Below are 57671 nucleotides of genomic sequence, written 5' to 3' on the forward strand. Positions count from 1 at the left end.
GGGAGACAGTATCTACAGAAAAATAAATCTAGGTAGATAAATAAATGACAACATTACTCCGCTGTAAAAACATCAGCAAATTTTATAACGAAGGCGATCAGGAAGTACAGGTGTTGAAAGAGGTTTCTTTTTCAATGAACGCTGGCGAGTTGGTAGCGATTGTGGGCAGTTCTGGTTCGGGCAAAAGTACGCTTTTGCATACACTTGGTGGCTTAGATCAACCGAGTTCAGGTGAGGTATGGATACAAGATCAATCCTTGCAGAAACTAAGTGCGAATAAGCTAGCGAGCTTACGAAATCAGCATTTAGGCTTTGTGTATCAGTTCCATCATTTGATGGCGGATTTCACTGCATTGGAAAACGTGATGATGCCGATGTTAATTGGAAAACAGAACAAATCGGAAGCAAAAGATCGTGCTGAAAAGATGTTGCAAGCGGTCGGATTATCTCACCGAATTACGCATCGTCCATCAGCACTTTCGGGCGGTGAGCGTCAGCGCGTCGCAATTGCCCGTGCTTTAGTGAATAATCCTGATTTAGTGCTTGCGGATGAACCAACAGGAAACTTGGATCAAAAAACCACCGAGAGCATTTTTGATCTGATCAAACAACTCAACGCAGAACAAAATACCGCCTTTTTATTGGTCACTCACGATCTGAGTCTAGCGCAAAAACTTTCGCGTCGTTTTGTAATGTGTGATGGCGTATTGCGTGAGGAAGGCTAATGAACACTCCATTTTTTATTAGCTGGCGTTATCAAAAAGGTAAGCAAAAAAACCGCCTTGTGTCGCTGATAGCTTGGTTTTCCACCATTGGGATTGCTTTAGGCGTAGCTGTGTTGATTATCGGCTTAAGTGCAATGAATGGCTTTGAGCGTGAACTTAATCAGCGCGTACTTTCCGTTGTGCCACATGCAGAAGTCTATGCTTACGATGGCACTAAAGAGGGAGTGATTAGAGATCCTGTTCAGCTCGAAAAATTGATTAAACAAAGCGGAAATGTGGTTGCTACCGCACCATTTATTACCTTTACAGCTTTGATTGAAAACGGCACGCAACTCAAAATTGCTCAAGTAAGAGGTATTGATCCACAAAAGCAAGAAGGCGTCAGCCAACTTGGTCATTTTGTACAAGGAAATCAATGGAGTGCATTTAAAAAAAAGGGTGGTTTGATTTTAGGAGCAGGCATCGCGAAAGCACTCGAAGTAGATGTAGGCGATGAGGTGACTTTGTTGTTGCCACAAGCCAGTGAAAATGAACGTTTGGCTCAACCGTTGCGTTTTAACTTACCGATTACGGGCATTTTGAAATTGGAAGGGCAGCTGGATTACAGCTATGCCCTGCTACCGATTGAAAAAGCACGAGAATTGTTAGATTACGAACAAGGCGAAGTAACGGGCGTGGAGCTAGCTTTGCGTTCACCATTTGACGTGCAACAACTGGATCTTTCGCAATTAAATCACTTTAATCAACCGCTTTATTTGAATACTTGGGTTAACAAATTTGGATATATGTATAACGACATTCAACTAGTTCGCACCGTGATGTATATTGCGATGGTACTTGTCATTGGCGTGGCGTGTTTCAATATTATTTCAACGTTGGTAATGGCAGTCAAAGATAAGCAAGGCGATATCGCGATTATGCGAACACTTGGAGCGAATAACGGTTTTATTAAACGAATTTTCCTCTGGTATGGCTTACTTTCAGGAATGAAAGGGGCACTATTAGGCATTCTGCTTGGTGTGGCATTAGCCTTAAATTTAACTAGTATTATCAAGGGGTTAGAAAACTTACTTGGTATTCAACTGCTTTCTGAAGGCGTTTATTTTGTTAACTTCCTACCAAGCGAATTGCATTGGCAAGATATTGTTTATGTATTGCTTGCCACGACTGTATTGAGCTTATGTGCAAGCCTTTATCCAGCTTCACGAGCGGCAAAATTAGAACCTGCGAAGGTGTTAAGTGGGCATTGAATGATTAAACCTAACATGGGCAATGCTTTTAAAGCCTGATTTTCTCGTGGGGGATCTCTACCCTTTAATTTCATAAGATTCAGGATATGATCCCTACGGGCAAAAATAATTTTGTTTTGTTTTGTTTTGTTTTGTTTTGTTTTGTTTTGTTTTGTTTTGTTTTATAGTATACAAGTTTTATTTCTTTATGCGATAAAACTGGTGTATTGATCCACCAAACGAATATTTTCAATGTCATTCATTTAATAAGGAAACTTGATTATGAAAAAATTAACCCTTGCTGCAAGTTTAGTGCTTGGTTTTGGCTTGGTAGCTAATGCAAATGCTGTTGATAGCAGTGTTACCTTTAATGGTAAAGTAGTTAATCAAACTTGTACGGTAACTACAGCTAAAAAAAATCAAACTGTTGAATTACCAACAGTACAGTCTTCTAGTTTAAAAACTGCAGGTACCACCGCTGGTGAGACTCCATTTACAATCTCTCTAACTAATTGTAATACAAAAACCACTTCAGGCGTAACTCAGGTAAAAGCCTTTTTCTTACCTAATGCGACTTATGTTGATGAAAATACGCATAATCTTATTAATAAAGCAAATGGTTCTGCAGCAAATAACGTCCAAATTCAACTTTTAAATAAAGATTTAACCGTAATTAAAATAGGCGAAAATATTGCGGATCAAAATGTCACAGGAACTGATATTAATGATACAGGAAAAGCTGATGGAGCAGTAACTGCAGAGCTCAAATATTTTGCTAGATACTATGCAACTTCTGCTGCGGGCACTGGTGAGGTAAACAGTAAAGTAGAATATAACATCGTTTACAACTAATCATAGATAAAAAATAGGCTAGGTACTACTTCGTAGTCTTCTAGCCTATTTTTAAAGGGTATAAATATGTTTAAAAAAACATTGTTATTTTTAACTGCACTGCCATTGTTGGCACAAGCAAATGTGGTAATTACAGGAACGCGAGTGATTTACCCTGCAGATCAAAAAAGTATCAATATTCAACTTTCTAATGTGGGAGATAGCCCTGCATTAGTTCAGGCTTGGCTAGATAAAGATAATATTAAAAGTAATCCCAACACAGAATCTGTACCTTTTGTAATTGCTCCTCCTGTTACACGTGTAGAAGCTCGTTCAGGTCAGACGCTACGGGTAAGCTTTACAGGAACAGAAAATTTGCCACAAGATCGTGAATCGATTTTTTATTTTAATCTCTTAGATATTCCTCCTAAACCAAGTGCAGAAAGTTTACAAGCTAGCCCCAATTATTTGCAGTTGGCTATTCGTAGTCGATTAAAATTTTTTTATCGCCCAAGCCATTTATCCATTAGCCCAAGCGATGCCTATAAACAAGTAAAATGGGGCGTAAGTGCAGCAGGAATTAATGTCAATAACCAAAGCCCTTATTACATCACTTATTCCAGTATTAAAGCAGGAAATCAATCCATCAACATTGATAGTATGGTCGCTCCTTATTCACAACATCTTTTCCCTGCCAAAGGCGTAAAAACGGGCATGGTGAAATGGTCAGTAATAAATGATTTTGGTGGCGATGAAACTGGTGAATCTCCTCTTCAATAAAGCTAACGCCGTTTTTTTGTAAAACATTGATTAAACTATGCCTAAACAAATTCCATTTTTTAAACAAACCTTGTTGTCAATTTTTGTCGCTTTTGCTTGTGTAGGATATGTGCATGCTGAAAATGAATTTGATGAGAATTTTTTACGTCAAGGCTCTCAAGATACCCCTATTGATATTAGCCGTTTTAATCAGAAAAATGGTGTGATTGCAGGTCAATATCCAGCCGATGTTTATGTTAACGATAATTATAAAGGTCATTTAACATTAACTTTTGCTGAACAGAGCAAACAAATAGTACTTTGCTTAACACCAGAATTAAAAACCTTACTTGATTTACAACGTCAGGCGTATTCGACTAGGAATTTAGAGAAAGTCTCAGGCGATGAATCAACACAATGTCTCTCAGCAGAAGCAGCATTATCACAAGCAAAAGTGGAATTTGATACAGGACTGCTACGATTAAATGTGAATATTCCACAGGCATTAACCATTCAGCGCCCAAGAGATTATATTGCCCCAATACAATGGCAAGAAGGGACAAATGCCGCTTTTGTGAATTATGATACCGATTATTATCGTTCAAACATGAAGAGCAGCTATGTTGAACAACTGTATTTGGGCATTCGGGCGGGGGCTAATGTGGCAGGTTGGGCATTACGCCATAGTGGTTCTCGTTATTGGCTACGTAGTCAAGATTCTGTTTTTGGTCGTGAAAAAAATAAAAGTCATTATGAACGTAATGATACTTACCTACAAAAGGATTTTGCTGCTATCCAAGGTTTATTGACGCTAGGGGATTTCTATACCAATAGCAATATTACGGAAAATATGGCATTGCGCGGGTTACAAATTGCATCAGATGATCGTATGTTGCCAGCTTCACAACGTGGTTATGCACCTGTTGTTCAAGGTGTAGCAAATACTAATGCATCTGTCACTATTCGACAAAATGGTGCGGTAATTTATCAAACTACAGTGCCTGCTGGTCCTTTTATCATTTCTGATCTTTATCCGAGTGGTTCAAGCGGTGATTTATTAGTGGAAATTACGGAAGCAAATGGGCAAAAACGTCAATTTACCGTGCCTTTTGCCTCTGTTGCACCGCTTATTCGACAAGGGCAATTCCGTTATCATTTGGCAGCAGGGCGTTATCGTAATGGGCAAGAAGTGTACCCTGATAAAGCGGCAGAAGTTTCCTTGCAATATGGTTTATTTAATAATCTTACGCTCAATATGGGGGCCACCTATCATAAAGATTATCAAGCAGGCTTATTAGGGGCAGGCTTTAATACGCCAATTGGAGCCTTTTCTGCAGATGCGACCTTAGCTCGTACATACTTTTTAAATTCAGATAAAACCAAACATGGCTATAGTTTGCATGCTAACTATAGTGTGAATTTGCTTTCTACAAAAACGAATTTAACCTTAGCGGCTTATCGTTATTCTTCAGAAAACTTTTATACCCTAAGAGATGCCATTTGGGCAAATAGCAATAAATTAGTAGATGATGAAAACTTCCAATATGTGTCAAATTTTCGCCCGAAAAATCAATTCCAAATTTCCATTAACCAAAATCTAGGTGAAAAATGGGGAACCCTTTATTTAATTGGTTCTAGTTATCGTTATTGGAATCGTGCTAGGGCTCGTAATGAATATCAGCTAGCTTATAGTAATAACTGGGGTAAATTAAATTATCAACTCGGTTTTTCACAATCGATTGATAAAGGAAATGGTGTACGTGATAACAATGTATATTTAAGTTTATCTCTGCCGTTGGGTAGTGATAATGGATCACTTTCTTCAACAATGACACATAGTGAGAGAATAAACAATTTTCAAAGTACCTTTAGTAATTCCTTGGGCAATTATAATCAATTTAATTACAGTTTATCTGGAGCTATGAATAATCAAGGTGATCGTCAAATTTCTGGTAACGTGAATTATAGCGGAAATTTCGCAGCAATTCGTTCGACCGTTGGGCAAGATAATCACCAAAATCGCCAAGTTTCTTTAGGAATGAGTGGGGTTGTAGTTGCTCATCCTTATGGCATCACTTTGGGGAATAGCGTAAGTGATAATTTTGTGATTATTCATGCTAAAGGAGGGCATGGAGCATTGGTGAATAGCACAGGGCAAGGGCAAACCTTGGACTATTTTGGTAATGCCATTGTACCTTATTCAACGCCTTATTCCGTGAATTACATAGGGATTGATCCAAGTGTATTGCCACTTAATATCGAATTTTCTTCCACAGAACAACAGATTGTGCCACGTGCAAATAGTATTAATTTAGTCAAATTTAATGCACGCTATAACAAAATGATCTTGTTTAAATTACGTCATGTACAAGGTTCTGCGTTACCAATGGCTGCAGAAGCAAAAGATGAACAAGGTCACGTTGTAGGTTATATCGGGCAAGGTGGTTTGCTTTTTGCTAATGATTTAAACAAAGAAAAAGGTAGGATTACGGTTGTTTGGGGAGCAAATCAAGCAGATCAATGCCATTTTGATTACCACGTTAAACTGAATAAAGATGACACTCAAATGAAAAATTATGATGCGGTATGCGAGTAAGGAAGGATAAAGATGAAACAAACAATAGTAAGTATTGTAACTGCACTTGCGTGTTGTATATCTGCCCATGCGAAAGATAGAACATCTTGGGATAATGCAACCAGAAGTGTAAATGTTCAAGCAACAGATTTCACTTTATCAAGCCCAGCACAACAAACTAAGCTACGCAGTTATGCAAGGGATAATATTCCTTTTACATTAAATAATATGAGAATGTTCACTCAAGATCGTAATAAAATCCCAATGAATGCAAGTTGGGGAAATGGCGGACAATGTTGGACGCTTGAAGCAAAAAGTGATTTGCCAAAATGGGGGCAAGATGGATCACGTACAATTTATAAGCTCACGGAATATGTTGGTGTATATATAGAAGCAGGAGACGGTTACGGAAATAATAGGAATATTCCCTCATCACAATGGACGGATGTTTTCCCTGGTGGTTATTGTACGTCTGGCGATGCGGGAGCTGCAGCTGAAGCCTGGCCTGTTTTAATTAAACAACCCAAAAATGGGCAAAAACTTAATGTTCCACGAACAAAGATTGCATCAATGAAGATTATTAAGCCATCTTATCTTCCTCAGAGAAGAACCTCTTGGACCTCTTGGATGAATGGCTTTACAGGATTTACAGGAAAACCAGAATGGGATATTTGGATGCCTGCTTTTTCCTTGGTTATGCAAGATCAGACTTGCACTTTAAGTAGTGCAAAGGATTTAACACTAAATTTACCGACTATCGCGATGCAAAGTATTCCAACGCAGGAGAAAGAAACCTATGGTGGAAAATTTAAAATCAGTTTACATTGCCCAAATGCGACAGATGACAATGGTAAAAGATTAGTTGCCTTTATGACATTAACTGATCAATCAGACCCAAGCAATGTAACCGATATCCTTTCTCTTAGTCCTGAATCTACAGCAACAGGAGTGGGAATTCGTCTTTATAAAGAGCAAGAGACGACTCCATTAAAATATGGAGCAGCTTCCTCACAAAAAGGCAATCAAAACCAATGGCAATTCTCTAAACGAGCAGGAGAGGAGCGACCAACGGTAAATTTTAGAGCCTATTATGTGAATAAAACTGGCAATTTATCACCAGGTACAGTGAAGGCTATTGCGATTTATACGTTGTCTTATCAGTAGATATTAATCTGCACTTTAATCTGTTGGATATTTAGTTCAACTTGTTAGGTGCAGCCTATTTCCTACCTTGCTATAAAATGAAATAAGCCTCATTCTATGAGGCTAAAAATGATAAAATTCCAATCACTAAAAGAGCAAAATTCAAGCATATCATCCACTATTTTGCCTGTTATCTAATCAAACACTCTCTATTTTCTTATTTTTTAGGTAAAAAAAGTTGCAACTGTATAGTAAACCACTATACTGGCATCCAGTTAGGTTGTTTAAAATTGAATAGAAAACAACCATTTTTAAAGCAATTTAAATACAAGGATTCTCCTATGGCTTCAGAGAAAAAAAGCAATAAAAATACAAAAAATGCCGTTGTAAAACAAACAGATCCTGAACAGCGTCAAAAAGCCCTTGCTGCGGCATTAGCTCAAATCGAAAAACAATTTGGTAAAGGCTCAATTATGAAGTTGGGTCAAACAGAGAACTTAGATATTGAAGCAGTTTCCACAGGTTCTATCGGTTTAGATATGGCGTTAGGTATTGGTGGTTTACCAATGGGGCGTATTGTTGAGATTTTCGGACCTGAATCTTCAGGTAAAACAACCTTAACATTATCTACTGTTGCTCAAGCACAAAAAACAGGTAAAACTTGTGCCTTTATTGATGCTGAGCATGCGTTAGACCCTGTTTATGCACAGAAATTAGGTGTTAATACCGATGATTTGTTAATCTCTCAGCCTGATAATGGTGAGCAAGCATTAGAAATTTGTGATGCATTAGTGCGTTCTGGAGCTGTTGATGTGATTATCGTGGACTCAGTGGCAGCATTAACACCAAAAGCGGAAATTGAAGGTGATATGGGCGATTCACATATGGGTTTACAAGCTCGTTTGATGTCTCAAGCATTGCGTAAATTAACCGCTAACATCAAAACGACTAACTGCTTGGTGATTTTCATCAACCAAATTCGTATGAAAATCGGCGTGATGTTTGGTAACCCAGAAACCACAACAGGTGGTAATGCATTGAAATTCTACTCTTCTGTGCGTTTAGACATTCGTCGTTCAGGCGTAGTAAAAGATGGTGATAACATCATTGGTAGCGAAACTAAAGTGAAAGTGGTGAAAAATAAAGTTGCTCCGCCATTCCGTGAAGTAAACTTCGATATTATGTATGGTGAAGGCATTGCTCGTATTAATGAACTACTTATCTTGGCGGAAAAACAAGGATTCATCAAGAAATCAGGGGCTTGGTTCTCCTATGAAGGTGAGAAAATTGGTCAAGGTAAAAACAATGCGATTAAATGGTTGGCAGAACACCCTGAAATAACGACAAAAATTGAAGCTGAGTTACGCGAGCTCTTTATGAAAAACCCAAATAGCATCTTAGCACCAAGCCCGAAAAAAGGAAAAAAAAGTAAAGGAAAAGATGTTGAAGAAGCAGAAGAAATAGAAGAAGTTGAAGAGTTCGAAGATGATGCAGAAGAATTAGACGCAGATACCGATGATTTCAACGAAGATGAAGAAGAACTTTAATCTATAATTATGATCAAATGCGACAGAAATGTCGCATTTTTTCTATACTCTAAGCATTATGGCAGAACAAAAAACAAACGATAGAAAAACTCATAAGTACAGTGCGTTAAATTACACACTTTACCTACTTTCCAAACGAGATTATACCGAAAAGCAGTTACGTTCCAAGCTCAAATTAAAAGAGTATGAAGCGGTCGAAATTGATGAGGCTATTGCAAAAGCCCAAGAGCAGAATTGGCAAAGCGATGAGCGTTTTTGCACTTCCTTTATTCGCTATCGCTCTCAACAAGGAATCGGCCCTCGTCGCTTAAAGCAAGAGTTGAAAATGAAAGGCGTGCCAGAATATTTGATTGCCGATGCAATAGACAATGCCGAAGCAGAAGAAGAGATTGATTTCTACGATATTGCAGAGCGAGTCTTTGAGCGAAAACGCCCACGTGTTTGGGATATAAAAGCGAAGCAGAAAATGTGGCGGTTTATGGTGAGCCGTGGGTTTTATCAGGATCATTTTAGTCATTTGATGGAAATAGATTATAATGATGACGATGATGAATTTAACGAATAAATAATGATGCAAGAACAAAAAATACACAGACAAGTGGTGCTCGATACCGAAACCACAGGGATGAACTTCAACGGTGCTCCGCACATTGGGCACAATATTATTGAGATTGGTGCGGTTGAGGTCATCAATCGCCGTTTAACAGGACGGACCTATCACGTCTACATCAAGCCCCCACGCGAAGTGGAAGAAGAGGCAATTAAAGTTCACGGTATTACCAACGAATTCTTGCAAGATAAACCCTCTTTCGCCGAAATTGCTGACGAGTTTGTAGATTTTATTAAAGGTGCGGAACTTGTGATTCATAACGCCCCCTTCGATGTAGGCTTTATGGATCATGAATTTTCATTCTTAAAAAATCCACCACCGAAAACGGCTGAGATGTGTACAGTGACAGACAGCCTCGCGATGGCGCGTAAAATGTACCCTGGCAAACGGAACAACTTAGATGCACTTTGTGACCGTTTAGGTATTGATAATAGCAAGCGTGTACTTCACGGGGCGTTACTGGATGCGGAAATTCTGGCTGATGTTTTCCTGATGATGACAGGCGGTCAAATCGCCTTATTAGCGGATGAAACGGAAGAAAACATACAAGCGGTTGAATCTCACGAAGAAATTGCAAGAGAGGATGTTGATTCCAGTGGTACTATCGTGTTCCAAGCAACTTCTTCTGAGCTTAAAGCTCATGAGGCTTTTATGGCACTGCTCAATAAGAAATCAAAAGAAAATTGTATTTGGTTGAATCGAATGGAAGAAGAAACTATCAATTAGGTTTTACTCCTTCTCAATATAGTAAAAACCTCTTGCATCATTATTGTAGCAAGAGGTTTTCTTTTAGAGTCTTATAAACTAGAAACGATACCCAACATTTGCACTAAAATCGTTGCCTTTGAGTTTGGTACCACTACGTTTCAAGTTATTGCGAGTATATTCAGCACCCACTTCAATATTGCTTGAAACAGCATATTTAGCTCCAGCACCGTAACCGAAACCACGATAAGTTTCATCACCAACTTTGCTTGAGCTTGCATCTACTTTCACATATGGCATTAAGTCTGAACCCACGCGGTAACCTTGTTGATAACCTACGGTGTATTTATTTTTTTGTTTTACATCGCCTGTTACTTTGGTGCTACCGATTTTGGCTTTTGCTTGAGCAACGCCCACTAAGTTATTGCCGTAATCCATACCGTAATCCACAACGAGTACAGGGCCTGTTGATTGTTTACCTGTTACACCATTCACTTTATATTTTGCAGTTGTAAGATCAGCACTTACGCCCACACCAGTGAAAGTTTCGCCTACTGGTGCAGCAAAAGCAGATGCCGACATTGCACCAAGTGTTGCTAATACGAGAAGTTTTTTCATTTTTAATCCTTTGTTTGAGTGGAATTTTTTTAAATTACATTAACTCTCTCCCACAAGGGGAAAGGGTATTTTTTAGACTGAGTTTATTTATTCAAGTTCACCACAAAAACGGTAGCCTTCACCATGAATGGTCACGATAATTTCAGGTGTGGTTGGGTGATCTTCAAAATGTTTACGAATGCGACGAATGGTTACGTCCACCGTTCTGTCGTGCGGCTTTAATTTACGCCCAGTCATTTTAAGCAATAAATCTTCACGTGTTTGAATTTTACCTGGATTCTCGCAGAAATGAAGCAACGCTCTAAATTCGCTGCGTGGTAGTTTATTCTCTTCGCCCTCTGGAGTAATTAGGCTACGGCTGTTGATATCAAGTGTCCAGCCATTAAAGCAATATTGCTCAATATTTTGTGATGTTGAGATTGTCTCTTTCTCTTCCACCATTGTGCGGTTAAGTAAATTTCTTGCGCGGATAGTCAGTTCACGGGGGTTAAATGGTTTGGTAATGTAATCATCCGCCCCAATTTCCAAGCCCAAAATTTTATCAATTTCATTATCACGCCCTGTTAAGAACATCAACGCGACTTCTGTCGTTTCACGCAATTCTCTGGCAAGCATTAACCCATTTTTACCAGGTAAATTGATGTCCATAATAACGAGATTAATTGTTTGCTGTTCAAGCACTTCGTGCATTTGCGAGCCGTCCGTTGCTTCAAATACTTGATAGCCTTCTGCCTCGAAGATGTTTTTTAACATATTGCGGGTTACCGCTTCATCTTCAACAATTAAAATTTGTGGATTATTTTGATGCATACTAGGTTTTCCTAATTTTTAAAATTATGTAACCGCTTGTTTATAATTTGTTGCGATTGTAACTGATCGCTTGTTACCTCAAAAGGATTATTCTCACTTTCCTTATGCTGAATCAAATTTTTTAGGGTTATTTTTTATCGCGATCATCAACGCCTTTTAACAAATAATTTCCCTCAATATCGGCAAGACTTCGAAAGCCAATATTGAAAATATCACAATGTTTATTTCGATTGATTGGCATGTAATCAAAATTATCGTGGTGATGCCCGTGGAAAATTTTGCTGACGCCCATTTTTCTTGCTAATTGGTTAATTACGGCAAAGCCTTGCGGATGCGGGCGAGGTGCTTCGTGTGTGATTAAAATATCCGCTTTTTGGCTTTCCAACACTTCCACATCAGACGGAAAAATAGAAGTACGGTGTCTTAATGGCAATCCACCACGCCAGATTTTCTCTTGAGGCGTATATTGGCAATAGTGAATCGGGTCGAAAAACATCGGACGATTAGGCGGCATCCAAATATGTCCACGGAACACGCCACCTAAGCCCGCAATTCTTACCCCTTGAATGTCCACCACTTTGCCGTGGATATTACGTTCTTTCCACTCACTGCCCCAAATTGCGTCAAAGGCAGCTACCGTTTTGCTATCATGGTTGCCATGAATAAACCAGATATCACAATATTCAGAGAGCTTATCCAACTCGTGCGGGCTAGTCAGTTGCAAATCACCTAAAATCACCAAAGCCACATTTTTCTGTTCTTTCACAAAAGGGTAAAGGTGTTCATAATGCCCATGTGGATCGCCTGCAAAAAGAATCATACCTCGCCTTCCGTTTCGTGATCGACGTTGTATTGCTTAAATTGAAGCGGAATTGGCTCATCATTTAAAATTGCTTCAACGACTTCTTTCGTTTGATTATAGCGATCTAAATAACTTGGTGATTCAATCTCAATGTACGGAATATGATGTTTTTCAAGCAATTTCTTGAGTAGTGCTTGGAAACGCTGGCGTTGTTTGAGCGACCCTAAACTACGCAGACCATCATCGACCCATTTTGTATTATTATTGAGCAAAATTGTTACATCAAATGGATACTCTTTAATCATTGAATCCAAGAACGGATGAGCTCTACCTTCATACTGAATACAAAAGGCTTGCGTAGTAATGTAATCGGTGTCGATAAATGCCACTTTGTGAGCATGTTTCATCGCATAATCAACGTAGCGTTTATGCCCCAAAGCCATTTGTGGATAATCCGAATATTGCATCGCTTGCTCATCGCCACCAAGCTGTTCAAACACAAATTCACGCCCATATTCCCAAGCAGAAGTGGTATTAAATACATTTGCCAATTTGCTTACAAGCACTGATTTACCACTACTTTCTCCACCTAAAACTGCAATTGTTTTTACGAAAAATGGACGTACTTCTTTTGGAATAAAACGCCAATATTGGAATGGATTATTACGGATTTTGGTTGCTGAAACATTGAAACGCTCACGCTCTGGATCGACTAAGCTGACTTCTAAATTCAAGTATTTTTCATATGGTGCTTTGTCTTGAATTTCGCTGCTGAATACAATGCTTGGATGGATATTTTTTTCCGCAAAAAGTTCTTTTACACGTTCAGCCCAGCTTTCCCAACCATTTGGATAACTTGGAATACCATCTTCATTTAAATGGTGAATAAAAATCTGTTTTTGTTGGTATTTGAAGATCTGTTGTACCCAACGCAAACGATCTTCATTAGTCGGCATCTGCTTCATTTTACTCTCTTTAAAGAGTTGCAAATCGCGCTCGGTATCGGTGCAGACAATCACGTGCAGAATATCCACCTTACTGAATGCCTCATATACCATATTGATATGCCCTGTGTGAATCGGGTAGAACTTGCCGAAAATCACGCCCACACGCTGATCTTGGGTTTCAACAATATTCAATACTTTATGCAATGCCTTCAGCTTAGCTGCACTTGGATTTTTAATTTTACCGCTGACTAACTGGTTAAAATAAGCACGAGTAACATTCGCTTGCGTACAAACATCATTCACTTTAAGTTTAAGCTGTTTGCGTTTTGATTGAAGATAACTAAAATCCGTCATTGTTGGAAATTGAATGAGAAATCATTGCTGCTATGATAAATCAAAATGTAGCATTTGAATAATATTTCTTTCGAAAAATTTAATCGGATGCACTATTTACTAGGCAAAAATACTAAATTTTATCCGTTTAATTTTTTCGATGTAAAAAATTTGGATAATCTGACCGCTTTTATTTCTTCTTTGCGCAGAAAAGGCTATAATCACAGCAATTTTCTATTTTAAATTTAATGAAAAGTCCCAAAATAATGCAATTAATTCGAGGTTTCTACAATTTACCCAATCATTCTGTTTTAACGAACGGTTGTGTTCTTTCCATCGGCAATTTCGATGGCGTACATTTAGGACATCAACAAATTCTCGCTCGCTTGGTTAACAAATCAATTGAATTGGGTTTACCTTCGGTCGTTATGCTGTTTGAACCGCAACCTCGTGAATTTTTTGCAAAAAAAGTGGACGATTTAACCGCTTGCAACGTGCCTGCTCGCTTAATGCGATTGCGTGATAAACTCAAATATTTAGAAAAATCAGGTATAGATTTCGTACTTTGTGTCCGTTTTTCTGAAAGGTTCGCCAAACTTACCGCAGAAGAATTTATCCAAGATTTATTGGTAAAACAGCTCAAGGTTCGCTATTTAAGCGTGGGAGATGATTTCCGTTTCGGTGCAAAACGTTCGGGCGATTATCACACGCTGCAAGAAGCAGGAAAGACCTTCGATTTCACGGTAGAAGAGAGCCACACGCACAGTTTTGAACAAGATCGCATTAGTAGCTCTCTCATTCGCGAATTACTACAAAAAGATAAATTAGCACTAGTAGAAAAACTACTCGGGAAACCTTATTCAATTGCAGGTCGCGTTGCCCACGGCAATAAGCTGGGCAGAACAATAGGCTTTCCCACGGCAAACATTATGCTGAATCGCCTGGTCGTGCCAATTCACGGTGTATATGCAGTGCAAGTAGAAACCAAAACTGGAGTATTTCAAGGCATCGCGAACGTCGGCAACCGCCCAACTATTAACGGCACAAAGCCACTACTAGAAGTGCATATTTTTGATTTCAACCAATCTATTTACGGTGAAGCCATTGAAGTAAGTTTCGTGAAAAAGCTCCGAGATGAAGTGAAATTCTCCAATTTTGAAGCCTTAAAGCAACAAATTGAGAAAGATAAACAACAAGCGGTTGAATTTTTTGAGGGATTTGCCGATGCCTAGGGCTTCACCCTAGGTTACGCATAATTCAGCCCCGTTGGAGCTGGAAGTTAGAAAACCAAATTCAAAAACAATTTTATTAACTGGAAACAAAAAAATGACTGATTACAAAAACACCTTAAATCTGCCTGAAACAGGCTTTCCGATGCGTGGGGACTTAGCAAAACGTGAACCTGCGATGTTAGAAAACTGGTATAGCAAAAACTTATACCAAAAAGTGCGTGAAGCTTCTAAAGGCAAAAAATCTTTTATTTTGCACGATGGCCCTCCCTATGCGAACGGTAATATTCACTTAGGTCATGCGGTTAATAAAATTTTAAAAGATATTATTATGAAATCGAAAACCGCATTAGGTTTCGATACGCCTTATGTACCAGGTTGGGATTGCCATGGTTTGCCGATAGAGTTAAAAGTAGAAGGTTTAGTGGGTAAACCAAATGAGAAAATCTCAGCGGCTGAATTCCGTCAAGCTTGCCGCGAATATGCAAAAGAACAAGTAGAAGGACAAAAAGCTGACTTTATTCGTATGGGAATTCTAGGGGACTGGGATAATCCATATTTAACAATGAATTTCGACACAGAAGCGAACATTATCCGTACTTTAGGTAAAGTCATTGCTAACGGTCATTTATACAAAGGTTCAAAACCTGTTCATTGGTGTTTGGATTGCGGTTCTTCTTTGGCAGAAGCGGAAGTAGAATATGAAGATAAAGTTTCCCCTTCTATCTATGTACGTTTCCCAGCGGTCAATGCACAAGAAATTGAGCAAAAATTCGGTGCGGAAGGCAAAGGAAGCGGTCAAATTTCTGCGTTAATTTGGACAACCACACCTTGGACATTACCATCTAACCGTGCGATTTCATTAAACGAAAATTTTGATTATCAATTAGTCCAAATGGGCGAAGAACGCTTAATTTTAGCGAAAGAATTAGTGGAAGCCGTAGCAAAAGCTGGCGAGATTGAACAGATTGAAATATTAGGCGAAATCAAAGGCAGCGAGTTAAATTTACTTCGCTTCCAACACCCATTCTATGATTTCAGTGTGCCATTTATTTTAGGCGACCACGTTACCACTGACGGCGGTACAGGTTTAGTTCACACCGCACCAGACCACGGTCAAGATGACTATATCGTTTCACGTAAAAATGGTATCGAAATGGCGGGCTTAGTGGGTAACGATGGCAAATTCAAATCTGATGTGCCATTCTTCGCGAGCAAAGGCGTGTTTGAATCGAACGAATTAGTGTTAGACAAACTCAAAGAAGTAGGTGCATTGTTCAAATTAGAACGCATTAAACACAGCTACCCACATTGCTGGCGTCATAAAACCCCAATTATTTTCCGTGCGACACCACAATGGTTTATCGGAATGGAAACCCAAGGCTTACGCCGCCAAGCGTTAGGCGAAATTAAATCAGTGCGTTGGATCCCAAGTTGGGGCGAAGCACGAATTGAAAACATGGTAGCAAACCGCCCAGACTGGTGTATCTCACGCCAACGTACTTGGGGTGTGCCAATGACAATGTTCGTACATAACGAAACCGAAGAGCTACACCCTCGCACACTTGAGATTTTAGAAGAAGTGGCAAAACGTGTGGAAGCGAAAGGCATTCAAGCGTGGTGGGATTTAGACCCTGTTGAAGTGTTAGGCGAAGAAGATGCGAAAATCTACCGTAAAGTGCCGGATACGTTAGACGTATGGTTCGATTCAGGATCAACCTACGCCTCTGTGGTCGAAGCCCGTCCAGAGTTTAATGGCAACAGTGCTGATATGTACCTTGAAGGTTCAGACCAACACCGTGGATGGTTTATGTCATCATTAATGCTTTCTACCGCAACCAACGGCAAAGCACCATACAAACAAGTATTAACGCACGGTTTCACCGTTGATGAAAAAGGCAGAAAAATGTCTAAATCATTAGGTAATGTGATTGTGCCAAGCGAAGTTTGGAATAAAAACGGTGCAGATATTTTACGTTTATGGGTAGCATCAACTGACTACACAGGTGAAATTACCGTTTCACACAATATTTTAAATAGTGCCGGCGAATCTTACCGTCGTATTCGTAACACAGCTCGCTTCTTATTAGCCAACTTAAACGGCTTTGATCCTAAACGAGACTTAGTAAAACCAGAAGAAATGGTAGCACTTGATCGCTGGGCAGTAAGCTGTGCATTAGAAGCACAAAATGATATCAAAGAGGCCTACGATAACTATCAATTCCATACCGTAGTACAACGTTTAATGCGTTTCTGCTCAATTGAAATGGGATCGTTCTACTTAGATATCATTAAAGACCGTCAATACACCACCAAAGCAGATAGCCTTGTTCGTCGTAGCTGCCAAACTGCATTGTGGCACATTGCTGAAGCACTTGTGCGTTGGATTGCGCCAATTCTTTCATTCACCGCAGACGAAGTTTGGGGTTACTTACCACAAGTCGAAGGTCGTGCAGAGTTTGTCTTCACTGAAGAATTCTATGAAGGTTTATTCTCACTTGGTGAAAATGAAAAATTAGACGATAACTACTGGCAAAAACTGCTTGCAGTCCGTACTGAAGTGAATCGTGTATTAGAACAAGCACGTAAAGACAAAGTCATCGGCGCAGGCTTAGAAGCAAAAGTGACGGTATATGCGAACGACGAAATTCATCCATTGTTAGAACAACTTGGCAACGAATTACGCTTCGTTCTCATCACTTCACAAGCAGTCATTAAACCACTTAGCGAAGCAGATGTTGCAGAAGGCGAACTTGCAGGATTAGCTGTGAAAGTTGAACGTGCAGAAGGCGAAAAATGCCCACGTTGCTGGCACTATGCAACCGATATCGGTGCAAATGCAGAACACCCTTCAGTATGTGGACGCTGCGTTGAAAATGTAGCAGGCAGTGGCGAAGTTCGTCATTTTGCGTAAAACAAATAAAATGTGGGAATGCATTTCCCATATTTTATTAGACTAATTTCTTCGTTTTTTCTTTTGGCAAATCTCCCCTCCCCCTCGAGGGAGAGGGGAGATTTGGCAGTATTGATTAACAAAGAAATTATGTAATACGGTAGCCGAGTTACATACAAGGAAATTGTAAAATGCTGATTCTAAACAAACCTAATCACGCCAAAAAACAACTAGAAAAACTTCGCTTTATTCCGCAAGCGGCGGAAAAAGTAGAATTTCTTGCGGATAGCCGTGCGTTCAAAACTCGCATTTTACAGCTGATCCAATCTGCAAAATCTCGCATTTATTTGACCGCTTTATATTTTGAAAAAGATGAAGCAGGGCAAGAAATCTTAGCTGCACTCTATCAAGCTAAACAAACCAACCCTGATTTAGAAGTCAAAATTTTGGTCGATTGGCATCGTGCCCAACGTGGACGTATTGGCGAAGAAGCCACAAGCTCGAATGCGGATTGGTACACCCAACAAAAAGCCGAACATAACCTTGAAAAAGCAATTGAATTTTGGGGCGTGCCAATTAACAAACGTGAAGTTTTTGGCGTATTACATCTCAAAGGTTTTATCTTTGACAACACGCTAGTTTATAGCGGTGCTAGTATCAATAACGTCTATTTACAACAGTTTGAGCGTTATCGCTACGACCGTTACCATGTGATTGAAAACGCAACCTTAACTGATAGCATGGTTGAATTGCTAGAAAAGCATATTATTAGCCAACCTGCAGTTTTCCGATTGGATGATGCCAATCGCCCGAAAACCTTTGAACTTCGCCCACAAATTAAAGCGTTTCGCAAATATTTAAGCCAACAGCAATACAACTTTGTTGGCAAAGCTGAAGATGAAGATTTAAGTCTTTTACCCATTATCGGTTTACGTAAAGGTAATAAACTGAATAAAGTGATTGAAGCACTATTTTATCAAGCGCAAGAAAAACTGACGATTTGCACGCCTTATTTTAACTTCCCTCGTTCGCTACAACAGCGTATTAAATGGTTGTTAGAAGAAGGAAAATCGGTAGAAATTATTGTAGGCGACAAAACTGCCAATGATTTCTACACTAAACCAGAAGAAAAATTTACGATGGCATCAGCACTGCCTTATCTCTATGAGAAAAACTTACGCACGTTTGCTAGACGTTTTGACCATTTTATTCAAAACAAACAACTAATCATTCGTCTTTGGAAAGATGGCGAAAATAGCTACCATCTAAAAGGCGTTTGGATCGATAACTGCTATATCTTACTCACTGGTAACAATCTCAACCCACGAGCTTGGGCGTTAGATGCAGAAAATGCGGTATTGATTCATGATCCTAAGGCAGAATTAAGTGAAAAAGCACAAACTGAACTAGCCTATATTCGTCAACATACCAAAGTGTTAACCCACTATAGCGATTTAGAACAGCTCAAAGATTATCCAGAAGCGGTACGCAAATTGCTGAAAAAATTCGGCCGCGTGAAGCTCGATAAAGTGGTAAAAATATTGTTGTAAGAACAAATAAACATACTAGAAAGCAGGGCGTGTATAACACGCCCTACGCCTTCTTAACATACCTGAAATCCATATCAAGGAATCACTATGAGTGAACAAATCTACGGCATTCACGCCGTAAAAGCTTTTTTAGATAATGCACCAGAACGCTTAATTGAAGTATTTGTGCTAAAAGGGCGCGAAGACAAACGTCTTAATCCATTATTAGGTGAATTAAAACGCTTAGGCGTGACAGTTCAACAAGTCAACCGCCAAACTTTAGATAACAAAGCACAAGGAGAAGTGCATCAAGGCATTATTGCGCGTGTAGTGCCACAAAAAGAGCTCAACGAACATGATTTAGATGCAATTTTAGCTAACAAATCTGCGCCATTTTTACTCATTTTAGATGGTGTGACTGACCCGCATAACCTCGGAGCTTGTTTACGAACGGCAGATGCGGCAGGCGTTGATGCCGTAATTGTGCCAAAAGACAAATCAGCCCAACTGACCTCAACAGCTAGAAAAGTGGCTTGTGGTGCAGCAGAAACTGTACCGCTAATTCGCGTGACGAACCTTGCTCGCACCATGCGTGAGCTACAAGAAAATCACAATATTTGGATTGTGGGCACGGCAGGCGAAGCTGATGCTGGTATTTATGAAGCTAAATTAACGGGAGCAATTGCATTAGTGATGGGAGCAGAAGGCGATGGAATGCGCCGCTTAACGCGTGAACATTGTGATCAACTGATTAGCATTCCAATGGCAGGATCAGTTTCCTCCCTCAACGTGTCCGTGGCAACAGGTGTGTGTTTATTTGAAATTGTGCGTCAGAAGTTACAAGCATAAATGTCCATAACAACGGCGTTGCTCTTGTGGAGAGGCGAGGTTTACCCTCGCCCAAATTATTTTTACTGGGAGGAAATAACCCGTCCCTACCCTGTAAACTGGTATTTTTAATCTATAAAGAAAACAAATTTTGCGATCTCGCTCGAAAATTTGACCGCTTGTGCTTTTCAAATTTTGCAAAAATCGCTAGCCTTACGGGGGAGAGATCAGTAAAATTCGCTTCTTTATTTAATCCTGCAAAACTAATCCTTTTGCCATAATGGTTCTCCTCTCATAAAAGAACGGGAACACGTGTAATAACGAGGCTTTTTAATGTCAGATCAAATTCAAGCAACTAACATTGCAGTTGCTCATCCTAAATCCGAAAAAGTAAATTTAATGAATATGACGCGTCCGCAGATGCGTGAATTTTTAGCGAGTCTTGGCGAAAAGCCATTTCGTGCTGATCAACTCATGAAATGGATTTACCACTTCGGTGAAGATAATTTCGACAATATGAGCAATATCAACAAGATATTGCGTGAAAAATTAAAACAAGTTGCAGAAATCAAAGCTCCTGAAGTGGCAGTGGAACAACGCTCAGCAGACGGCACAATCAAATGGGCGATGCAAGTGGGTGAGCAACAAATTGAAACCGTATATATTCCAGAAGCAGACCGTGCAACTCTTTGCGTTTCTTCGCAAGTGGGCTGTGCTTTGGCGTGTACGTTTTGTTCAACAGCTCAACAAGGTTTTAACCGTAACTTAAACGTAGCAGAAATTATCGGGCAAGTATGGCGTGCTTCAAAAATCATTGGTAACTTTGGTGTAACGGGCGTGCGTCCGATTACCAACGTAGTAATGATGGGAATGGGCGAACCATTATTGAACGTGAATAACGTTGTGCCTGCGATGGAAATTATGTTAGATGATTTTGCATATGGCTTATCAAAACGTCGAGTGACGCTTTCAACTTCGGGGGTTGTGCCAGCACTTGATGCTTTACGGGATAAAATCGATGTGGCATTGGCGATTTCTCTACACGCACCGAACGATGAAATTCGTGATGAAATCGTACCGATCAATAAAAAATATAATATGGAAATGTTGATCGATTCGGTCAACCGTTATCTTGAAGTGTCAAATGCTAACCACGGTAAAGTGACCATTGAGTATGTAATGTTGGATCACGTGAATGATGAGGTAGATCACGCTCATCAATTAGCGAAAGTATTGAAAAATACGCCGTGTAAAATTAACTTAATTCCGTGGAATCCATTCCCAGAAGCCCCTTATGCTAAAAGCTCTAATTCTCGTGTAGATCGCTTCCAAAAAGCATTGATGGAATATGGCTTTACAGTTACCATCCGTAAAACGCGTGGTGATGATATTGATGCCGCGTGCGGCCAGTTGGCGGGCGATGTTATCGACCGTACCAAGCGAACGTTAGAAAAACGCCGATTTGGTGAAGGGATTGCGGTGAAAGCACAATAGGAAAATAACTTTCTCCTACAACAGGAGAGAGTGAATCTTTAAAAAGGATCATTTATGAAATTCGTAATCTTTTCAAAAATTTTAACCGCTTGTGCTGTGCTATTTTTAGCAGGTTGCGTTTCCTCCCAAATCGATCCGGAATTTAATCGCTCGGAAGCCTTAAAAGCTCGAATCAATCTTGCCCTTGCCTATTTAGAACAACAGGATTACCCAAAAGCCAAGGAAAATATCGATAAAGCGATTGCTCACGATAGAAACGATTACCTGCCTTATTCAGTGCTGGCGTATTATTATCAACAAACAGGAGATGTAGCCAACAGTCAGAACGCCTATCAAAAAGCATTGAAACTCAGCCAAAATCGCCCAGATGTGCTCAATAATTACGGCACTTTTTTATGTAAGCAAGGTCAATTCCAACAAGCTTATTCACAGTTTGAACAAGCCCTCCAAAGCAAGCACGCTTACTATCATCAAGCCGATACGCTTGAAAATATCATTCTCTGTGCAAAATCAGAGCCCAATTCGCAAAAATTTAATGAAGCATTCGCCCAGTTGGAAAAATTAGATAAAATAAAGGCAGATAAGCTCCGTTAATTCTTAGGAAAGATTATGTCAGATTTAAACCAGACCATTAGCCAAGTAATTGCTGGCGAGTTAAATGTGAAACCACAACAAATTTTGGCAGCAATGAATTTATTGGATGAAGGGAACACGATCCCGTTTATCGCGCGTTATCGCAAAGAGGTCACGGGTGGATTGGATGACACCCAACTCCGTCACTTTGAAACGCGTTTGATCTACCTACGTGAGTTGGATGATCGTCGTCAAACCATTTTAAAATCGATTGATGAGCAAGGCAAATTAAGCGATGAGTTGCGTGAGAAAATCTTTGCTACGGAAAGCAAAACTGAGCTTGAAGATCTCTATTTGCCGTATAAACCCAAACGCAGAACACGTGGGCAGATTGCGATTGAAGCAGGGCTTAAGCCATTAGCAGAACAACTTTGGCAAGATCCAAGACTCACACCTGAATCGGTGGCTGAGCAATTTATTTCTTCCGATAAAGGCGTGGCAGACAGCAAAGCAGCTCTTGATGGGGCACGTTATATCTTAATGGAACGCTTTGCCGAAGATGCGGAACTACTTGCAAAACTTCGCCAATATTTGACCGCTAATGCGGCGATTGAAGCAAAAGTCATTGAAGGCAAAGAGCAAGAGGGCGAGAAATTCCACGATTATTTTGCTCATAGCGAGCCACTCAAAAATGTGCCTTCACATCGAGCGTTAGCGATGTTCCGTGGACGTAATGAGGGTATTTTATCACTCTCTATCAACTCTGATCCGCTTGCAGAAGAGGGAGCAAAATCCAGCCAGTGCGAAGAGATTATTCGCGAACATTTGGGCGTGATTTTCAACAATCAGCCAGCCGATAAATGGCGTGAGCAAGTGATAGCATGGACTTGGAAAGTCAAAGCATTACTGCATCTTGAAACTGAGTTGATGGCAAACTTACGTGAAAAAGCGGAAGAAGAAGCGATTGATGTGTTCGCTCGCAATTTGTCTGCTCTCTTAATGGCAGCCCCAGCAGGTGCTCGCAATACTATGGGCTTAGACCCTGGTTTGCGTACGGGCGTGAAAGTTGCCGTTGTAGATAATACTGGGAAACTACTGGCAACTGATACGATTTACCCTCACACCACAGGCAAAACAGCAGCGGAAGTTTCACTGTATAAATTGATTAAACAGCACAATGTTGAGCTTATTGCGATTGGTAATGGCACGGCTTCGCGTGAAACTGAACGTTTTGCCAAAGATGTTTTAAAACAAATTAAAAGTAGCAAACCTGATATGCAGATTCCACAAACCGTGGTGGTGAGTGAAGCAGGTGCTTCGGTTTATTCTGCTTCTGAATTGGCGGCAAATGAGTTCCCTGATTTGGATGTTTCATTGCGTGGTGCAGTGTCAATTGCTCGTCGCTTGCAAGATCCGCTGGCAGAGCTAGTAAAAATTGAGCCAAAAGCGATTGGTGTAGGACAGTATCAGCACGATGTAAACCAAACGCAACTTGCCCGTAAACTTGATGCGGTGGTGGAAGATTGTGTAAATGCGGTTGGTGTGGATTTGAATACGGCTTCTACTCCATTGCTTGCTCGTGTAGCAGGAATGAGCAAAACATTAGCACAAAATATTGTGGCTTATCGTGATGAAAACGGGCGTTTTAACAGCCGTTCAGACTTGAAAAAAGTGCCGCGTTTAGGACCAAAAGCCTTTGAGCAATGTGCGGGCTTTATGCGTATTTTAAACGGCAAAAATCCGCTTGATGCCTCAAGTGTTCACCCAGAAGCTTATCCTGTAGTAGAAAAAATCTTACAAGCGACTCAAGCAACGCTTGCAGAATTGATGGGTAATGAGAGCAAAATTCATCAGCTCAACGCAAAAGATTTTGTCGATGAACAATTTGGCTTGCCAACGGTAAACGATATTTTCAAAGAACTTGAAAAACCAGGACGCGACCCACGTGGTGAATTCAAAACAGCAACTTTCGTGGATGGCGTGGAAGACATTAAAGATCTACAAGTAGGCATGATTCTAGAAGGTACCGTCACGAATGTGGCAAACTTCGGGGCATTTGTTGATATCGGTGTGCATCAAGATGGTTTAGTGCATATTTCAATGCTTTCAAATAGCTTTGTGGACGATCCGCATAAAGTGGTGAAAGTAGGCGATGTAGTCAAAGTGAAAGTGCTTGAAGTGGATGTGGCACGGAAACGTATTGCATTAAGTATGCGTTTAGATGAAAAACTGACCGAGCGTTCAGAAGAAAAATCGCCTGTTCGAAAAAATTCGGAAAAATCTGACCGCTTACAAAGAAATAGTGGACGTAATCAGTTCACAAATAACGCCTTTGCAGATGCTTTAAAAGGCTGGAAAAAGTAGTATAAATCGCCATTTTGATTATTTTAAAGTCAAATAACGTTTTACACTTAAAAAAGATTTGCCGATAAGATAAGAAATGGGTATTATACGTAAACCAAATGCGGAGTGGTAGTTCAGCTGGTTAGAATACCTGCCTGTCACGCAGGGGGTCGCGGGTTCGAGTCCCGTCCATTCCGCCAATTTATTCCCATTATGAATTTGGCTTAAATCTAAATTTATAATTTTGCGGAGCGGTAGTTCAGCTGGTTAGAATACCTGCCTGTCACGCAGGGGGTCGCGGGTTCGAGTCCCGTCCGTTCCGCCACTTATTTTGAAACGTCATAATATACCTCCTATGCGTTAATGGAAAAAACCTTTGAGCAATCAGAGGTTTTTTTCTATCTTTTCTTTAATTACACCTTAATTTTCTACTTTTAATCCATTTTTAATTGCTATTGACAGTTGTTTTTTTTTTGTACAATTTGGCATAATTTTATCCCATTATTAAGGAATATTTTATGTCTGATTTAAGCGATCTAATTGATAACCCTTCTCCTCGTTGTGCCTGTATTTTAGTCCTAGATACTTCAGGTTCAATGAGTGGTGATCCTATCAATCAATTAAATTCTGGTGTTCATGAATTTATTAGCTCTGTTCAAAAAGATGATTTAGCAAAATATTCTGTTGAATTGGCTATTTTAACTGCTGGAATGAGCATTGAAGAAGTAATGCCATTCACTATTGCAAAAAATATTGACTATAACAGCCATTTTGAAGCGAATGGTTTAACACCTTTAGGTGGTGCAGTTGAGCAAGCATTACGAATGCTAGAAGAGCGTAAAGAAGAATATCGTCAAACAGGTACACCATATTACCAACCGTGGTTAGTACTTATTAGTGATGGCGCTCCAACAGATCATTGGCAATATGTTGCACAAAAAGCTAAAGATCTTTGTAATAACAAAAAACTCGTTTCTTTAGCTGTGGGAGTGAATAATGCAGATATGTCTATCTTGAGTGAATTTAGTAATCGCCCCGCATTAAAACTTCAAGGTTTGAACTTCAAAGATTTCTTTGAATGGCTTTCTGCAAGTATGAGCCGAGTATCAGGCTCTGGTTCAACAGCGGCAACTGTTAATTTACCTCCTGTTAACTCTTGGGCGTCAATTTAATGCAGGTTTTTGATAAACAAAATGCCCCTATGGAATTGGGGCAGTCATTGGGCAGAGGTGGGGAAGCTGAAGTTTTCCTATTAAAAACACGAGATGATGTCGTCTTTAAATATTATCATTCAGAAGTACTAAAAAAACGTGCTAATCAGCTTGAGAAAAAATTAGATCTGATGCATCGCATTGATACTTTACGACAAGATAAGCAACTAGCTTGGCCACTTTTACTCGCTTATAATGAAAATCAAAAGTGGATTGGCTATGCCATGTATCGTGCCAAAGGTGTTACGATGGCAAAATTAGCTCATGCAATAGCTTATGAAGAGCATTTTCCAGGTATTAACCGTAATCGCTTATTAGGTTATTTATTAAATTTCCTTTCTGAAGTTGAGAAATTGCATCAACAAAATATTATGGTAGGAGACTTCAACCTCAATAATGTTTTGCTCGATCCTAAAACTGATAAAGTCACTTTTGTAGATTGCGATAGTTATCAAATTGAAATTAATGGTCAATTTTTCCCATGTGAAGTGGGTAGTGCCGACCTCACTCCAAAAGAACATCAAAATACTCCTTTCAAAGATATTAAACGAACTTTAGAAAGTGAATACTTTTCTGTTGCAATTATTCTATTCAAATGCTTAATGCTAGGTCGCCATCCTTACGATATTGTAGGCGGAGCAGATCCTGTACAAAATCTCTGTAATGGAAAATTTCCGTATATTTCAAAAAATAAAAATGATATCCCTAAAGGTTGCTGGCATGTAATGTGGACGCATATTCCTGATTATTTACAGCAACTTTTTATTAGAGTATTTACTGTTGGTGCTTCTGATCCTAAGAAACGACCAACCATTTCAGAATGGAAAGTGGCATTTAATTTATATCTTAAAGAGCTAAATAGAGGGATGCACACCAATGCTATTAGACCAGCTTTACCCAAAAATATCTAACATAAAGTTTACCGTTAAACATATTAAACATATTAAAGGAATTTTGAAAATGAATAATATCACCCCCTTACCAGCCATTAATGATAATAAAGTAGAAGTTCAAGAGAATAATCTTCAACCTAATGAAGAGCAAAAACCACCCCAAGTTCATTTGCCACAAGAATCCGCTGAATCAACTATTACAGAACCTACTTCTACACAAGAAAAATTAGAAAAATTAAAAGCCATTAAAGAGAAAGAAAAAGCATTAGCCGAAGAAAAAGCGAAACTTGAACAAGAAATAAATCAAAGAAATTCGCAAAAAGAACATGAAATCCCACCGCTTGTCCTTAATAATAGAAAATGGTTTGCGGAATATGAAGCTGTTGTAGGTTTAAAACATCGTAAACCTCTTCCACCAGGTCCAGGTCAAGATGCAGCATTTGCATCTGCAGAAGAGCAATTTTCTGTGATTGTAACTGCAGATGGAGCGGGTAGCTCCATTGTTTCTGATATTGGCTCTCAGCGTGTGGTTTCAGGGATTTATCGTTTAATTCACACACTTTATCGTAGTCAATTTGCTCAATTAGATGAGGAAATTGAAGTAAATAAAGAAATTGTTCAACGTTGGGCATTAATTTTAACAAAACATGCAAAAGGCATTTTAGAAGATTTATCTAATGAATATCGTAGAGAGATAAAAGATTTCCGTTGCACTTTACTCGTTGGTGTTGTTGGAAAGATTCAAACTTTCTGGTTTAAAGTGGGTGATGGTGCCATTATTAAAGAAACACTTGAAAAAAATCAAAATAACGAACCTGAATATCAATTATCTACACTTGGTGAAGTTGGAAAAGGTGAGCATGCTAATGAGACGGTATTTATTTCTGAATCATTAAGTCCTGAAGATGTATATTACGGCTCTTTCTTTAATAATAATTTAACAGCTCTTTTTGCGATGAGTGATGGTGCTGCATTTAAATTTATGTCTAATGATGGTCGACGAGTAGCGCCTAAATTATCTAAATTGGCAGAAGCCTTACGCAACAACGAGCTTAAACGTTATGATTTAACTAAATTATTCTATTCAGAGCCTTTCTTAGAAGGTCATGATGGTGATGATTGCAGCATTGCATTAATTGCTCGTTAATATTGATTAAAGCCACTTAGCGTTATTTCTAAGTGGTTCTTTATTTCTAATTATTTTATTTAGATTTTTTTATGCTTTTAACTTTAATTTTTTCGTTTTTAATGGTGATAGTTTTTCTTGCTGTTGCCTTTTCTTTTTATAATAGAGAAAACCAATTAGGGAAATTTGGTTTTAGAATTATGTCATCAGCACCGACTATTCTTACCTCAATGGGGATATTAGGTACATTTGTTGGTATTAGTTATTCTTTACTTGAATTTAATACAAATGATTTAGATAAAAGTATCCCAATTTTACTTGATGGAATGAAAATTGCATTTTTAACCAGTGCGATCGGGATGACACTTTCTATTTTCCTAAAAATCTTAATGTTAATATTAGGTAAGGAAAATGAAGCAGAAGAGAATCAGATTATTATTGACAGTATTCAAAAGCAAACAAATAGCTTAAATGATAATATTCCAGAATTACTCACTAAATTAGTAGAAAGCTCAGAATTACAACAGAAAAATATGAAGTTATTTGAGCGTAAGTTATTCAAAGAGTTACGAGATTTTGGCACAAACATCACAGATATAACCACTCAAAGTGTTATTGATGCTTTAGAAAGCATCGTTGTGAATTTTAATGATAGTTTAGCAGTTCAATTTGGTGAAAATTTTGCAAGATTAGATGAAAGTGTTAAGGGAATGTTGAAATGGCAAAAAGGCTATAAATCGCTACTGGATAATTTAGCCAATAACCATGAACTTAATGCAAGAACATTAGGTGAAGCGAAGGATTCAATGTTATCTATTGAGCGTTCTATTAGTAATATTCCTTTATTAGTTAAGGATTTTGAAAAACTGATTCAATTTAACCAAAAACAAATCGGTAGAATTGGAGAAGAAATGATGATTTTTACAGATATTAAAGATAAAGTATTAGAATCTTTCCCTGAAATTGAAAGACGTTTTACTAATATTGCAAATACTATCGAACAAGCTAGCCAGCAGTTTAATGATCAATTAGTACAGCATACTCATAATATAAGTGCTAATCTCACAAAAATTGCACAAGATTTAATTATCGATGTGGGAACAAATAATCGTACAATTATTCATGGCAATGAACAATATTATCAAGAACTTATGATAACAACAAATAAAATACAAAAAGTCTTAAAAACATTTGATGAACAGCTCTTTAAACAATTAACAGAAATGCAATTATCTTTTAAACAATCTGTTGAAGAGATGACTCAAGAACAAGTTTCTCAATTCAGACACGTAATGGAAAATCTTTCAAAAGAAAATCAGCATTTTGTTGATAAATTATCAGAAAGTACATTTAGTGGTTTATTTGGAAAAGTATTTAAGAAGAAATAATTTATGTCATTATTAAGAAAGAAAGATAACAGTAGCCAGCATTGGCTGACTATTTCAGATTTAATGTCAGGACTAATGATTATTTTTATTTTTATTGCTATTTCATTTATGCGTTCGACTTATTTAGAAAAAGAAAAAGTAAAAAAGATAGAAATACAATATGAAGAATTAATATTAAAAGATAAAAACCTAGACGAGGCTATAAGAGAGTTGAATGAGATTAAAGAAAAAAATGATGTATTACATTTAGAAAAAGATAAATTAACTGAAAAGTTAGCTCAGCTTGATAACTTTAATGCTGTATTACAGTTAGAAAAAGATAAATTAACTAAAAAGTTAGCTCAATTTGATAACTTTAATGCTGTATTAGATGAAAAAGAAAAAATTAGTCAAGAATTGACTCAAATAAAAGGAATCGCAGAGGCATATCAAAATAATCAACTGGCTATTTATGAGGCTTTAAAAAAAGTCTTCCCTGATGATGAGTTATCAGAAGATAAATTGAATGCGGAGATTGATAAAGAAACATTGACGTTTATTTTTAAATCTTCTGATTCATTATTTGATAATGCCTCAGCGAACTTAAAAGGGAAATATAAGCAAGCATTAACGGTCTTTTTCCCAAAATATATTCAGGCAGTACTACCCTATAAAGATTCTATTAGTGAAATTCGTATTGAAGGGCACACGAGTAGTGAATGGAATGTCTTTCCAAAAGAAATTAAAAATAAAGATATAGATATTAAAGATTTATATGGATATTTTGGCAATATGAATCTTTCACAAGATAGAACAAATTCCGTGCTTAATTATGTTTTGAATGATTTAAGAACAGAAATCCCTAATGAATATCGAAAATGGTTAAGAGATCATACAGCAGCGGTTGGGCTTTCTTCCTCTAAGCCTATTTTGGATGAAAATGGCAATGAAGATAAAAATAAATCTCGGAGAGTAACTTTCCGTATTATAACAAACGCAGATAGTAAAATTCAGCAAATCCTACAGCAGTAATATTTATAGAATCACACAGAACATTGCTTTTACTCTATACCGTGATGAAGTATAGTGCATGTGAGCTTAATCTTTATTAGGCACACATCGATCTTGATTAAGCAAGGCTTACCACATCTGGTTTTCCTGCTTATTGATAGCGATAAAAGGTATTATAGCTCATCCCCATAATTTTATGAGCTTGAGAAATGCTACCTAACTCTTCGACTAAATTAAGTAAACTCGTTTTGTGTTTAATGAGCAGGGATTAGAATAAAACATGAGAGTTTCTTTTTTGTTTAGATTAATTTTGACACTCATATTCTAAACAGGAAACTCTCACTTTTTATTGTGGTTTGTCAGATTACAACTGATCTTCTACCGCTTATATTCTTACTATATACCATTATTCAGCCATAAACGTAAATGCGACTTCTCGTCGCTCTTTAATCAGCCGTTTACGTTTCCAAATATGCATAATCCGATGGTTTTTATTGGTCGTTAATATTCGTTTTTGCTTCAATCTTCCTTTACGTTTCATTTTGTTTCTCCTGATTTACACTCTCTTCATTCTGTTGTTCTAATATTTTTTGCTCTTGTTGGAGTTTTTGTTCTTCAACACGCAGATGATTGACCAAGCTGCTGTAATATTTGCGAATATTTTCCACATAGCTAAACGCCTCAAAACCACGTGCATAACCATATTTTAAATTGGCGTAATGACGTTTTTCCGCCAAAAGCGGGAGATTTTTCTTTACATCTAACCAATTATCAGGATCTCCCCCAAGCTGTTTGGTTAAACGACGCACGTCCAACAAATGCCCTAATCCCATATTATAAGCCGCTAAACCATACCAAATGCGATCCTCAGAGGGTACAGTTTCGGGGATTTGGCGAATGAGCATATTCAAATATTCTGCTCCACCGCGAATACTTTGTTCGGCACTGGTTCGATCGATCACTCTCATTCGATCTGCAGTATCGCGGGTGAGCATCATCATTCCACGTACGCCTGTTGAAGAGGTTGCATTCGGATCCCATCGAGATTCTTGGTAAGCAATGGCCGCCAACATAGGCCACTCTAGCTCCCCTTTATGTTTCTCAAATAGAGCCCGATATTTTGGCAATATATTTTTGACTGCGTTGAGATAAATAGAGGCATCCGCATAATCAAAACGGTTCAAATGGTTGAAGTATTTTTCTTCAATCCGAGCAATCAAACCTGTTTCATTGGCGTTATCCATAAAATCCAACACAGAAGCCTGTAATTCGCTAAATGAGCTTTTGTCAAAATACCACACTACTGGCATTTCATCAGTTAAATCAAAACCAACTGCCAGATTAGGGTTGATATATTGTGCAGAAGAAATATCCACAGATGGTGCAATAGTATAAGGAATTTTACCCTCAGCTACTTGCAAAAGCAGCTCTTCTTGAGTGAATTTATCTGTTGTTTGCCATTTTAAAAGCGGTTGATTTTCTTTTAATTGTTCCAAAATTGGAAGCACCGCCGAACCAGCCGGCACAAGGATTTCTGCTTGTAACTCATTTAATTTATATGGACGCTGCGTACCTTTTCTATATGCTACTTGCCAAGAGGCAGAGTAATAGCTTGTGCCAATTTGGAATTGTTCGCCATGCGAAGACTGATAAAGTAAGCCCGCCGCAGCCATATCAATTTTATTCTGTTTTAAGGCTTGGAAAAGCTGCTCGCTGTTATCAAATAGCGTGATATCAAGTTCCACCGCCAAATAATCAGCAAAAGCCTTACTGAGCTCATACTCAATACCCGCCTTACCTTCCGCATTGACAAAATAAGCCAGCGGGTGGTTAATCATCCCTACTTTAAGCTTTTTAGTATGCTGAATTTGCGTATAACGGTTTTCTTCAGCTTGCATCAATTTTTGCCACGGATAAACCATATCCCACGACCATAACAAGAGAGCAATCGCTGTCGTTAAGGAGAGAAATAGACCTTTCAAAAATACCTCTTATCAACGATATTTATCTAAAAAACGGTAGTAAGGAATCCCCACCTTCAATGCCATTTTCTTAATCCATTTTCCGCCATAAAAATGCGGTATTTTTAATCCCTCAAAAATTGCAAGGCGTTCATCATTACCACAAATCGCTTCGCTAATAATTCGTCCTGCTAAACCTGTTAATGCAACCCCATGCCCTGAGAAACCTTGTGCAAAATAAACATTCGGTTTTGCTCGCCCGAAATGAGGCGTGGAATTCATCGTCATATCAATAGGACCGCCCCAACCATACTCAATTTTAGTATCTTCCAGTTGCGGGAAAACAGCAAGCATTTCTGAGCGCATTTTAGCGATCATATCCACATTCGTGCTGGAATCAGAACCAAAAAGCAAGCGATTATCTGCAGACAAGCGGTAATAATCGAGCAATAAATTGTTATCGCAAACTGACATTCCATTGTTAATCAGGCTATCTGCCATTGCTTGAGAAAGTGGTTCAGTTGCGATAATAAAGCTTTCTACAGGCAAAATGGTATTTTCAATGCCGAACGTGATTTTTTTAGAAAGTGCATCAATGTAAGCATTTACCGCTAACACCACATGTTCACAGCTCACGGTAACGTTTTTAGCAAAAACAACCGCTTGCGTATCGCTTTTTACTTGAATTTCAGTGGCGGGCGAATGCTCGTAAATTTCTACACCTGCTTCAACACAGGCTTTTGCCAAGCCTAAGCAGTAATTTAGCGGATGCAAATGCCCAGAATTGCGGTCGTATAAACCGCCCACATAAATATCGCTGCCTAAATGCTGTTTGAGCTGAGCTTTATCCCAAAGCTGCATATTGGTATAGCCACATTGCTCCTCGCTCGCTTTTTGCATTGCGATTAGGTCATCCATTCGGCGGTTATTGAGGGCTAATGTTGCGTAACCTTTTTTCCAATCGCATTGAATGCCATACTTTTGCACACGCTCGTCAATAATATCGATCGCTTCAAGCGACATATCCCATAATTTTCGAGCTTTCTCAAAACCGATATGATCGATATATTCATCAATACCTTCTTCAAAGCCGTTAATGGCCTGCCCCCCCGAACGCCCCGATGCACCAAACCCCACACGAGCACCTTCTAAAACAATCACTCTTTTGCCCTGTTCAGCTAGCTCTAAAGCGGCAGAAAGCCCTAAAAAGCCCGCACCAATCACGCAAACATCAGCAGATTGGTTGACAGAAATTTTGGGGAATTGAAGATCGAGATTGCGAGAATCGTAATAATAAGAAGAACGGTGTTCTTGGTAAGCAAAATTCAGCATAAAAAATAAGATTGATTAAATAAAAATAGCTACAATCGTAATAATAAAAAGGATTTAAATCAACGAAAATTTTATTTAATGAATTTAAAGAAATTATATGGAAAAGAATGATGGCGCACCCGAGAGGATTCGAACCTCTGACCGCTCGGTTCGTAGCCGAGTACTCTATCCAGCTGAGCTACGGGTGCGTATTGAATTGTTATAAGAATTTATTTTATCAGCGACTATTTCAAACCTAATAGAGTAAAGTTTAAAATGGCGCACCCGAGAGGATTCGAACCTCTGACCGCTCGGTTCGTAGCCGAGTACTCTATCCAGCTGAGCTACGGGTGCGTGATAAAGTAAATGGCGGTGAGAGAGGGATTCGAACCCTCGATAGAGCTTTTGAACCCTATACTCCCTTAGCAGGGGAGCGCCTTCAGCCTGCTCGGCCATCTCACCACTCACTGTGTCTGTGTGCGGTGCATATTACTAGATTTAAAAAATATGTCAAACGCTTTTCTGAAAAAAATCTTGAATTTGTTTACACTTGCCTACTGAATAGGCGAAATGTTTATTTTTTAGGAATTTTAAAACAAAAACGGTGAACTTTTGCGAAGGTTCGTAAATCTTCCTCAAAATTCCACCGCTTGCTTAAATTAAATGATTAGCTAAATAATTTACCTAACATCCCTTTTGCCGCTTGTGCCATCAAGTCATTCACATTTAGATTGTTTAAATCAGGCAATTGACCGTTTGGTGTGAGCATATCCACCATTTTCGGTAAATATTCCGCAAGTACATTACTCGCATCCAGTTCAGAAACTCCCACTTTCTGTGCCGCTTGGCTCATATTTTCTTGCCCTACAACCTCAACGACTTGATTCGCAGAAATCGGCTGATTTTTTTCATCAGTACTAATCCACGATTTCAAAATTCCTTCCAAACCACTTTCTTGAAAGCGTTTAATAATGCCCTCAATTCCACCTTGAGATTGCAATAGCACTTGAATTAACTGAATCGCCACCGACTGGTTATTATTACCATTATTTAAAATAGATGACGCTACCGAGCCTAAAATATTACTTAGCATAAAAATACTCCTAAAAGAAACGCTCTTCAAAACGAGGGCATTCTAACTGATTTTTCAGCATAAAACTGGCAATTTACAAAAAGTTGTGTAAATTTCTGCTATTTAATCAACCCCTGAATTTGTTGCAAACCATTTAACCTTGTGCTGGTCAAATGTGGCGTGATTTTCAAATCATCAAACAGCTGTTGTAAATTAAATTCAGCCAATTCTGCATCAGACTTTTCAAGCAAAGCAGTTTGGACAATCATTAAAATCCCTTGCATTAAGCGAGCATCGCTGTAAGCGAGGACTTTTCTTGGCGATTTTTCAAAAACGAACCATAAACGGCTTTCGCAGCCGTGAATTTCAGGTACGTTTTGCAACTCAGTTTCACTTAATTTAGGCAATTGTCGGCTAAGTTGAATAAGCAAGCGGTATCTTTCTTCCCAAGATTTACAAAGGGCAAATTTTTCGTAAATTTCTGCAAGATTCATTGTTTTTCCTCGATAAAATTTGCAAAAGATTGTAACAATCTGCCCGCTTGTTGTTAATGATTTTATGAAAATTTGCTAGAATAGTCCTATTTACCGAATTTAATAAGGATAAAATTTATGTCATTAGTTCCTATGGTTGTTGAGCAAACCCCGAAGGGTGAACGCTCATACGATATTTTTTCACGCTTGTTAAAAGAGCGTATTATTTTCTTAAATGGTCAAGTTGAAGACAATATGGCGAACTTGATTGTGGCTCAACTGCTCTTCTTGGAAGCTGAAGATCCTGAAAAAGACATCTATCTTTACATCAATAGCCCTGGTGGTGTGGTAACGGCAGGATTGGCAATTTACGACACCATGAATTTCATCAAGCCAGATGTAGCGACCCTTTGCACGGGGCAGGCTTGTTCAATGGGTGCATTCTTGCTTTCAGGCGGTGCAAAAGGTAAACGTTTTGCATTACCAAACGCACGTGTGATGATTCACCAACCTCTAGGTGGTGCACGTGGTCAAGCAACCGATATTCAAATTCAAGCTCAAGAAATCTTAAAATTAAAAGAGATGCTTACCCGTAAAATGGCGGAGCACAGCGGTCAGCCGTTTGAAAAAGTGGCTGCAGATACTGAGCGTGATAACTTTATGTCGGCACAAGAAGCAATGGAATATGGTTTGATTGATAAAGTATTAACTTCTCGTGGTGAGGTGGCTTAATGGCATTTGAAAAAGAACCTCACTGCAGTTTCTGCGGTAAAAAACGCTCAGAAGTCGATCAGCTTGTTGAAGGCACAGAAGGCTTTATCTGTAATGAGTGTATCGAAGAGTCGTACAACTTACTTAACGGTGAAGAAGAGCCATTAATTGATGAAAGCAGCGATGAACAAAAATTCTTCGAAAATGTACCAACACCGCATGAGTTACACTCTCATTTAAATGACTATGTAATCGGTCAAGAACACGCTAAAAAAGTGTTATCAGTGGCTGTTTACAACCACTATAAACGCCTAAAAAGTGCATTATCGAACCACGAAGTAACCAACGGTGTTGAGCTTGGCAAAAGTAACATTTTGTTAATTGGCCCAACAGGTAGCGGTAAAACATTATTGGCAGAAACCTTGGCTCGTCGCTTAAATGTGCCATTTGCTGTAGCAGATGCAACCACTTTAACCCAAGCAGGCTACGTGGGTGAAGACGTAGAAAATGTCATCCAAAAATTGCTGATGAAATGCGATTTTGATGCAGAACAAGCCGAGCGAGGTATCGTCTTTATTGATGAAATCGACAAAATCACCCGTAAATCAGAAAGTGCCTCGATTACCCGTGATGTATCGGGCGAAGGCGTACAACAAGCGTTGTTAAAATTACTTGAAGGCACGGTGGCGAATATCAACCCACAAGGCTCACGTAAACATCCAAAAGGCGAAACCATCCCTGTGGATACCTCAAAAATCCTCTTTATCTGTGGCGGTGCTTTTGCAGGTTTAGATAAAATCGTGGAATCACGTACCAATAAACAAGGCGGTATTGGCTTTGCGGCAGAGTTAAAAAATGACAAAGATCGCCAAGACTTAACTGAGCTTTTCAAACAAGTTGAGCCTGAAGATTTAGTCCGTTTTGGTTTAATTCCAGAGTTAATCGGTCGTTTGCCTGTGGTAACCCCATTGCAAGAATTAGATGAGGAAGCATTAATTCAAATCTTAACGGAGCCAAAAAATGCGATTATTCGCCAATATCAAGCTCTATTCCAAATGGAAAATGTAGAACTTGAGTTCACTAAAGAAGCTCTCGTTGCGATTGCGAAAAAAGCGATTGCCCGCAAAACAGGAGCACGTGGTTTACGCTCTATTGTGGAAAACTTATTGCTTGATACAATGTATGATTTACCAACACTGAAAGCGAAGAAAGTTATTGTGAGTAAAGAATGTGTTGAACGTAATGAGAAACCTATGATTGAGTAATTTCTCGTAGAAGCATAAAATACCTAAGGTTAAAACCTTAGGTATTACTTTTTTATAGGAACATAAGCACAGAGAGACATCACTATGCAAAAACTACTTTTTATTATCAATTCTGCTCCTTATGGCAATGAATCTTTGTTTAGTGGCTTGCGTTTAGCATTACAAATTCAAGAGCAGCACAAAGCAGAAATCAAACTTTTTTTGATGTCTGATGCGGTCATTGCAGGGCTTGCGAAACAAAATCCAGCGGAAGGGTATCACGTGCAACAAATGTTAGAAATTCTAACCGCACAAGGTGCTGTAGTGAAACTTTGCAAAACTTGCACGAATGCACGTGGCATCACAGAATTTCCGCTTGCAGATGGCGTAGAAATTGGTACGCTCGTTGAACTGGCAGATTGGACAATAGAAGCCGATAAGGTGCTTAATTTCTAATGAAAAAAACAGATGTCGTTATTATCGGAGCAGGTGCTGCAGGCTTATTTTGTGCGGCACAATTGGGGCAAGCAAGAAAAAATGTCGTGGTGCTTGATAGTGGCAAGAAAATCGGTCGTAAGATTTTGATGTCGGGCGGTGGTTTTTGCAACTTTACCAACTTAGATGTTACGCCTCAACACTACCTCAGCCAAAATTGTCACTTTGTGAAATCAGCCCTCGCCCGCTATACCAACTGGGATTTTATCGGCTTAGTCGCTCAATATGGCATTACCTACCACGAAAAAGAGTTAGGACAACTTTTCTGTGATAAAGGAGCGGAACAAATCGTACAAATGCTACAAAGTGAATGCGATAAAGGCAAGGTTGATATTCAGCTTCGACAAGCGGTTGTTTCTGTTGAAAAAGTTGCAAATCATTTTGAAATTCAGACCGCTAGTGAAACTTACCAAGCACAACATTTGGTTATCGCAACAGGCGGGCTTTCTATGCCTGCCTTAGGCGCAAGCCCTTTCGGTTATAAGGTTGCCGAGCAATTCGGTATTCCTGTGATTGCACCTCGTGCAAGCCTTGTCCCTTTTACGTGGAAAGAGAGCGACAAGCCTTTTGCTACCCTTTCGGGTATTGCTTTACCTGTGACCGCAAGTAATGATCGCATCAGCTTTAGTAATCAAATGCTATTTACCCATCGTGGTCTTTCAGGGCCTGCGATGTTGCAGATTTCGAATTATTGGCAAATGGGCGAAGCAGTTGACATTGATCTTTTACCTGCTGAGAATATTCTCAATATTTTTCAAGAACTGCGTCAATCTTCGCCAAAATTACAGCTAAAAACAGTGTTAAGTCGTTATCTTCCCAAAAAATTAGTGGAGCTTTGGTTTGAGCAACACTTATTGAAAGATCAAGTCATCGCACAACTTAGCAAAGCAGAATTACAGCACTTAGATCAATTTATCCATCATTGGCAATTTATTCCAAATGGTACGGAAGGCTACCGCACCGCAGAAGTGACAATGGGCGGTGTTAATACTGATCATATTTCTTCTAAAACAATGGAAGTAAAAAGCATTTCAGGGCTTTATTTTATTGGTGAAGTGCTGGATGTAACAGGCTGGCTCGGTGGCTATAATTTCCAATGGGCGTGGTCCTCTGCTTATGCTTGTGCAGAAGGGATTATTCAGCATTAATCACTAATACGCCCACTTTTGTGGGCGATATTTTTATGGACTATTTCGCTTTTCTCACCTTCGCCAACCAACTTACTGAAACCACAATCACTACCGTACCAATCCAGAAAAATGTATTTGGTGCATGCTCCCAAATTAACCAGTCAAAAATACTTGAAAAAATCACACCCGTAAAGGCAAAAGGGGCAATCACATTCGCAGAAGCGTGTTTGAAAGCTCGAGTGAGAAGAAGTTGGAAAACTAAGCCAAATCCGCCCACTAACAGCAATAAACCCAATTCATATAAATCCGGCATTTTCCATTGATGAATAAAGAAAATAGGTAATAACAGCGTACCGATTAAATGGAAGTAAAACACAATATTTTTTGGCGAATTATGTTTGTTCAATTCTTGTAAGCTAATAAATGCCATTGCTGCCAATACTGCACCGATCAAGCCAATTAGCACATAAATCGGTTCAAATGAGCTATTTTGGTTAGAAAGTAGAATAATCGATACCCCCGCAAAGCCCATCAAGCTTAATCCCAACACATTAAGCGGTGTTTTTTCACGAAAAAAAAGCAATAAAATTGGCACGAACAGAGCGGAGGTGTTCATCAATAACACCGAAATCGAAAGCGGGAGAAATTTCACTACATAGAAATTAATCAGCATACTGCCAACGCCTGCTAGGTTACGCAGCACTAAAAATTTCCACTGACTCATTTCAATTTTGAAATCTCTATCTTTAATCATAAAAGGCAGTAAAAACAACAAGCCAATTAAAAAACGAGAAAAAAGCGTCTCACTGGCTGGCATCGTATTGGAAGATGCTTTAACAAATACATTCATTAAAGTAATGCTAAAATAGGCGGAGATCATAAAGATAGTCGCTTTATGATAAAGCGAACTGGAGGATTCGGTTTGCATATTCTTCTCTTCTGGTAAATTTTCTCAAATTATTGGCAAATCACTCAAAGAAATCAACCGCTTTCAAATGATTCTTTATGATGTTTTGTAAGACTGGCTCTCTTAGCCTACCAATTGTCGAGAGAAGATTGATGCAGAATATGAACTAGCTATCAAGTTAAAAAGGGGATAAATCCTCTTTACTTTCTGTAAAATGACTACATTTTCTTTTTCTTCATCATTTTCTCTTTTTTCATTTTTTTCTCTGATTTCAGCATCTTATCAGATGACATTTTCATCTGATCCATTTTCATCGTATCAGATTTCATCATCGGTTCTGATTTCATCGGCATAGCATTCGTTTTCATTGCTTCCGCATAAACGCTACTTGCACTGAATAATACCGCCATTCCTAACATTGTACTTTTGAATATAATATTTTTCATTTTAAATTTCCTTTTTTGAGTGTAAAAATAGCAACCTTAATATGTTAAAGGAAGTGGGTTTCATTTCTTATATAAGTTTTAAAGGAATTAAAATGAATGTTATATCTGATCTTGAGCTTCAGCAAATTCGCACTCAAATGCTGACATTTGCACAATTGCAAGTAAATCAAGCTGATCTTGCCGAAGATTTAGTACAAGAAGCCTTTTTAAGTGCATTCAAAAATCTCGCTAATTTCAAGCATCAATCTGCATTTAAAACTTGGATTTTTGCTATTCTTAAAAATAAGATTATTGATTATTTACGTCAGAAAGGGCGGTTTGTTTTAGAAAGTGAACTTGAAGATGAAAATACCAATAATTCATTTTTTGATGAAAAGGGGCATTGGAAACCAGAACATTACCCGAGTGAATTACAAGGCGAAGAAGAAACTGTGTATTCCGATGAATTTTGGCTGATTTTTGAAACTTGTTTGACTTGTTTACCCGCCAAACAGGCAAAAATTTTTATGATGCGAGAGTTTTTAGAACTTTCATCTGAAGAAATTTGTCAAGAAACGCATTTAACTTCGTCTAATTTACATACCACCCTTTATCGGGCACGTTTGCAGTTGCAAAACTGTCTTTCAAAAAAACTTTAGGAGAGATTATGCGTTGTCGCCAAGCCACTCGAATGATTTCCGAATCACACGAACGTTCATTAGATATACAAGAAAAAGTGGGGCTAAAAGTGCATTTAGTTATGTGCTCACGTTGCCGCCGTTTTCAACGAAATTGCGAGACCTTAAGCGAGATGATGAAACAATTTAGGGATGCCGAAACCAGCTATAGAATTAACCGATAGTTCGTAAAAAAATAAGCGGTTGAATTTGCAAAATATTTTACAACTTTAACCGCTTATGGTTAAAAATACTTTATTTCACTTTTTCTAATAATGAAATCATTTTTCTAAGCATTTCTAATTCTTTTTCTTTCTGCTCCAATAATTCATCTTTATGAATAAGTTGTAATTTTAATTTTTCAATTTCAAACATTATAGAATAATCACCACTATAATAATTTGCTGAAGTGTTATTTCCATTTTCATTCATAAAGAAGATGACACCTTTATCATTATCAACAAGATCAGATAAACTCACATTAAATATTTGAGCAATTTGCACTAATTTATCGTATTGCAATCTAGTTTCACCACGTTCAATCTTGGCATAACCACTTGGCGACATATTCATTTTCTCAGCCATATCTTCTTGCGATAATTGACGAAGCTCTCTCATCATACGAATTTTATCATGCATTCCCATCTAAATTTAATCCTTTCCAAATTGAGCAATCTTTGCCTAAATCAGGTGCTATTTTGTCCTTTTTGTTGCTGTTTTTAATGGTTAAACTTCCATAAAATTTACTCGCATTTACTTATGCAACTGATGTATTTTCACACATTTAGAGGTCTTAATCTATGAAAAAATTACTTATTGTAACTATGTTATCTACTTTAGCACTATCAGCTCAAGCTCAATGGTATGCTCAAGGCGATTTAGGTGCTTCAAAAATTGACATTACTGATGCAAATAATTCAGGCAGTTCATCTTTTACCCAACGAATCAGTGTTGGCTATGCTTTTGATAAGAACTTTCGTTTAGCCATAGATTATACAAACTACGGAAAAGTAACTGCAAATTATGCTGATGTTGCAGATGTATCTCTTAAAGTTAAATCATTAGGCTTCACTGGCTTTTATGATTTTGACTTAGCCAATTTCAAACCTTATGTTGGTGTCCGTATATCTACCAATAAAGCGGATGTAACTGCAAATGCACGTTCAAGCTATTATAGATTAGAAGCTTCTGCAACCGAAACGAGAACAGGCATTGGTGCATTAGCTGGTGTTCAATATAAATTAACTGATAACGTGGCACTTAATACTAATATTGAATATAACCGTTTAGCCTCAGATGTTTCTGATGTGGGCGTTAAGGCTGGTTTACGTTTTAGTTTCTAATGGGTATTTTGTGAAACAGTTATTTACAAAAGCATCAATTATAGGGGTAGCGTTATTACTTTCAGCTTGTGCAACAGTTCCTATGGCTTCTGTTGAAGAAAGTAATACCACCAAACAATTCAGATCTCCCGAAAAAGGCAATTCAGGATTATATATCTATCGTGATTCTTTTATAGGAAAAGCTTTAAAGAAAAATCTCTATATTGACGATAAATTTATAGGTGAGTCTGCTCCTGATGTATTTTTTTATAAAACCATTAAAGCAGGAGAGCATAAAATTTCAACTGAATCCGAATTCAGCAATAATGATTTAAACATTAAAACTGAAAGTGGTAAAAACTATTTTATTCGTCAATATATTAAATTTGGTGTATTTGTAGGCGGTGCAAATTTAGAACAAGTTTCTGAAGAAGAAGGTAAGAAGGCTATTTCTAAACTAAATATGGCAGTAAGTCATTAGAATTCTGCTCTAACAACATCATTTTATTTAAACAAGACTAAGTCTATATTTAGACTTAGTCTTTTTTATCTAAAATTCCCCTCTTATTTTCTACCACATTTCAAACTTAAGTAAAAAAATCTGTAAGAAATCCAATTCTTCGCCGTCTAACCTTATGTAACGTTAATTTTTACTTCATAAGGAAAAGCAATGAAACTATCAAAAACATTTCTATTTATTACCGCACTTTGTTGTGCTACACCAACTTTAGCGATACAAAATTCAACATCATCTGGAGAACAAAAAATGGCAATGGAAAATACACAAAACATTCGAGAAATTTATCTTGCTGGTGGCTGTTTCTGGGGTATGGAAGCTTATATGGAGCGTATTCACGGTGTGAAAGATGCGATTTCTGGCTATGCAAATGGTAATACGGAGAAAACCAGTTATCAGCTGATTGGGCTAACCGATCACGCAGAAACGGTAAAAGTCACTTACGATGCAAACCAAATTTCGTTAGATAAATTGCTTAAATATTATTTTAAAGTGATTGATCCAACCAGCGTAAACAAACAAGGTAACGACCGTGGCAGACAATATCGCACAGGGATTTATTATCAAGATGGAGCAGATAAAGCGGTGATCGAACAAGCACTCGCCCAGCTTCAAACCAAATATAAAAAACCAGTACAAGTTGAGGTGCAACCGATTAAAAATTACATCGTAGCAGAAGAATATCATCAAGATTATTTGAAGAAAAATCCAAATGGCTACTGCCATATTGATATTACCAAAGCAGATGAACCTGTGATTGACGAGAAAGATTATCCGAAACCGAGTGATGCAGAACTCAAAGCGAAATTGACACCGTTGCAATATTCCGTTACTCAAAATAAACATACTGAACGCTCTTTTAGTAACGAATATTGGGATAATTTCCAACCAGGTATTTATGTTGATATCACCACAGGCGAGCCTGTTTTCTCTTCAAATGATAAATTTGAATCAGGTTGTGGCTGGCCAAGTTTTACGAAACCGATCATTAAAGATGTAGTGCATTATGAAACCGACAACAGCTTCAATATGCAACGTACCGAAGTGTTAAGCCGTGCGGGTAATGCTCATTTAGGTCACGTATTTGATGACGGCCCGAAAGATAAAGGTGGTTTGCGTTATTGCATTAACAGTGCATCAATTAAATTTATTCCGTTAGCTGAAATGGAAAAGGCAGGATATGGATATTTGATTCAATCCATTAAAAAATAAGGAGATGTAGGATGTTAGATCAACAACTCCTTATTGGAACTGTATTTTTAGCTGGGCTTGCTTCTTTTCTTTCGCCTTGTATTTTCCCGATTATTCCAATTTATTTTGGTATTTTGAGTAAAGGCGGTAAAAAAGTCCTAAATACTTTTTTATTTATTTTAGGGCTTTCCCTTACATTTGTCAGTTTAGGCTTTAGTTTTGGTTTTTTAGGGAATATTTTATTTAGTAACACCACCCGCATTATCGCTGGCGTTATTGTGATTATTTTGGGTATTCATCAACTTGGCATTTTCAAAATTGGTTTGTTGGAACGCACAAAATTGGTGGAAATAAAAACATCAGGAAAATCAACCGCACTTGAGGCATTTGTCCTTGGTTTAACCTTTAGCCTTGGTTGGACACCTTGTATTGGCCCGATTTTGGCTTCCGTGTTAGCTTTATCAGGCGATGAAGGCTCTGCACTTTACGGTGCATCAATGATGTTCGTTTATGTTTTAGGCTTGGCAACGCCGTTTGTATTATTTTCATTCTTCTCAGACAGCTTGCTAAAACGTGCCAAAGGGTTAAATAAACACTTAGACAAATTTAAAATTGCTGGCGGTGTTTTAATTATCGTGATGGGTATTTTATTGATTACGAATAATTTTTCGTAAGGTATAACCTTAACAAAAGAAATCTATAAAAGGAAAAAGCAATGAAAAAACTATTATCAATATTTCTAATGGCATTCAGCCTAAACGCTTTTGCACAAACTAATTTGGCGGACGTGCAACTCAAAGATTTAAACAATCAGCCAGTTACTTTAAGCCAATATAAAGGTAAACCTGTGTATGTAAAAATGTGGGCATCTTGGTGTCCAATTTGTTTGGCAGGATTAGCTGAAATTGATGATTTAAGTGCGGAAAAAGATCGCAATTTTGAAGTGATTACCATTGTTTCGCCCGATCACAAAGGCGAAAAAGACACCGCTGATTTTATTGAGTGGTACAAGGGATTAGAATATAAAAATATCACAGTGCTTTTAGATGAAAAAGGCGAAATCATTGATAAAGCAAGAGTGCGTGGCTATCCGTTTAATCTATTTTTAGATAGCGATTTAAACCTGAAAAAAACCGTACCAGGACATTTAGGCGCAGAGCAAATTCGAGCGTTTGCTGAAAAATAATGATGACAAGCGGCTTATTTTTAAGCCGCTTTTACAATGGAAGAACATTTATGCATTTCGAGTGTAGTTGAAGAGTGATATTTGATAAAAAGCAAAGAATAGTTTAACTTTTTACTTGGTTATTTACTTTAGTAAAATAATCAGGTATTTTATTGTAGCCTTCTCACAGAGAAGGTTTGATTTTAATTCCATTCAATGATAATCAGACCAACGGAGTTTAACTATGGCTGAACAAATCGTCCCTTCTAATGATGTTATTCTTAAAGCAGTGCAAGACACTTTAGTGATTTCAACTACCGATTTACAAGGCGTGATCACTTACGCAAATGATCTTTTCTGCAAATTAACAGGCTATTCTCGCGAAGAATTAATCGGTCAACCGCACAACCTTGTGCGTCACCCTTCTGTGTCAAAAGAAGTGTACAAAGATATGTGGGATACTATCCAAGCAGGTAAAATTTGGACAGGTATCGTGCCAAACGTAGGTAAAGGTGGTGTAGTTTATGTGGTAGATACCACCGTTCAGCCAATTTTTGACGAAGCGGGCAATATCACCAGCTACATCAGCGTGCGCCGTGTAATCAACGATTTAATGCAAAACTTCGATGCCGTAGAATTATCAAAAGAAGTATTCGACGACTACTACGATAAATAATCAACAATTCTCTTTTCGGGCGTGCTTTGGCACGCCTTTTCTTTCTTGATATATGAAAGGAACTGCTATGTCTCAACCTATTTCTCATATTCATATCGCCTACGGTTCTGAATCGGGCAATGCCGAAGCACTTGCCAAGCAACTCCATCAGCTTGATTGGCTACAAGCCCACCAACCTAGCCTTTGTACCCTAAATGAACTAGATTTTTCTCGCCTACAAGCGGACGATTTATTGCTGATTTTAACTAGCTCGTTCGGTGATGGCGAACCACCAGCTAATGCCGATGAATTTGCAAATTCTTTGGAAAATTTGACCACTTTCCCGTGCCGTTATGTCCTATTCGGTTTGGGCGATACCAGCTATGATCAATTCTGCGGCTTCAGCCAACAAATCGAAGCCTTACTTAATCAAAAACAAGCAAAAGCCTTGATTGCTCGTGTAGATGCGGATCTCAACTATCAAGCTATCTTCAAACAATGGCTACCACTCTTGCAACAAGTTCTACAAACACCTGCAAACGAAACGTTAGCCCACGATCTTTCCGTTAAGGTTTATAACGAAAAAACTGTGTACGAAGCAGAAGTGTTGGAAATCAAACACTTGGCACAATCTGAACCTGCTGTTTACCACTTACGTCTATCACTGCAAAACAGCGGAATTTTCTACCAAGCAGGCGATTTAGTTTATGTGCAAGTCAGACAACCTGATGAGGCATTAGCCCTTTATGAAAACTGGTTTGAGCAATCAGCAGAAGGCTTACGCAACAAGGAATTACGCCTATTAAGCAAAAATGTATTGCGTGATTTAAATAAAATTTTAGATAACGCTGAGCTGAAAAACCTGCTCAAAATTTCCAATAAAAAAGCCTTGGAAACCTATTTATATGGGCGTGATTTGCTTGATGTTTTGCGTGATTTTGATGTAGAAAAACGCATTTCGCTACAAGATCTTGCAGAATGCTTACCAAATTTAACCGCTCGTGCCTATTCCATCAGCTCTTGTGGTAAAACGCACCCTGAATATGTCGATCTCTGCGTGCGTCACGTTCATTATCAGCTCAATGAACGTAGTTACCAAGGCACAGCAAGCGATCAGCTTGCACACCTCAAAGAAGGGCAAAGATTACCGATTTTCATCAAATCGAACGCAACATTCCACTTGACTGAAAATCTCAATGCACCAGTAGTGATGATTGGCTCGGGCGCAGGCATTGCACCACATATTGGTTTCTTGGATTATTTAGCACAACAACCGAATAAAGTAGAGAGCTACCTCTTCTTTGGTGAACGCTATCAAGCCAAAGATTTTCTTTATGAAGAACAGCTCAACGCCTATCAAACACAAGGCGTACTCACCACGCTTTTCACTGCCTTTTCACGCGATCAAGCGGTCAAATTTTATGTGCAAGATGCAATGTGTGAGCAAGGCGAATTGCTTTGGAAATTGATTCAGCAAGGGGCATATTTCTACATCTGCGGCAGCAAATCAATGAGTAAAGCAGTAGATGAAGTACTATTGGAGATCGCAGATAAAATTGGTGGGCAGCCTTTCGTGGACGACTTCAATAACATCATCGCCACGCTCATTGCCGAAGGGAGATTGATGAGAGATGTGTATTAATTTCAAAAATTGAACAAAGAAATGGCTGAAGAAATCTTCAGCCATTTTTCTATGTGAAATTCGATTACTACACCCAACGTCTTACCGCTTTTTTATACGCCAAATATTCCTCGCCAAATTTTTGTTCTAACATCTGTTCTTCTGGCTGAATTTGTAAATAATTGATGCTCCAGATGAATAACGGAATTACCAATAAAGCGGTGGCATTTTCAAGGTAAATTGCAAATGCGATAAGGAAAATGGCGAGGCTGAGATACATCGGATTACGGCTAAAACGATAGATACCCGTTTGAACAATATGGCTGGTTTGATTTGGATGAAGCGGGCTGATGGTCGTTTTAGCAAGACGGAATGAGATAACGCTTGCTATGCCAATAACGCTACTTAATCCAACCAACATCACAACCAACCAAGTTGCCTTTGGCAAGGTAAGGATAGTCGGCAAGCAATACATTATCGCCATACAAATCAGGCTTAACACAGGCGGTGGAATTTTGGTTTTCATTTGCAAATTTTCCCTTGTTGAATTTCAAATAGTTGATCTTGCGAATTTTTCTGCCATTGCATCTGGTTTAATTGCTCTTGGGTAATGGCGGTAACGAATACTTGCGACTGGCTTTCACGCAGACGTTGTGAGAGCAATTCACGTTTGACGGGATCAAGCTCCGAAGCAAAATCGTCAATCAAGAAAATACAAGATTTCTCTTTCTCGGCAGTTAAATATTCGCCTTGAGCTAATCGTAAGGCACACATTAAGAGCTTTAACTGCCCTCGAGAAAGTACATCTTCTACAGGCAAGCCGTTGGCTCGGAAGCGGAAATCCGCTTTTTGTGCACCTAACATTGTATAGCCTAATGAGCGGTCGCGTTCAAAGCCTTGTTGTAAGATGTCAGTATAATCGGCACCTTTTTCCCAACCTTGATAAAAGCTGACTGAAATTTCTAATTCAGGTAAGAAAAAAGCACAATGACGGGCAATTTCAGGCGTGATAGCGGCAGCATATTCGGCACGCATAGCGGTCACATTTTGAGCGGTTTTTACCAATTCAATATCCCAATGTTTCAACTCGTTGTAGTTTCGGACTTGCTGTAATGCGGCATTACGTTGTTTCAACAAACGTTTAAGATTGACCCATTGTGGATAAAAATCACTCTGTTTATGGAATAAGCCCCAATCTAAAAAAGCACGGCGATAGCTCGGTCCGCCATTGAGCAACGTTAACCCTTCAGGCGTGATCACTTGCATTGGTAAAAGATGGGCAAGATCGGCAATTTTATTGCCATCTTCACCATTGATTTTAAGTATGGTATTGCCCGAACGCTGTTTTTGTAGCCCAACCGTCCAGCTATGTTTTTCCTCATCAATTTTTCCGTGCAAGACAAAATTTTCTGCCTCATAATTGATTACGCGGTTGCTAATATGGCTTTTAAATGAACGCCCGTGCCCGAGGTAGAAAATGGCTTCAAGCAGGCTAGTTTTGCCACTGCCGTTGTGTCCAACAATAAAGTTGAAATTCGGGCTGAGATCAAGCTCGGCAGATTGAATATTGCGGAAATTTTGAATGATAAGGCGAGATAGGGGCATAGAAAGTTCTGATGATTAAAAGGATGATTAATATCACTTTCGTAGGAGAGGGGTTTATCCCCTCCCAATTAAAGAATATCGGGCGGGGATAAACCCCGCCCCTACGCAAAGAGCAATGTTGCTGCTAGGATAAACAACTACAACCTCATTGGCATAATCACATATTCTGCAGTGTTATTATCACAATCTTCAATTAAACAACTTGAGCTTGCATCCACTAGGCTAAAACGCACGCGTTCACATTTGAGCGTATTTAACACATCCAACACATAGCTCACGTTGAATCCAACTTCCATCGCAGGGCTTTGGTAGTTCACATCGATGATCTCTTCTGCCTCTTCTTGTTCTGGATTGTTGGCTGTAATTTTGAGTACATCTTGTTCAAGTGTTAAACGCACGCCACGGAATTTTTCGTTTGATAAAATCGCTGCACGCATTAAAGCTCGACGAAGCACTTCAGTATCCGCTTCTAAAATACGATCTGCATTACGAGGTAAAACTCTACGGTAATCAGGGAAACGCCCATCAATCAATTTTGACGTAAACACTACGTCATTCATCGTTACACGAATATTGCTTGAGCCAATCTCTAAACGCACGATTTCGTTGCTTACACTTAACAAGCGGGAGAGTTCTAATGCTGCTTTACGAGGCACGATTACAGAGTGTGAAACCAGCTCTTGCGTGAGTGGCATTGTGCAGACCGCAAGGCGATGCCCATCGGTTGCAACTGCGCGCAATAAATTGCCTTCGGTTTCGAATTTCATTCCATTTAAGAAATAACGAGCATCTTGGTTCGCCATTGAGAATTGGGTGGCATCAATTAAACGAGCAAAAGTGGCTTGTTCAAGGCTGAAATCCACTTCTGGCGTCCAATCCATTAAATTTGGATACTCGCTTGCAGGTAAAGTCGCTAAACTAAATTTACTGCGACCTGCTTTAACTATGGCTTTATCCTCCTCGAACTGCACCGAAATGAGGCTATCTTCAGGCAAACTCTTCGAAATATCCAAGAATTTCTTGGCAGGAATGGTAAATTTTCCTGAAAAATCGACCGCTTGAGCTAATTGGGCTTGGGTGCTTAGCTCCACCTCTAAGTCTGTTCCCGTAAGAGAAAGGCGATCGCCTTCTACTTCAAGCAAAATGTTGTTAATGATAGGCAACGTTGGACGGCTTGCAAGTACACCGCACACTTGTTGCAAGGGTTTGAGTAACTGTTCTCTGGTAATCGTAAATAACATAACCATTCCTAATCGTCGTTTTTATGATGATAATTTGCGTGTTAAAAGAGTGTAATCTTCTTGGATACTGGTATCAGTATCACGTAATTCTGCAATGGTTTTGCAAGCGTGCATCACGGTGGTGTGGTCACGTCCGCCGAACTCTCGCCCAATTTCTGGCAAGCTATGATTGGTCAGCTCTTTTGCTAATGCCATTGCGATTTGTCGTGGACGCGCAATGGTTCGTGTGCGACTTTTCGATTTAATATCTGCCAATTTAATGTTGTAATGATCCGCCACCACGCGCTGAATATTTTCGATCGTAATCAGCTGTTCATAAGCAGCAAAACGGTCGCGTAATACTTCACGTGCCATATCAATCGTAATTGGGCGGTGAGTTACCGTCTGCCACGCAATAACAGAGTTTAACGCCCCTTCGAGTTCACGCACGTGAGTACGTAATTTTTGTCCGATCAAATAGGCTACATCTTCTAACAATTCCACGCCTCGTTCTTCCGCTTTTTTACGCAAAATCGCCACGCGGGTTTCTAATTCTGGCGGTTCGATCGTAGAGCTAATCCCACAGCTAAGACGCGATTTAATCAGCGGATCAATACCTTCAATATTTTTCGGGTAAACGTTGGAGGTCAAGATCACTTGCTTACCTTGATCAAATAAGGCGTTTAACAAGTGTAAAAATTCCTCTTGTACCTTCGGCTTATCCGCCAAAAACTGAATATCATCGATCATTAATACATCCAATGAGCGGTAGAATTTTTTGAGTTTATCCGCTTCTTGGCTGTTAGTGTTGATCGCTTTCAAAATATCGCGATAAAAACGTTCCGAATGAATATAGAGAATACGTAAATCTGGCGTTTTTTTAAGCAATGCATTGCCGATTGCATGCAAAAGGTGAGTTTTCCCCAAGCCCGTATTGGCGTAAAGAGACAATGGATTGCAATGACTCTGCCCCAGCTCATTTACTACCTGTTGTGATACCGCTTTGGCAAGCTGGTTTGAGCGACCTTGTACAAAGTTATCGAAGTGCTGACCTGGGTTAATTCCCGTTTTAAATGTACCCGTAGCAGGATCTTGCTGAGTATTCTGTGTTGCTTCCACGCGTTTTTCATTCGGGCGAATCCCCACGCGAGTGGTAACGATCAACGCCTCATTTTTGGACAAAAAACGGGCAAGATCAATGATCTCATTCAAGAAATTATCTTTTACCCATTTCTCAACAAACTGATTTTGAGCATAAAGCGTTAATTCTCCATCGCTAAAACTCGCCTGTAACGGGCGTAGCCAAGTGCTGTAGTCCGTAGACGATACTTTTGATTGTAAATGATTAAGGCAATCTGCCCAAAGAGAAGACACGATTTACTCCCAAAACTTGTGAAAAAGGTTGTCTATAATACCTTAAAATCTTGTGGAAATCTTGCAAATTTTTCAGAAAAAATTACCGCTTGTTTTTCTTCAAGCAATTTGCGGAAATTTCCGCTATAATTCGCCTCATTTACATCCATTACATAAAAGAAAACAATGAAAGAATCCATCATTAGCAAGTTAGAAAGTTTAAGTGAACGCCACGAAGAGTTACAGGCATTGTTAGGCGATGCCTCGGTAATCTCAGATCAAGACAAATTCCGTGCTTATTCTAAAGAATATTCTCAATTAGAAGAGGTAGTTAGCACTTTCAATCGCTGGAAAAAGCTCAACAACGACATTGAAGATGCACAAATCCTATTAGATGATCCTGATATGAAAGAAATTGCCGAAGAAGAGATCGCAGAAAACAAAGCCGAAATTGAGCAGCTTGAGCAACACTTGCAGATTCTCTTACTGCCGAAAGATCCGAACGATGAATACAACGCCTTCTTAGAAATCCGTGCGGGAACGGGCGGTGATGAAGCGGGTATTTTCGCAGGCGATTTATATCGTATGTACAGCCGTTATTGCGAAAGTAAACGCTGGCGTATCGAAGAGCTTTCTGCCAATGAAAGCGAACAGGGCGGATACAAAGAGATCATCGTGAAAATTTCAGGTGAAGGCGTGTATGGTCAGCTTAAATTTGAATCAGGTGGTCACCGCGTACAACGCGTACCAAAAACCGAATCGCAAGGGCGTATTCACACCTCAGCTTGTACCGTAGCGGTAATGCCAGAATTACCAGAATCGGAAATGCCAGAAATCAACCCAGCGGATTTGCGTATTGATACTTACCGTTCATCAGGTGCGGGTGGTCAGCACGTTAATACCACCGACTCAGCAGTACGTATTACCCACCTTCCAACAGGGATTGTAGTAGAATGCCAAGACGAGCGTTCACAGCATAAAAATAAAGCGAAAGCGTTGGCAGTATTGGCTTCACGCATTGTGCAAGTTGAACAAGAACGTCAAGCAGCAGAACAAGCAGACACCCGCCGTAACTTACTTGGTTCAGGCGACCGTTCGGATAAAATCCGTACTTACAACTACCCGCAAGGTCGTGTGACGGATCATCGCATCAACCTTACTGTTTACCGCTTAGATGAAGTAATGAACGGTAAAATTGATGAGTTGATTCAACCAATCATTACTGAATATCAAGCTGACCAATTAGCTGCGTTATCTGAAAATGCATAATAAATTTGCCCTCATTTCGAGGGCATGAAATTTTAAGGAAATCAAAATGTTAAAACATTTATCGATCATCTTTTCGTTTTTTTTGACCGCTTGTACAAACTCTATTTTCACTTCAAACACTAACTCATCACAACATCAAAGCTCATCATCAACTCAATACCCGACACAATCATCTTCTGTGGAACGAAATTATTTTGTAGGTCTCTGGGCCTGTGAAATGAATGGGGGCAATATCGGATCATCGAATACCGTGCAACTTGCTCAAGATGGCTATGTTTCTTATCTTGGCACATTTACTATTCCCAAAGAAGATCCATTATTTCAATATCAGCTAGAGCGTATTGGTACTTGGGCTTTTGCTAGCGACATATTGACCTATCAATTTAACAAAAGCAGTTTCACCCGAGCACATACTTTTGAGATGTTGAAGAAAATTAAAACAGATAAAAATCTGAATGCAGAAGAGAATACGACTTTTGATGGACTTTCTGCTCAAATGAATAATTCAAGCAACAGACCTGTTTCTCTTGAGGTGAGTAATTTTACTGATCAAAGTTTTGTAATTACGCAAAAATTACCTGAAATAACAAGAACTGGAATTTGCCAAAGAATCGTAAAATAGAAATGTAATGTGCTTAACGCCTTAGTAACAGGGCGTTAAGCATATCTTATATAAAATCAGATAAATCCTACCATCTATTCAAACAGATTCCGATCTATCTCTTCCGTTTGCTGAATCAGCTCACTGGTAGACCATTGCAACCCATTTGCAAGTTTAAAAATTGTCATTAAATAAGAGTTGCCCTATTTACAAATCTTCTGGAAAATCTTACCGCTTTTTATCATAGATATATCCATATGTTCCCCATCTTATTTTCTGCCAAATCTTCCTTCCCCCTCTTTAGCAAAGAGGGGAGAAGAAATTTGACAGGAGTGATTTACGGAAAATTATTTCTCTTCCTTCACCCGAATCCGATAACGTTTATCTAGCATACAGAGCAAGCCACCCAATGCCATAAACACACCACCAAGCCAAATCCAGCGAATGAATGGTTTGTAGTAAAGGCGTAAGCCCCAAGATCCGTCGTCAAGTTGTTCGCCTAATGCCGCATATAAATCACGGGTGAAACCCCAGTCGATAGCTGCTTCGGTCATTCCCATTTTACTGACGTTGTAAAACCGTTTTTCTGCGTGAAGCGTGGCTTCTAGTTTACCGTTGCGGGTGATTTCAATATCTGCCGTACCACCTTGGTAGTTCGCACCATCAGTAATTTTCAAGCCTTTAAAGGTGAAGTTGTAATCCAAAATCTGCACACTATCGCCTTCACGCATTCGCACATCTTTTTCGATGCTGAAATTATGGCTCATCGCAATGCCAAACACGGTCATCGCCACACCTAAGTGAGCGAATACCATTCCCCAGTGAGAACGAGAAAGTTTGAATATGCCCGTCAAAAATGAATGACGATGTGTGGCACGAGTGTGCATTTCATACAGGCTTAAAATCACGATAATCGCCGACATCATCACGCCCATTACCGATGTAGCAGTAATACGATCACCCACTAAATAAGGTAAGCTAAAGCCGAGTGCAATCATCATCACCAGCGAAATCATCACAGGCGTGCGGATTGCCGAGATTTCATCACGTCGCCATTTTACTAGCGGTCCAATGCCTAAAATAAAGGCGAACGGTGCCATTAAAATCAGGAACATCTGGTTAAAAAACGGTGCACCGATAGAGACAGAGCCCAAGCCGATTTGCTTGTGAATAAGCGGTAAAATCGTACCTAAAAAGACCACCGATAAAAACGCCATCAACATAACATTATTCAATAACAACAAGCTTTCACGTGAATAACGTTGGTAGTTGTCCAAACTTTTGATTTTCGTCCCTTGGAACGCATAAAGCAGTAGCGAGCCGCCAATCACAAACACCAAATACGCCAAAATGTATAAACCGCGAGTTGGATCAGAAGCAAAGGCGTGAACCGACACCAGAATACCAGAACGTACCAAGAATGTACCAAGTAAGCAGAGCGAGAAAGCCAGAATGGCAAGCAATACCGTCCACGCTTTGAAGGTACTGCGTTTTTCAGTTACCGCCAAGGAGTGAATCAGCGCCGTGCCTGCCAACCAAGGCATTAAGGACGCATTTTCCACAGGATCCCAGAACCACCAGCCGCCCCAGCCGAGTTCGTAATACGCCCACCAAGAGCCAAGCACAATACCGAGGGTGAGGAAAACCCACGCTGCCATTGTCCACGGGCGAGACCATCTTGCCCACGCGGTGTCGAGCTTGCCCGTCATCAATGAGGCAATCGCAAAGGCGAAAGCGACCGAAAATCCTACATATCCCATATAAAGCAGTGGCGGGTGGAAAATCAAGCCAACATCTTGCAACATCGGGTTAAGTTCACGACCATCGGCAGGGAAATCAGGGAAGGTACGGTTAAATGGGTTCGAGCTGAAAATAATGAACACCATAAAGCCAATGCTGATTAAGCCCATCACGCTCAACACGCGTGCCACGGCTTCCTCTGGCATTTTACGGGTAAAGGTCGCTACGCCTACCGCCCAGAGTGCCAACAACCAAATCCAGAGCAACAATGAACCTTCGTGCGATCCCCACACTGCCGATAAACGATATTGCAGTGGCAAGGTTGAGTTCGAGTTGTTCACGACATATTGCACGCTAAAATCATTCACAGCGAATAAGTAGAATAACGAACCAAACGAAAGCGACAACGCCAAGAACATCGCCCAAGTGAGCGGACGACCCAACGCCATTAGCTTCGCATTGCCTTTTTCAGCTCCAACAAGCGGTAAAATTGCTAAGAAAATTGACAAAGCGAGTGCCAAGGCTAAGCCATAATTGCCAAGTTCCGCAATCATTTGCTTTCTCCTTGCAAGGTTTTCAGCGTGCGTTCAATTTCGGCTTTATCGTGTTCTGATTCACCTTTTAAATCCGCTTCTGAAATTCCCATCGCACCATGTTGTTGCTTCATTTTATCGCCCAACTCAGGTGGCATATAGTTTTCATCGTGTTTCGCCAACACCTCTGTAGCACGCAAACGAGTTGGCTCAACCAATACACCTTGTGCCACAATACCTTGCCCTTCACGGAATAAATCAGGCAAAATGCCTTCATATTCAATCGTAACTGCAGGACCGATGTCGTTCACATCAAATTCGACTTTAAGCGTTTTCGGATCGCGTTTTACCGTGCCTTCCATCACCATCCCACCTACGCGGATACGTTGCCCCACTTCTGGTTTCTGGTTCGGATCATCGTTTTTACCTTGTACGATTTCAGAAGGCGTATAGAACAGGTCGATGTTTTGACTCAGTGCATACAGCGTTAAGCCAATTGCCGCGCCTACGCCCGCGAGCACCAATAACACGATTTTTAATCGAGATTTACGTCTTGGATTCATTTTTTACCCACACAAAAATTAAAATATGCAAAAAGAAACAAGAAATTGACCGCTTGAAAGGCTATTTCTTCGCTTGAGCCTCACGAGCTAACGCTTTCTTCACTTGAGCCACAATCTGCTTTTGCTCACGCTTTGATTGCCAAATCAGCCATCCCATTGCCACAAAAGATATGCCGTAAGAAAGCCACACATAGAAACCGTAATTTCCCATTGCGAAGAAATCCGCAAGAGAATCAAATTGAAATTGAAGTTGCATCCTATTCTCCGTTACTTAAAGTTGCTCACTAAGGCTTTTACCCAAGGGCGTTTGCGTTCATCTTGTAATAATGCAATGCGATAACGCCAGATGCTGAACCAAGCGGTAAACAAAAGGCTGCCGAAAATCGCCAGCAATAGCGGAATCAACATTTCGATTGCCATTGAAGGTTTATCTAATTTCGTGATCGTCGCCCCTTGGTGCAAGGTGTTCCACCACTCTACTGAGAAATGAATGATCGGTAAGTTAATCACCCCCACCACAGCGAGCACCCCCGCCGCTTTAGCACCTGTTTGTTTATCTTGGAAAGCTGAGTAGAGTGCCATTACACCGATATAGAGGAAGAAAAGCACAAGTGCAGAGGTTAAACGAGCATCCCACACCCACCAAGTGCCCCACATTGGTTTCCCCCAGATTGCTCCTGTTACAAGCGAAATAAAGGCAAACACCAAGCCGATTGGTGCCATTGAAATCATTGCGAGGTTTGCTTGACGAATTTGCCACACCAACGCAATTAGACCTGCTAATGCCATTGAACCATACACACCCATCGACCAAATCGCAGCGGGCACGTGAATAAAGATGATACGATAGCTCTCGCCCTGTTGGTAATCTTTTGGGGCGAAGGCTAAGCCTAAAACGAAGGCGATTGCCAGCAAGATCAGGCTTAAATAGCCAATCGCAGGCTGAATTTTCCCTAGCAAGCGATATTGCGTTTCAGGCTTAGCGTAGGGATGCAGAAATTTCCACATAGAAAAAGCTCCAAGTTGGTAAAATGTCAATTAAATCATACCGCTTGCTATTGCAGAGTGATGCGTAATGCTCCTGCAATCGCAAAAGGCGAAAAAGTTAAAGTAATGGCTAAAATCGCACCGATAATCGCAAGCTGACCGCTGTAGTTCATATTGATGGTTGCCGCTTCAAGCACTGCTGCTGCAAAAATCAACACAGGCAAAAAGAGCGGTAAAATCAGCAAGCTCAACAGCGTACCACCTTTTCGTAAACCAACGGTTAAAGCCACACCAATTGCCCCTAAACAGCTCAAAATTGGCGTACCTAATAACAGGGTGAGCACTAACGCCCACCACACATGAGCTTCAAGCGAGAGCAAAATCGCCGCAATAGGTGAAAGCAAAATCAGTGGTAATCCTGTCAGCAGCCAATGTGCTATGACTTTGGCAAGTGCCACTTGCGATAAGCCAACTGGCAACAACATCAATTGCTCTAATGAGCCATCTAAATAATCATCACGGAAAAGGCGCTCAAACGAGAGCAATGCTGATAATAATGCAGCAACCCACGCAATGCCTGAAGCGATTTTTCCCAGAAGTTCAGGATTTGGCCCCATCAACAGCGGAAAAAGCGTAATCACGATCAAAAAAAACCAGAGCGGATTCAGAATTTCAGCAGGTCGACGAAATGCGATAGTTAATTCTCGTTGAATAATGTTCAATAAAATCATAGTTTAAATTGATCCAAAGAAATCGCTTTTAAATGAGGATTTTCGACCGCTTGATGACTAG

General features: G+C 39.3%; 57 protein-coding genes, 5 tRNA genes and 1 pseudogene (1 of these 63 running past the window's edge). 38 read left to right on the top strand and 25 right to left on the bottom strand.

The window, feature by feature from the left end:
- Window positions 1-44 precede the first annotated feature (44 nt).
- From lolD to dnaQ, 9 genes are all read left to right on the top strand, one after another.
- Window positions 45-725 (top strand): lipoprotein-releasing ABC transporter ATP-binding protein LolD, encoded by a 681-nt coding sequence (gene lolD, locus B0185_RS09700; RefSeq protein ID WP_005707129.1) that lies wholly within the window; start codon window positions 45-47, stop codon window positions 723-725.
- On the top strand, window positions 725-1975 hold the full coding sequence (gene lolE / locus B0185_RS09705; RefSeq protein ID WP_005707145.1) for a lipoprotein-releasing ABC transporter permease subunit LolE: 1251 nt from the start codon (window positions 725-727) through the stop codon (window positions 1973-1975). The genes lolD and lolE overlap by 1 nt, the downstream gene beginning before the upstream one ends.
- Window positions 1976-2236: 261 nt before the next feature.
- Entirely contained in the window at window positions 2237-2806 is a 570-nt protein-coding gene (locus tag B0185_RS09710) for a fimbrial protein (protein ID WP_005707147.1), read from the top strand.
- 66 nt (window positions 2807-2872) lie between these two features.
- Window positions 2873-3565, top strand: coding sequence for a fimbria/pilus periplasmic chaperone (locus B0185_RS09715; protein WP_005707094.1), 693 nt, complete (start codon window positions 2873-2875; stop codon window positions 3563-3565).
- A gap of 37 nt (window positions 3566-3602) precedes the next feature.
- On the top strand, window positions 3603-6140 hold the full coding sequence (locus B0185_RS09720) for a fimbria/pilus outer membrane usher protein (protein WP_005707097.1): 2538 nt from the start codon (window positions 3603-3605) through the stop codon (window positions 6138-6140).
- Between the two features lie 12 nt (window positions 6141-6152).
- Complete coding sequence (locus tag B0185_RS09725; protein WP_005707138.1) at window positions 6153-7283, top strand: fimbrial protein; 1131 nt, start codon at window positions 6153-6155, stop codon at window positions 7281-7283.
- A gap of 320 nt (window positions 7284-7603) precedes the next feature.
- Entirely contained in the window at window positions 7604-8809 is a 1206-nt protein-coding gene (gene recA, locus B0185_RS09730; protein ID WP_005707089.1) for a recombinase RecA, read from the top strand.
- A 58-nt stretch (window positions 8810-8867) separates the two neighbouring features.
- Window positions 8868-9374, top strand: coding sequence for a recombination regulator RecX (gene recX, locus B0185_RS09735; protein WP_005707101.1), 507 nt, complete (start codon window positions 8868-8870; stop codon window positions 9372-9374).
- A 6-nt stretch (window positions 9375-9380) separates the two neighbouring features.
- Window positions 9381-10145 carry a DNA polymerase III subunit epsilon gene (gene dnaQ, locus B0185_RS09740; RefSeq protein ID WP_039863376.1) on the top strand — a complete coding sequence of 255 codons (765 nt, stop codon included), beginning with the start codon at window positions 9381-9383 and terminating at the stop codon, window positions 10143-10145.
- Window positions 10146-10223: 78 nt separating this feature from the next.
- Here the strand turns inward: dnaQ and B0185_RS09745 are convergent, their stop codons facing one another.
- From B0185_RS09745 to nadR, 4 genes are all read right to left on the bottom strand, one after another.
- Entirely contained in the window at window positions 10224-10742 is a 519-nt protein-coding gene (locus B0185_RS09745; protein ID WP_005707160.1) for a porin family protein, read from the bottom strand.
- Between the two features lie 87 nt (window positions 10743-10829).
- Window positions 10830-11552, bottom strand: coding sequence for a two-component system response regulator ArcA (arcA, locus tag B0185_RS09750; RefSeq protein WP_005707091.1), 723 nt, complete (start codon window positions 11550-11552; stop codon window positions 10830-10832).
- Window positions 11553-11679: 127 nt separating this feature from the next.
- The gene (locus B0185_RS09755) at window positions 11680-12372 is read right to left on the bottom strand and encodes a metallophosphoesterase family protein (protein ID WP_005707120.1); all 693 of its coding nucleotides are present in this window, start codon (window positions 12370-12372) and stop codon (window positions 11680-11682) included.
- Entirely contained in the window at window positions 12369-13655 is a 1287-nt protein-coding gene (gene nadR, locus B0185_RS09760) for a multifunctional transcriptional regulator/nicotinamide-nucleotide adenylyltransferase/ribosylnicotinamide kinase NadR (protein ID WP_005707136.1), read from the bottom strand. Before nadR ends, B0185_RS09755 begins: the two co-directional genes overlap by 4 nt.
- 245 nt (window positions 13656-13900) lie before the next feature.
- Between nadR and ribF the strand changes: the two genes are divergently transcribed.
- From ribF to B0185_RS09830, 14 genes are all read left to right on the top strand, one after another.
- On the top strand, window positions 13901-14866 hold the full coding sequence (ribF, locus tag B0185_RS09765) for a bifunctional riboflavin kinase/FAD synthetase (protein ID WP_005707132.1): 966 nt from the start codon (window positions 13901-13903) through the stop codon (window positions 14864-14866).
- A gap of 94 nt (window positions 14867-14960) precedes the next feature.
- Window positions 14961-17777: an isoleucine--tRNA ligase gene (ileS, locus tag B0185_RS09770; protein ID WP_005707102.1), complete on the top strand. Its 2817-nt coding sequence runs from the start codon at window positions 14961-14963 to the stop codon at window positions 17775-17777.
- A 170-nt stretch (window positions 17778-17947) separates the two neighbouring features.
- Window positions 17948-19306 (top strand): CDP-diacylglycerol--serine O-phosphatidyltransferase, encoded by a 1359-nt coding sequence (gene pssA, locus B0185_RS09775; protein ID WP_005707142.1) that lies wholly within the window; start codon window positions 17948-17950, stop codon window positions 19304-19306.
- An 87-nt stretch (window positions 19307-19393) separates the two neighbouring features.
- Entirely contained in the window at window positions 19394-20134 is a 741-nt protein-coding gene (gene rlmB / locus B0185_RS09780) for a 23S rRNA (guanosine(2251)-2'-O)-methyltransferase RlmB (RefSeq protein ID WP_005707158.1), read from the top strand.
- A gap of 312 nt (window positions 20135-20446) precedes the next feature.
- Entirely contained in the window at window positions 20447-21607 is a 1161-nt protein-coding gene (gene rlmN / locus B0185_RS09785; protein WP_005707123.1) for a dual-specificity RNA methyltransferase RlmN, read from the top strand.
- Window positions 21608-21661: 54 nt separating this feature from the next.
- Entirely contained in the window at window positions 21662-22201 is a 540-nt protein-coding gene (gene pilW / locus B0185_RS09790; protein WP_005707111.1) for a type IV pilus biogenesis/stability protein PilW, read from the top strand.
- A 15-nt stretch (window positions 22202-22216) separates the two neighbouring features.
- Window positions 22217-24544, top strand: a complete 2328-nt coding sequence (locus B0185_RS09795) for a Tex family protein (RefSeq protein WP_005707139.1) — start codon at window positions 22217-22219, stop codon at window positions 24542-24544.
- Window positions 24545-24646: 102 nt separating this feature from the next.
- A tRNA-Asp gene (locus B0185_RS09800) sits at window positions 24647-24723 on the top strand.
- A gap of 48 nt (window positions 24724-24771) precedes the next feature.
- Window positions 24772-24848: transfer RNA gene (locus B0185_RS09805), tRNA-Asp, on the top strand.
- A 193-nt stretch (window positions 24849-25041) separates the two neighbouring features.
- A complete protein-coding gene (locus tag B0185_RS09810; protein WP_005707124.1) occupies window positions 25042-25695 on the top strand; it encodes a vWA domain-containing protein in 654 nt (217 codons plus the stop codon).
- The gene (locus B0185_RS09815; RefSeq protein WP_005707146.1) at window positions 25695-26645 is read left to right on the top strand and encodes a kinase; all 951 of its coding nucleotides are present in this window, start codon (window positions 25695-25697) and stop codon (window positions 26643-26645) included. The genes B0185_RS09810 and B0185_RS09815 overlap by 1 nt, the downstream gene beginning before the upstream one ends.
- A gap of 49 nt (window positions 26646-26694) precedes the next feature.
- Window positions 26695-27774, top strand: coding sequence for a protein phosphatase 2C domain-containing protein (locus B0185_RS09820; protein ID WP_005707137.1), 1080 nt, complete (start codon window positions 26695-26697; stop codon window positions 27772-27774).
- A 71-nt stretch (window positions 27775-27845) separates the two neighbouring features.
- Window positions 27846-29141 (top strand): MotA/TolQ/ExbB proton channel family protein, encoded by a 1296-nt coding sequence (locus tag B0185_RS09825; protein ID WP_005707117.1) that lies wholly within the window; start codon window positions 27846-27848, stop codon window positions 29139-29141.
- 3 nt (window positions 29142-29144) lie between these two features.
- Window positions 29145-30152, top strand: coding sequence for an OmpA family protein (locus tag B0185_RS09830; protein ID WP_005707105.1), 1008 nt, complete (start codon window positions 29145-29147; stop codon window positions 30150-30152).
- A gap of 133 nt (window positions 30153-30285) precedes the next feature.
- On the opposite strand, the pseudogene B0185_RS10385 reads toward B0185_RS09830, so the two are convergent.
- The 8 genes and pseudogenes from B0185_RS10385 to B0185_RS09865 form a co-directional block, all read right to left on the bottom strand.
- A pseudogene (locus B0185_RS10385) lies at window positions 30286-30396 on the bottom strand (IS481 family transposase); the annotation flags it as partial.
- A gap of 265 nt (window positions 30397-30661) precedes the next feature.
- The gene (mltF, locus tag B0185_RS09835; protein WP_005707092.1) at window positions 30662-32113 is read right to left on the bottom strand and encodes a membrane-bound lytic murein transglycosylase MltF; all 1452 of its coding nucleotides are present in this window, start codon (window positions 32111-32113) and stop codon (window positions 30662-30664) included.
- A 12-nt stretch (window positions 32114-32125) separates the two neighbouring features.
- Complete coding sequence (locus tag B0185_RS09840) at window positions 32126-33424, bottom strand: NAD(P)/FAD-dependent oxidoreductase (protein ID WP_005707130.1); 1299 nt, start codon at window positions 33422-33424, stop codon at window positions 32126-32128.
- A gap of 111 nt (window positions 33425-33535) precedes the next feature.
- Window positions 33536-33612, bottom strand: a tRNA-Arg gene (locus B0185_RS09845).
- A 68-nt stretch (window positions 33613-33680) separates the two neighbouring features.
- Window positions 33681-33757 (bottom strand) — tRNA-Arg (locus B0185_RS09850).
- A gap of 13 nt (window positions 33758-33770) precedes the next feature.
- Window positions 33771-33865: transfer RNA gene (locus B0185_RS09855), tRNA-Ser, on the bottom strand.
- Window positions 33866-34070: 205 nt separating this feature from the next.
- Window positions 34071-34496: a YidB family protein gene (locus B0185_RS09860; protein WP_005707103.1), complete on the bottom strand. Its 426-nt coding sequence runs from the start codon at window positions 34494-34496 to the stop codon at window positions 34071-34073.
- 98 nt (window positions 34497-34594) lie between these two features.
- On the bottom strand, window positions 34595-34969 hold the full coding sequence (locus tag B0185_RS09865; protein WP_005707143.1) for a SufE family protein: 375 nt from the start codon (window positions 34967-34969) through the stop codon (window positions 34595-34597).
- A gap of 117 nt (window positions 34970-35086) precedes the next feature.
- Here B0185_RS09865 and clpP point away from each other — a divergent pair, with 117 nt between their 5' ends.
- The 4 genes from clpP (at window position 35087) to B0185_RS09885 (ending at window position 38546) form a co-directional block, all read left to right on the top strand.
- Window positions 35087-35680, top strand: a complete 594-nt coding sequence (gene clpP / locus B0185_RS09870; RefSeq protein ID WP_005707144.1) for an ATP-dependent Clp endopeptidase proteolytic subunit ClpP — start codon at window positions 35087-35089, stop codon at window positions 35678-35680.
- Window positions 35680-36924 (top strand): ATP-dependent protease ATP-binding subunit ClpX, encoded by a 1245-nt coding sequence (clpX, locus tag B0185_RS09875; protein ID WP_005707161.1) that lies wholly within the window; start codon window positions 35680-35682, stop codon window positions 36922-36924. The genes clpP and clpX overlap by 1 nt, the downstream gene beginning before the upstream one ends.
- Window positions 36925-37008: 84 nt before the next feature.
- Window positions 37009-37359, top strand: a complete 351-nt coding sequence (locus B0185_RS09880) for a DsrE/DsrF/TusD sulfur relay family protein (protein WP_005707134.1) — start codon at window positions 37009-37011, stop codon at window positions 37357-37359.
- Window positions 37359-38546: a BaiN/RdsA family NAD(P)/FAD-dependent oxidoreductase gene (locus B0185_RS09885; RefSeq protein WP_005707155.1), complete on the top strand. Its 1188-nt coding sequence runs from the start codon at window positions 37359-37361 to the stop codon at window positions 38544-38546. The genes B0185_RS09880 and B0185_RS09885 overlap by 1 nt, the downstream gene beginning before the upstream one ends.
- A 40-nt stretch (window positions 38547-38586) precedes the next feature.
- Here the strand turns inward: B0185_RS09885 and B0185_RS09890 are convergent, their stop codons facing one another.
- Window positions 38587-39456 carry a DMT family transporter gene (locus B0185_RS09890; RefSeq protein ID WP_005707095.1) on the bottom strand — a complete coding sequence of 290 codons (870 nt, stop codon included), beginning with the start codon at window positions 39454-39456 and terminating at the stop codon, window positions 38587-38589.
- Window positions 39457-39653: 197 nt separating this feature from the next.
- Entirely contained in the window at window positions 39654-39881 is a 228-nt protein-coding gene (locus B0185_RS09895) for a hypothetical protein (protein WP_005707114.1), read from the bottom strand.
- Window positions 39882-39973: 92 nt separating this feature from the next.
- Here B0185_RS09895 and B0185_RS09900 point away from each other — a divergent pair, with 92 nt between their 5' ends.
- Window positions 39974-40519, top strand: a complete 546-nt coding sequence (locus B0185_RS09900) for a sigma-70 family RNA polymerase sigma factor (RefSeq protein WP_005707133.1) — start codon at window positions 39974-39976, stop codon at window positions 40517-40519.
- 8 nt (window positions 40520-40527) lie between these two features.
- Window positions 40528-40722 (top strand): anti-sigma factor family protein, encoded by a 195-nt coding sequence (locus tag B0185_RS09905; RefSeq protein WP_005707109.1) that lies wholly within the window; start codon window positions 40528-40530, stop codon window positions 40720-40722.
- 70 nt (window positions 40723-40792) lie between these two features.
- On the opposite strand, the gene B0185_RS09910 is transcribed toward B0185_RS09905, so the two are convergent.
- Entirely contained in the window at window positions 40793-41182 is a 390-nt protein-coding gene (locus B0185_RS09910) for a helix-turn-helix domain-containing protein (protein ID WP_005707093.1), read from the bottom strand.
- 155 nt (window positions 41183-41337) lie between these two features.
- Between B0185_RS09910 and B0185_RS09915 the strand changes: the two genes are divergently transcribed.
- From B0185_RS09915 to B0185_RS09945, 7 genes are all read left to right on the top strand, one after another.
- Complete coding sequence (locus B0185_RS09915) at window positions 41338-41880, top strand: opacity family porin (RefSeq protein WP_005707135.1); 543 nt, start codon at window positions 41338-41340, stop codon at window positions 41878-41880.
- Window positions 41834-42340: a DUF2846 domain-containing protein gene (locus B0185_RS09920; protein ID WP_005707106.1), complete on the top strand. Its 507-nt coding sequence runs from the start codon at window positions 41834-41836 to the stop codon at window positions 42338-42340. Before B0185_RS09915 ends, B0185_RS09920 begins: the two co-directional genes overlap by 47 nt.
- A 189-nt stretch (window positions 42341-42529) precedes the next feature.
- On the top strand, window positions 42530-43588 hold the full coding sequence (gene msrAB / locus B0185_RS09925) for a bifunctional peptide-methionine (S)-S-oxide reductase MsrA/peptide-methionine (R)-S-oxide reductase MsrB (RefSeq protein ID WP_005707154.1): 1059 nt from the start codon (window positions 42530-42532) through the stop codon (window positions 43586-43588).
- Between the two features lie 11 nt (window positions 43589-43599).
- Complete coding sequence (locus B0185_RS09930; protein ID WP_005707100.1) at window positions 43600-44241, top strand: cytochrome c biogenesis protein CcdA; 642 nt, start codon at window positions 43600-43602, stop codon at window positions 44239-44241.
- A 41-nt stretch (window positions 44242-44282) separates the two neighbouring features.
- Window positions 44283-44753 (top strand): redoxin domain-containing protein, encoded by a 471-nt coding sequence (locus B0185_RS09935; protein ID WP_005707151.1) that lies wholly within the window; start codon window positions 44283-44285, stop codon window positions 44751-44753.
- A gap of 223 nt (window positions 44754-44976) precedes the next feature.
- Window positions 44977-45408, top strand: a complete 432-nt coding sequence (locus tag B0185_RS09940; RefSeq protein ID WP_005707115.1) for a PAS domain-containing protein — start codon at window positions 44977-44979, stop codon at window positions 45406-45408.
- Window positions 45409-45475: 67 nt separating this feature from the next.
- Window positions 45476-47029, top strand: coding sequence for a diflavin oxidoreductase (locus B0185_RS09945; RefSeq protein ID WP_005707108.1), 1554 nt, complete (start codon window positions 45476-45478; stop codon window positions 47027-47029).
- Between the two features lie 67 nt (window positions 47030-47096).
- Here B0185_RS09945 and B0185_RS09950 read toward each other — a convergent pair whose 3' ends face one another.
- The 4 genes from B0185_RS09950 to dnaA form a co-directional block, all read right to left on the bottom strand.
- Entirely contained in the window at window positions 47097-47534 is a 438-nt protein-coding gene (locus B0185_RS09950; protein ID WP_005707096.1) for a methyltransferase family protein, read from the bottom strand.
- Window positions 47531-48613 (bottom strand): DNA replication/repair protein RecF, encoded by a 1083-nt coding sequence (gene recF, locus B0185_RS09955; RefSeq protein ID WP_005707150.1) that lies wholly within the window; start codon window positions 48611-48613, stop codon window positions 47531-47533. Before recF ends, B0185_RS09950 begins: the two co-directional genes overlap by 4 nt.
- A 137-nt stretch (window positions 48614-48750) precedes the next feature.
- Window positions 48751-49854 carry a DNA polymerase III subunit beta gene (dnaN, locus tag B0185_RS09960; protein ID WP_005707122.1) on the bottom strand — a complete coding sequence of 368 codons (1104 nt, stop codon included), beginning with the start codon at window positions 49852-49854 and terminating at the stop codon, window positions 48751-48753.
- Between the two features lie 21 nt (window positions 49855-49875).
- Entirely contained in the window at window positions 49876-51207 is a 1332-nt protein-coding gene (gene dnaA, locus B0185_RS09965; RefSeq protein ID WP_005707156.1) for a chromosomal replication initiator protein DnaA, read from the bottom strand.
- 165 nt (window positions 51208-51372) lie between these two features.
- Between dnaA and prfA the strand changes: the two genes are divergently transcribed.
- The gene (prfA, locus tag B0185_RS09970) at window positions 51373-52455 is read left to right on the top strand and encodes a peptide chain release factor 1 (RefSeq protein ID WP_005707125.1); all 1083 of its coding nucleotides are present in this window, start codon (window positions 51373-51375) and stop codon (window positions 52453-52455) included.
- Between the two features lie 46 nt (window positions 52456-52501).
- Window positions 52502-53077: a hypothetical protein gene (locus B0185_RS09975; protein ID WP_005707110.1), complete on the top strand. Its 576-nt coding sequence runs from the start codon at window positions 52502-52504 to the stop codon at window positions 53075-53077.
- A 326-nt stretch (window positions 53078-53403) separates the two neighbouring features.
- Here the strand turns inward: B0185_RS09975 and B0185_RS09980 are convergent, their stop codons facing one another.
- The 6 genes from B0185_RS09980 to ccmA all read right to left on the bottom strand — a co-directional run.
- Complete coding sequence (locus B0185_RS09980; protein ID WP_005707118.1) at window positions 53404-55350, bottom strand: heme lyase CcmF/NrfE family subunit; 1947 nt, start codon at window positions 55348-55350, stop codon at window positions 53404-53406.
- Window positions 55347-55892 (bottom strand): cytochrome c maturation protein CcmE, encoded by a 546-nt coding sequence (ccmE, locus tag B0185_RS09985; protein ID WP_005707121.1) that lies wholly within the window; start codon window positions 55890-55892, stop codon window positions 55347-55349. The genes B0185_RS09980 and ccmE overlap by 4 nt, the downstream gene beginning before the upstream one ends.
- A gap of 61 nt (window positions 55893-55953) precedes the next feature.
- Window positions 55954-56148, bottom strand: a complete 195-nt coding sequence (gene ccmD, locus B0185_RS09990) for a heme exporter protein CcmD (protein ID WP_005707131.1) — start codon at window positions 56146-56148, stop codon at window positions 55954-55956.
- Between the two features lie 11 nt (window positions 56149-56159).
- On the bottom strand, window positions 56160-56900 hold the full coding sequence (locus B0185_RS09995; protein WP_005707141.1) for a heme ABC transporter permease: 741 nt from the start codon (window positions 56898-56900) through the stop codon (window positions 56160-56162).
- 47 nt (window positions 56901-56947) lie between these two features.
- Complete coding sequence (ccmB, locus tag B0185_RS10000; RefSeq protein WP_005707099.1) at window positions 56948-57610, bottom strand: heme exporter protein CcmB; 663 nt, start codon at window positions 57608-57610, stop codon at window positions 56948-56950.
- On the bottom strand, window positions 57607-57671 hold the 3' end of the coding sequence (gene ccmA, locus B0185_RS10005; RefSeq protein ID WP_005707127.1) for a cytochrome c biogenesis heme-transporting ATPase CcmA. 568 nt of this gene lie beyond the right edge of the window; the window shows 65 of its 633 coding nt (coding positions 569-633); the start codon falls outside the window, past its right edge; its stop codon occupies window positions 57607-57609. Before ccmA ends, ccmB begins: the two co-directional genes overlap by 4 nt.

The organism is Haemophilus parahaemolyticus, assembly GCF_002015035.1.
Taxonomy (GTDB): domain Bacteria; phylum Pseudomonadota; class Gammaproteobacteria; order Enterobacterales; family Pasteurellaceae; genus Haemophilus_A; species Haemophilus_A parahaemolyticus.

What these genes read in the sequence shown, in the direction of transcription:
- lolD (WP_005707129.1), top strand. Translation starts at nt 45, where the DNA reads ATGACAACATTACTCCGCTGTAAAAACATCAGCAAATTTTATAACGAA.
- lolE (WP_005707145.1), top strand. Translation starts at nt 725, where the DNA reads ATGAACACTCCATTTTTTATTAGCTGGCGTTATCAAAAAGGTAAGCAA.
- B0185_RS09710 (WP_005707147.1), top strand. Translation starts at nt 2,237, where the DNA reads ATGAAAAAATTAACCCTTGCTGCAAGTTTAGTGCTTGGTTTTGGCTTG.
- B0185_RS09715 (WP_005707094.1), top strand. Translation starts at nt 2,873, where the DNA reads ATGTTTAAAAAAACATTGTTATTTTTAACTGCACTGCCATTGTTGGCA.
- B0185_RS09720 (WP_005707097.1), top strand. Translation starts at nt 3,603, where the DNA reads ATGCCTAAACAAATTCCATTTTTTAAACAAACCTTGTTGTCAATTTTT.
- B0185_RS09725 (WP_005707138.1), top strand. Translation starts at nt 6,153, where the DNA reads ATGAAACAAACAATAGTAAGTATTGTAACTGCACTTGCGTGTTGTATA.
- recA (WP_005707089.1), top strand. Translation starts at nt 7,604, where the DNA reads ATGGCTTCAGAGAAAAAAAGCAATAAAAATACAAAAAATGCCGTTGTA.
- recX (WP_005707101.1), top strand. Translation starts at nt 8,868, where the DNA reads ATGGCAGAACAAAAAACAAACGATAGAAAAACTCATAAGTACAGTGCG.
- dnaQ (WP_039863376.1), top strand. Translation starts at nt 9,381, where the DNA reads ATGCAAGAACAAAAAATACACAGACAAGTGGTGCTCGATACCGAAACC.
- B0185_RS09745 (WP_005707160.1), bottom strand. Translation starts at nt 10,742, where the DNA reads ATGAAAAAACTTCTCGTATTAGCAACACTTGGTGCAATGTCGGCATCT.
- arcA (WP_005707091.1), bottom strand. Translation starts at nt 11,552, where the DNA reads ATGCATCAAAATAATCCACAAATTTTAATTGTTGAAGATGAAGCGGTA.
- B0185_RS09755 (WP_005707120.1), bottom strand. Translation starts at nt 12,372, where the DNA reads ATGATTCTTTTTGCAGGCGATCCACATGGGCATTATGAACACCTTTAC.
- nadR (WP_005707136.1), bottom strand. Translation starts at nt 13,655, where the DNA reads ATGACGGATTTTAGTTATCTTCAATCAAAACGCAAACAGCTTAAACTT.
- ribF (WP_005707132.1), top strand. Translation starts at nt 13,901, where the DNA reads ATGCAATTAATTCGAGGTTTCTACAATTTACCCAATCATTCTGTTTTA.
- ileS (WP_005707102.1), top strand. Translation starts at nt 14,961, where the DNA reads ATGACTGATTACAAAAACACCTTAAATCTGCCTGAAACAGGCTTTCCG.
- pssA (WP_005707142.1), top strand. Translation starts at nt 17,948, where the DNA reads ATGCTGATTCTAAACAAACCTAATCACGCCAAAAAACAACTAGAAAAA.
- rlmB (WP_005707158.1), top strand. Translation starts at nt 19,394, where the DNA reads ATGAGTGAACAAATCTACGGCATTCACGCCGTAAAAGCTTTTTTAGAT.
- rlmN (WP_005707123.1), top strand. Translation starts at nt 20,447, where the DNA reads ATGTCAGATCAAATTCAAGCAACTAACATTGCAGTTGCTCATCCTAAA.
- pilW (WP_005707111.1), top strand. Translation starts at nt 21,662, where the DNA reads ATGAAATTCGTAATCTTTTCAAAAATTTTAACCGCTTGTGCTGTGCTA.
- B0185_RS09795 (WP_005707139.1), top strand. Translation starts at nt 22,217, where the DNA reads ATGTCAGATTTAAACCAGACCATTAGCCAAGTAATTGCTGGCGAGTTA.
- B0185_RS09810 (WP_005707124.1), top strand. Translation starts at nt 25,042, where the DNA reads ATGTCTGATTTAAGCGATCTAATTGATAACCCTTCTCCTCGTTGTGCC.
- B0185_RS09815 (WP_005707146.1), top strand. Translation starts at nt 25,695, where the DNA reads ATGCAGGTTTTTGATAAACAAAATGCCCCTATGGAATTGGGGCAGTCA.
- B0185_RS09820 (WP_005707137.1), top strand. Translation starts at nt 26,695, where the DNA reads ATGAATAATATCACCCCCTTACCAGCCATTAATGATAATAAAGTAGAA.
- B0185_RS09825 (WP_005707117.1), top strand. Translation starts at nt 27,846, where the DNA reads ATGCTTTTAACTTTAATTTTTTCGTTTTTAATGGTGATAGTTTTTCTT.
- B0185_RS09830 (WP_005707105.1), top strand. Translation starts at nt 29,145, where the DNA reads ATGTCATTATTAAGAAAGAAAGATAACAGTAGCCAGCATTGGCTGACT.
- B0185_RS09840 (WP_005707130.1), bottom strand. Translation starts at nt 33,424, where the DNA reads ATGCTGAATTTTGCTTACCAAGAACACCGTTCTTCTTATTATTACGAT.
- B0185_RS09860 (WP_005707103.1), bottom strand. Translation starts at nt 34,496, where the DNA reads ATGCTAAGTAATATTTTAGGCTCGGTAGCGTCATCTATTTTAAATAAT.
- B0185_RS09865 (WP_005707143.1), bottom strand. Translation starts at nt 34,969, where the DNA reads ATGAATCTTGCAGAAATTTACGAAAAATTTGCCCTTTGTAAATCTTGG.
- clpP (WP_005707144.1), top strand. Translation starts at nt 35,087, where the DNA reads ATGTCATTAGTTCCTATGGTTGTTGAGCAAACCCCGAAGGGTGAACGC.
- clpX (WP_005707161.1), top strand. Translation starts at nt 35,680, where the DNA reads ATGGCATTTGAAAAAGAACCTCACTGCAGTTTCTGCGGTAAAAAACGC.
- B0185_RS09880 (WP_005707134.1), top strand. Translation starts at nt 37,009, where the DNA reads ATGCAAAAACTACTTTTTATTATCAATTCTGCTCCTTATGGCAATGAA.
- B0185_RS09885 (WP_005707155.1), top strand. Translation starts at nt 37,359, where the DNA reads ATGAAAAAAACAGATGTCGTTATTATCGGAGCAGGTGCTGCAGGCTTA.
- B0185_RS09890 (WP_005707095.1), bottom strand. Translation starts at nt 39,456, where the DNA reads ATGCAAACCGAATCCTCCAGTTCGCTTTATCATAAAGCGACTATCTTT.
- B0185_RS09895 (WP_005707114.1), bottom strand. Translation starts at nt 39,881, where the DNA reads ATGAAAAATATTATATTCAAAAGTACAATGTTAGGAATGGCGGTATTA.
- B0185_RS09900 (WP_005707133.1), top strand. Translation starts at nt 39,974, where the DNA reads ATGAATGTTATATCTGATCTTGAGCTTCAGCAAATTCGCACTCAAATG.
- B0185_RS09905 (WP_005707109.1), top strand. Translation starts at nt 40,528, where the DNA reads ATGCGTTGTCGCCAAGCCACTCGAATGATTTCCGAATCACACGAACGT.
- B0185_RS09910 (WP_005707093.1), bottom strand. Translation starts at nt 41,182, where the DNA reads ATGGGAATGCATGATAAAATTCGTATGATGAGAGAGCTTCGTCAATTA.
- B0185_RS09915 (WP_005707135.1), top strand. Translation starts at nt 41,338, where the DNA reads ATGAAAAAATTACTTATTGTAACTATGTTATCTACTTTAGCACTATCA.
- B0185_RS09920 (WP_005707106.1), top strand. Translation starts at nt 41,834, where the DNA reads ATGTTTCTGATGTGGGCGTTAAGGCTGGTTTACGTTTTAGTTTCTAAT.
- msrAB (WP_005707154.1), top strand. Translation starts at nt 42,530, where the DNA reads ATGAAACTATCAAAAACATTTCTATTTATTACCGCACTTTGTTGTGCT.
- B0185_RS09930 (WP_005707100.1), top strand. Translation starts at nt 43,600, where the DNA reads ATGTTAGATCAACAACTCCTTATTGGAACTGTATTTTTAGCTGGGCTT.
- B0185_RS09935 (WP_005707151.1), top strand. Translation starts at nt 44,283, where the DNA reads ATGAAAAAACTATTATCAATATTTCTAATGGCATTCAGCCTAAACGCT.
- B0185_RS09940 (WP_005707115.1), top strand. Translation starts at nt 44,977, where the DNA reads ATGGCTGAACAAATCGTCCCTTCTAATGATGTTATTCTTAAAGCAGTG.
- B0185_RS09945 (WP_005707108.1), top strand. Translation starts at nt 45,476, where the DNA reads ATGTCTCAACCTATTTCTCATATTCATATCGCCTACGGTTCTGAATCG.
- B0185_RS09950 (WP_005707096.1), bottom strand. Translation starts at nt 47,534, where the DNA reads ATGAAAACCAAAATTCCACCGCCTGTGTTAAGCCTGATTTGTATGGCG.
- recF (WP_005707150.1), bottom strand. Translation starts at nt 48,613, where the DNA reads ATGCCCCTATCTCGCCTTATCATTCAAAATTTCCGCAATATTCAATCT.
- dnaN (WP_005707122.1), bottom strand. Translation starts at nt 49,854, where the DNA reads ATGTTATTTACGATTACCAGAGAACAGTTACTCAAACCCTTGCAACAA.
- prfA (WP_005707125.1), top strand. Translation starts at nt 51,373, where the DNA reads ATGAAAGAATCCATCATTAGCAAGTTAGAAAGTTTAAGTGAACGCCAC.
- B0185_RS09975 (WP_005707110.1), top strand. Translation starts at nt 52,502, where the DNA reads ATGTTAAAACATTTATCGATCATCTTTTCGTTTTTTTTGACCGCTTGT.
- B0185_RS09980 (WP_005707118.1), bottom strand. Translation starts at nt 55,350, where the DNA reads ATGATTGCGGAACTTGGCAATTATGGCTTAGCCTTGGCACTCGCTTTG.
- ccmE (WP_005707121.1), bottom strand. Translation starts at nt 55,892, where the DNA reads ATGAATCCAAGACGTAAATCTCGATTAAAAATCGTGTTATTGGTGCTC.
- ccmD (WP_005707131.1), bottom strand. Translation starts at nt 56,148, where the DNA reads ATGCAACTTCAATTTCAATTTGATTCTCTTGCGGATTTCTTCGCAATG.
- B0185_RS09995 (WP_005707141.1), bottom strand. Translation starts at nt 56,900, where the DNA reads ATGTGGAAATTTCTGCATCCCTACGCTAAGCCTGAAACGCAATATCGC.
- ccmB (WP_005707099.1), bottom strand. Translation starts at nt 57,610, where the DNA reads ATGATTTTATTGAACATTATTCAACGAGAATTAACTATCGCATTTCGT.